Annotated in this window: 51 protein-coding genes (2 of these 51 cut by a window edge); 35 read left to right on the forward strand and 16 right to left on the reverse strand. The window is 65.2% G+C overall.

The genetic code is table 11. The annotated features are described in order from the left end of the window. A protein-coding gene (gene yhbY / locus NMG10_RS10995) for a ribosome assembly RNA-binding protein YhbY (RefSeq protein ID WP_050706991.1) crosses the window boundary here: on the forward strand, positions 1–69 show its 3' portion. 240 nt of this gene lie to the left of the window's left edge; only the last 69 of its 309 coding nucleotides appear in the window; its start codon lies beyond the left edge, outside the window; it ends in the stop codon at positions 67–69. A gap of 159 nt (positions 70–228) precedes the next feature. Here yhbY and NMG10_RS11000 read toward each other — a convergent pair whose 3' ends face one another. The 8 genes from NMG10_RS11000 to grpE all read right to left on the reverse strand — a co-directional run bounded on the left by NMG10_RS11000 (position 229) and on the right by grpE (position 10,673). Further along, positions 229–669: a hypothetical protein gene (locus NMG10_RS11000; protein ID WP_011532132.1), complete on the reverse strand. Its 441-nt coding sequence runs from the start codon at positions 667–669 to the stop codon at positions 229–231. Beyond that, positions 647–1,129: a transcription elongation factor GreA gene (greA, locus tag NMG10_RS11005; RefSeq protein WP_011532131.1), complete on the reverse strand. Its 483-nt coding sequence runs from the start codon at positions 1,127–1,129 to the stop codon at positions 647–649. The genes NMG10_RS11000 and greA overlap by 23 nt, the downstream gene beginning before the upstream one ends. Then, a complete protein-coding gene (gene carB / locus NMG10_RS11010) occupies positions 1,126–4,347 on the reverse strand; it encodes a carbamoyl-phosphate synthase large subunit (RefSeq protein ID WP_232856603.1) in 3,222 nt (1,073 codons plus the stop codon). The genes greA and carB overlap by 4 nt, the downstream gene beginning before the upstream one ends. 105 nt (positions 4,348–4,452) lie before the next feature. Further along, positions 4,453–5,589, reverse strand: coding sequence for a glutamine-hydrolyzing carbamoyl-phosphate synthase small subunit (gene carA, locus NMG10_RS11015; protein ID WP_232856602.1), 1,137 nt, complete (start codon positions 5,587–5,589; stop codon positions 4,453–4,455). Between the two features lie 346 nt (positions 5,590–5,935). Continuing rightward, complete coding sequence (gene dapB, locus NMG10_RS11020; RefSeq protein ID WP_203648096.1) at positions 5,936–6,742, reverse strand: 4-hydroxy-tetrahydrodipicolinate reductase; 807 nt, start codon at positions 6,740–6,742, stop codon at positions 5,936–5,938. Between the two features lie 13 nt (positions 6,743–6,755). Then, complete coding sequence (gene dnaJ, locus NMG10_RS11025) at positions 6,756–7,880, reverse strand: molecular chaperone DnaJ (RefSeq protein WP_203648097.1); 1,125 nt, start codon at positions 7,878–7,880, stop codon at positions 6,756–6,758. Positions 7,881–8,091: 211 nt separating this feature from the next. After that, positions 8,092–10,017, reverse strand: coding sequence for a molecular chaperone DnaK (gene dnaK / locus NMG10_RS11030; protein ID WP_254464336.1), 1,926 nt, complete (start codon positions 10,015–10,017; stop codon positions 8,092–8,094). Between the two features lie 101 nt (positions 10,018–10,118). Then, a complete protein-coding gene (gene grpE, locus NMG10_RS11035) occupies positions 10,119–10,673 on the reverse strand; it encodes a nucleotide exchange factor GrpE (RefSeq protein WP_050706997.1) in 555 nt (184 codons plus the stop codon). 182 nt (positions 10,674–10,855) lie between these two features. On the opposite strand from grpE, the gene recN reads away from it, so the two are divergent. Next, the gene (recN, locus tag NMG10_RS11040; protein ID WP_254464337.1) at positions 10,856–12,529 is read left to right on the forward strand and encodes a DNA repair protein RecN; all 1,674 of its coding nucleotides are present in this window, start codon (positions 10,856–10,858) and stop codon (positions 12,527–12,529) included. Positions 12,530–12,762: 233 nt separating this feature from the next. Here recN and fur read toward each other — a convergent pair whose 3' ends face one another. Further along, the gene (gene fur / locus NMG10_RS11045; RefSeq protein ID WP_028691268.1) at positions 12,763–13,167 is read right to left on the reverse strand and encodes a ferric iron uptake transcriptional regulator; all 405 of its coding nucleotides are present in this window, start codon (positions 13,165–13,167) and stop codon (positions 12,763–12,765) included. Between the two features lie 97 nt (positions 13,168–13,264). On the opposite strand from fur, the gene NMG10_RS11050 reads away from it, so the two are divergent. Further along, positions 13,265–13,783, forward strand: coding sequence for an outer membrane protein assembly factor BamE (locus tag NMG10_RS11050; protein ID WP_203648100.1), 519 nt, complete (start codon positions 13,265–13,267; stop codon positions 13,781–13,783). Positions 13,784–13,868: 85 nt separating this feature from the next. On the opposite strand, the gene NMG10_RS11055 is transcribed toward NMG10_RS11050, so the two are convergent. Then, entirely contained in the window at positions 13,869–14,303 is a 435-nt protein-coding gene (locus tag NMG10_RS11055; RefSeq protein WP_203648101.1) for a type II toxin-antitoxin system RatA family toxin, read from the reverse strand. 161 nt (positions 14,304–14,464) lie between these two features. Here NMG10_RS11055 and smpB point away from each other — a divergent pair, with 161 nt between their 5' ends. Continuing rightward, on the forward strand, positions 14,465–14,947 hold the full coding sequence (gene smpB, locus NMG10_RS11060) for an SsrA-binding protein SmpB (RefSeq protein WP_023629355.1): 483 nt from the start codon (positions 14,465–14,467) through the stop codon (positions 14,945–14,947). Between the two features lie 155 nt (positions 14,948–15,102). Here smpB and NMG10_RS11065 read toward each other — a convergent pair whose 3' ends face one another. Then, positions 15,103–15,870, reverse strand: coding sequence for an FCD domain-containing protein (locus NMG10_RS11065; protein WP_050707001.1), 768 nt, complete (start codon positions 15,868–15,870; stop codon positions 15,103–15,105). Positions 15,871–16,215: 345 nt separating this feature from the next. Between NMG10_RS11065 and NMG10_RS11070 the strand changes: the two genes are divergently transcribed. From NMG10_RS11070 to NMG10_RS11120, 11 genes are all read left to right on the forward strand, one after another. Further along, positions 16,216–17,886, forward strand: coding sequence for a lactate permease LctP family transporter (locus tag NMG10_RS11070; protein WP_203648102.1), 1,671 nt, complete (start codon positions 16,216–16,218; stop codon positions 17,884–17,886). 63 nt (positions 17,887–17,949) lie between these two features. Beyond that, a complete protein-coding gene (gene lldD / locus NMG10_RS11075) occupies positions 17,950–19,095 on the forward strand; it encodes an FMN-dependent L-lactate dehydrogenase LldD (protein ID WP_050707002.1) in 1,146 nt (381 codons plus the stop codon). Positions 19,096–19,166: 71 nt separating this feature from the next. Further along, on the forward strand, positions 19,167–21,977 hold the full coding sequence (locus NMG10_RS11080; protein ID WP_254464338.1) for an FAD-binding and (Fe-S)-binding domain-containing protein: 2,811 nt from the start codon (positions 19,167–19,169) through the stop codon (positions 21,975–21,977). A 159-nt stretch (positions 21,978–22,136) separates the two neighbouring features. Further along, complete coding sequence (gene prmA, locus NMG10_RS11085; protein WP_232856600.1) at positions 22,137–23,015, forward strand: 50S ribosomal protein L11 methyltransferase; 879 nt, start codon at positions 22,137–22,139, stop codon at positions 23,013–23,015. Between the two features lie 43 nt (positions 23,016–23,058). Further along, the gene (locus NMG10_RS11090) at positions 23,059–24,387 is read left to right on the forward strand and encodes a DUF3426 domain-containing protein (protein WP_232856599.1); all 1,329 of its coding nucleotides are present in this window, start codon (positions 23,059–23,061) and stop codon (positions 24,385–24,387) included. Between the two features lie 227 nt (positions 24,388–24,614). Continuing rightward, entirely contained in the window at positions 24,615–25,628 is a 1,014-nt protein-coding gene (gene dusB / locus NMG10_RS11095) for a tRNA dihydrouridine synthase DusB (protein ID WP_050707006.1), read from the forward strand. After that, positions 25,625–25,945 (forward strand): DNA-binding transcriptional regulator Fis, encoded by a 321-nt coding sequence (gene fis / locus NMG10_RS11100; protein WP_011535876.1) that lies wholly within the window; start codon positions 25,625–25,627, stop codon positions 25,943–25,945. The genes dusB and fis overlap by 4 nt, the downstream gene beginning before the upstream one ends. A 79-nt stretch (positions 25,946–26,024) precedes the next feature. Further along, complete coding sequence (gene purH / locus NMG10_RS11105) at positions 26,025–27,632, forward strand: bifunctional phosphoribosylaminoimidazolecarboxamide formyltransferase/IMP cyclohydrolase (protein WP_232856598.1); 1,608 nt, start codon at positions 26,025–26,027, stop codon at positions 27,630–27,632. A 126-nt stretch (positions 27,633–27,758) separates the two neighbouring features. After that, positions 27,759–29,054 (forward strand): phosphoribosylamine--glycine ligase, encoded by a 1,296-nt coding sequence (purD, locus tag NMG10_RS11110; protein ID WP_254464339.1) that lies wholly within the window; start codon positions 27,759–27,761, stop codon positions 29,052–29,054. A gap of 136 nt (positions 29,055–29,190) precedes the next feature. Beyond that, positions 29,191–31,956, forward strand: a complete 2,766-nt coding sequence (locus NMG10_RS11115; RefSeq protein WP_232856597.1) for a hybrid sensor histidine kinase/response regulator — start codon at positions 29,191–29,193, stop codon at positions 31,954–31,956. Positions 31,957–32,143: 187 nt separating this feature from the next. Next, positions 32,144–32,740: a MarC family protein gene (locus tag NMG10_RS11120; RefSeq protein WP_028691281.1), complete on the forward strand. Its 597-nt coding sequence runs from the start codon at positions 32,144–32,146 to the stop codon at positions 32,738–32,740. A gap of 12 nt (positions 32,741–32,752) precedes the next feature. Here the strand turns inward: NMG10_RS11120 and cobJ are convergent, their stop codons facing one another. Genes cobJ through cobG form a run of 4 tightly spaced genes read right to left on the reverse strand, consistent with a single transcriptional unit; the run spans position 32,753 to position 37,116 of the window. Further along, positions 32,753–34,453 (reverse strand): precorrin-3B C(17)-methyltransferase, encoded by a 1,701-nt coding sequence (gene cobJ / locus NMG10_RS11125; protein WP_254464340.1) that lies wholly within the window; start codon positions 34,451–34,453, stop codon positions 32,753–32,755. Then, complete coding sequence (locus tag NMG10_RS11130; protein ID WP_234560874.1) at positions 34,441–35,175, reverse strand: precorrin-2 C(20)-methyltransferase; 735 nt, start codon at positions 35,173–35,175, stop codon at positions 34,441–34,443. Before NMG10_RS11130 ends, cobJ begins: the two co-directional genes overlap by 13 nt. Further along, positions 35,172–35,798 (reverse strand): precorrin-8X methylmutase, encoded by a 627-nt coding sequence (locus tag NMG10_RS11135; RefSeq protein WP_203648111.1) that lies wholly within the window; start codon positions 35,796–35,798, stop codon positions 35,172–35,174. Before NMG10_RS11135 ends, NMG10_RS11130 begins: the two co-directional genes overlap by 4 nt. Continuing rightward, on the reverse strand, positions 35,791–37,116 hold the full coding sequence (gene cobG, locus NMG10_RS11140; protein ID WP_254464341.1) for a precorrin-3B synthase: 1,326 nt from the start codon (positions 37,114–37,116) through the stop codon (positions 35,791–35,793). The genes NMG10_RS11135 and cobG overlap by 8 nt, the downstream gene beginning before the upstream one ends. A 215-nt stretch (positions 37,117–37,331) precedes the next feature. Here cobG and cbiE point away from each other — a divergent pair, with 215 nt between their 5' ends. From cbiE to cycA, 13 genes are all read left to right on the forward strand, one after another. Continuing rightward, positions 37,332–38,543, forward strand: a complete 1,212-nt coding sequence (cbiE, locus tag NMG10_RS11145; protein WP_254464342.1) for a precorrin-6y C5,15-methyltransferase (decarboxylating) subunit CbiE — start codon at positions 37,332–37,334, stop codon at positions 38,541–38,543. Continuing rightward, the gene (locus NMG10_RS11150) at positions 38,536–39,630 is read left to right on the forward strand and encodes a cobalt-precorrin-5B (C(1))-methyltransferase (protein ID WP_254464343.1); all 1,095 of its coding nucleotides are present in this window, start codon (positions 38,536–38,538) and stop codon (positions 39,628–39,630) included. Before cbiE ends, NMG10_RS11150 begins: the two co-directional genes overlap by 8 nt. Next, positions 39,627–40,355, forward strand: coding sequence for a cobalt-precorrin-6A reductase (locus NMG10_RS11155; RefSeq protein ID WP_254464344.1), 729 nt, complete (start codon positions 39,627–39,629; stop codon positions 40,353–40,355). Before NMG10_RS11150 ends, NMG10_RS11155 begins: the two co-directional genes overlap by 4 nt. Positions 40,356–40,437: 82 nt before the next feature. Further along, a complete protein-coding gene (gene vapB, locus NMG10_RS11160) occupies positions 40,438–40,668 on the forward strand; it encodes a type II toxin-antitoxin system VapB family antitoxin (protein ID WP_011535889.1) in 231 nt (76 codons plus the stop codon). Then, positions 40,668–41,078 carry a tRNA(fMet)-specific endonuclease VapC gene (vapC, locus tag NMG10_RS11165; protein ID WP_203648116.1) on the forward strand — a complete coding sequence of 137 codons (411 nt, stop codon included), beginning with the start codon at positions 40,668–40,670 and terminating at the stop codon, positions 41,076–41,078. Before vapB ends, vapC begins: the two co-directional genes overlap by 1 nt. 72 nt (positions 41,079–41,150) lie before the next feature. Next, on the forward strand, positions 41,151–41,588 hold the full coding sequence (locus NMG10_RS11170; RefSeq protein WP_232856591.1) for an NfeD family protein: 438 nt from the start codon (positions 41,151–41,153) through the stop codon (positions 41,586–41,588). 27 nt (positions 41,589–41,615) lie between these two features. Further along, entirely contained in the window at positions 41,616–42,470 is an 855-nt protein-coding gene (locus NMG10_RS11175) for an SPFH domain-containing protein (protein WP_232856590.1), read from the forward strand. Between the two features lie 196 nt (positions 42,471–42,666). Further along, positions 42,667–43,056, forward strand: coding sequence for a DUF2946 domain-containing protein (locus tag NMG10_RS11180; RefSeq protein ID WP_234560879.1), 390 nt, complete (start codon positions 42,667–42,669; stop codon positions 43,054–43,056). A 47-nt stretch (positions 43,057–43,103) separates the two neighbouring features. Then, positions 43,104–43,586, forward strand: coding sequence for a copper chaperone PCu(A)C (locus NMG10_RS11185; RefSeq protein WP_254464345.1), 483 nt, complete (start codon positions 43,104–43,106; stop codon positions 43,584–43,586). Positions 43,587–43,610: 24 nt separating this feature from the next. Then, complete coding sequence (locus NMG10_RS11190) at positions 43,611–44,042, forward strand: DUF2946 domain-containing protein (protein ID WP_254464346.1); 432 nt, start codon at positions 43,611–43,613, stop codon at positions 44,040–44,042. Positions 44,043–44,111: 69 nt separating this feature from the next. Continuing rightward, on the forward strand, positions 44,112–46,178 hold the full coding sequence (locus NMG10_RS11195; RefSeq protein ID WP_254464347.1) for a TonB-dependent copper receptor: 2,067 nt from the start codon (positions 44,112–44,114) through the stop codon (positions 46,176–46,178). 57 nt (positions 46,179–46,235) lie between these two features. Beyond that, on the forward strand, positions 46,236–47,600 hold the full coding sequence (locus NMG10_RS11200) for a PepSY domain-containing protein (RefSeq protein WP_254464348.1): 1,365 nt from the start codon (positions 46,236–46,238) through the stop codon (positions 47,598–47,600). Positions 47,601–47,831: 231 nt separating this feature from the next. Beyond that, positions 47,832–49,247 (forward strand): D-serine/D-alanine/glycine transporter, encoded by a 1,416-nt coding sequence (gene cycA, locus NMG10_RS11205; RefSeq protein ID WP_232856584.1) that lies wholly within the window; start codon positions 47,832–47,834, stop codon positions 49,245–49,247. Positions 49,248–49,368: 121 nt separating this feature from the next. Here the strand turns inward: cycA and NMG10_RS11210 are convergent, their stop codons facing one another. Continuing rightward, positions 49,369–49,668 carry a hypothetical protein gene (locus NMG10_RS11210; protein WP_186713780.1) on the reverse strand — a complete coding sequence of 100 codons (300 nt, stop codon included), beginning with the start codon at positions 49,666–49,668 and terminating at the stop codon, positions 49,369–49,371. Between the two features lie 516 nt (positions 49,669–50,184). On the opposite strand from NMG10_RS11210, the gene urtA reads away from it, so the two are divergent. The 7 genes from urtA to NMG10_RS11245 form a co-directional block, all read left to right on the forward strand. Then, positions 50,185–51,450 carry an urea ABC transporter substrate-binding protein gene (gene urtA / locus NMG10_RS11215; RefSeq protein ID WP_232856583.1) on the forward strand — a complete coding sequence of 422 codons (1,266 nt, stop codon included), beginning with the start codon at positions 50,185–50,187 and terminating at the stop codon, positions 51,448–51,450. 112 nt (positions 51,451–51,562) lie between these two features. Beyond that, positions 51,563–53,050, forward strand: a complete 1,488-nt coding sequence (gene urtB, locus NMG10_RS11220) for an urea ABC transporter permease subunit UrtB (protein WP_254464349.1) — start codon at positions 51,563–51,565, stop codon at positions 53,048–53,050. Further along, the gene (gene urtC / locus NMG10_RS11225; RefSeq protein ID WP_254464350.1) at positions 53,050–54,129 is read left to right on the forward strand and encodes an urea ABC transporter permease subunit UrtC; all 1,080 of its coding nucleotides are present in this window, start codon (positions 53,050–53,052) and stop codon (positions 54,127–54,129) included. The genes urtB and urtC overlap by 1 nt, the downstream gene beginning before the upstream one ends. Then, positions 54,126–54,983 carry an urea ABC transporter ATP-binding protein UrtD gene (gene urtD, locus NMG10_RS11230; RefSeq protein WP_254464351.1) on the forward strand — a complete coding sequence of 286 codons (858 nt, stop codon included), beginning with the start codon at positions 54,126–54,128 and terminating at the stop codon, positions 54,981–54,983. Before urtC ends, urtD begins: the two co-directional genes overlap by 4 nt. A gap of 126 nt (positions 54,984–55,109) precedes the next feature. Further along, positions 55,110–55,808 (forward strand): urea ABC transporter ATP-binding subunit UrtE, encoded by a 699-nt coding sequence (urtE, locus tag NMG10_RS11235; protein WP_213658493.1) that lies wholly within the window; start codon positions 55,110–55,112, stop codon positions 55,806–55,808. A gap of 31 nt (positions 55,809–55,839) precedes the next feature. After that, entirely contained in the window at positions 55,840–56,364 is a 525-nt protein-coding gene (locus tag NMG10_RS11240; RefSeq protein WP_232856579.1) for a GNAT family N-acetyltransferase, read from the forward strand. Between the two features lie 5 nt (positions 56,365–56,369). Then, a protein-coding gene (locus tag NMG10_RS11245) for a GNAT family N-acetyltransferase (protein ID WP_232856578.1) crosses the window boundary here: on the forward strand, positions 56,370–56,708 show its 5' portion. Its footprint extends 195 nt past the window's final position; 339 of the gene's 534 nt are visible here — the first part of the coding sequence; the start codon lies at positions 56,370–56,372; its stop codon lies off the right edge, out of view.

Raw genomic sequence — 56,708 nt, forward strand, 5'->3', positions numbered from 1 at the left:
AAAGCGCTGATCTACCGCAAGAACCCACAGCCGAACAAGCAGCTGTCCAACATTCACCGTTACAAGTAACGCCCAGGACAGCGCAATACCCATGTAGGAGCGGCCTTGTGCCGCGAAAGGGCTGCGAAGCGGCCCCAGGTATCAGCTTCGTTGCAGATAATACTGGGGCCGCTTTGCGGCCCTTTCGCGGCACAAGGCCGCTCCTACAAAGGCCGCGTCACACTTCGGCTACCGCCGTGCCCTGACCGGGACCGGCTGGGCCACCAGCACGATGCCGGAGAAGCCCAGCACCAGGAAGCAGAACATCTGCCAACGCTCGCCCACGGAAATCCCGTAGCGCAGCGTGTAGTAGCTGACGCAGGCGCCGAAGCCGAGCAGCAGCATCTGACCGCGGAATTGCCGCCACCAGGCCGCCAGGCCATCCACCCTCGCCAGCACCGCCAACTGGGTCAACAACCCGAGCATGGCCACACCAATCAACCAGCGGTCGATCTGCGCAGCCACGTCGTGCACCAGCAACGGCGCCAGGCCGCTGACCTTGAGCGCAGGCACCAGCCCCACGTGGAACACCCACAGGCCGCCGACCCAGAACACCTGGGCCAGCTGCCAGAGGATCCCCTCGAGGGATGGCGCCCGCAAGCGCCGGTCAGATGTGCTTGACTTCGACAATCTCGTACTCGACCGTGCCGCTTGGCGTCTTGACGACGACAGTATCACCTTCTTCCTTGCCGATGATGGCACGGGCGATCGGCGCACCGCTGGAGAGCTTGCCCTGCTTCACGTCGGCTTCGTCCTCGCCGACGATCTGGTAGGTCACCTCTTCATCGGTCTCGGTGTTCGCCAGCACCACGGTGGTACCGAAGATCACCTTGCCGGTGTGGGCGATGGTGGTGACGTCGATCACCACCGAGTTCTGCAGACGGCCTTCGATATCGCGGATACGCGCCTCGACCATGCCCTGCTCCTCGCGGGCGGCGTGATACTCGGCGTTTTCCTTGAGGTCGCCCAGCTCGCGGGCCTCGCCGATCGCCTGGCTCAGGCGCGGACGCTCGGTCTTGCTCAGGAACAGATGCTCTTCCTCCAGGGCGCGAGCGCCCTGGACGGTCATCGGGTACTTGGTAATGCTCATGCTTTAAGTCCTGCATGCAGATCCTGCAGGCGACGAACGGTCTTTTCCGGACCGAATTTCAGCGCCTCGCAGATGGCTTCACCGGCCGCAATGGTGGTGGTGCAGTAGATCTTGTGCTGCAACGCATTGCGACGAATCGAGTAGGAGTCGGCGATCGACTGACGGCCTTCGGTGGTGTTGATGATCAGCGACACTTCGTCGTTCTTGATCATGTCGACCACGTGCGGACGACCCTCGGTCACCTTGTTCACGCGACGCACTTTCAGGCCAGCCGCCTCGATCACCTTGGCGGTGCCGACAGTGGCGACCACTTCGAAGCCCAGGGCGATCAGGTCGCGGGCGACGCCTGCCACCTGCGGCTTGTCGTCGTCACGCACGCTGATGAACGCGGTACCGCCGGTCGGCAGCACTTCGCTGGCACCCATCTGGGCCTTGGCGAAGGCTTCGCCGAAGCTGTCGCCGACACCCATGACTTCACCAGTCGATTTCATCTCAGGGCCGAGGATCGGGTCAACCCCCGGGAACTTGGCGAACGGGAAGACGGCTTCCTTGACGCTGTAGAAGTTCGGGATGATTTCCTCGGTGAAGCCCAGCTCCTTCAGGGTTTTACCGGCCATGACACGGGCCGCGATCATCGCCAGGGAAGTGCCGATGCACTTGGAGACGAACGGCACGGTACGCGAGGCGCGCGGGTTGACCTCGATCACGTAGATCTTGTCGCCCTGCAGGGCCAGCTGCACGTTCATCAGGCCGACCACGCCCAGCTCCAGGGCCATTTTCTTGACCTGGACGCGGACTTCGTCCTGCACTTCCTTGCTCAGCGAGTAAGGTGGCAGCGAGCACGCCGAGTCACCGGAGTGAACACCGGCCTGCTCGATGTGCTGCATGATCGCGCCAATCACCACGTCGGTGCCGTCGCAGACCGCATCCACGTCCATTTCGATGGCGCAGTTGAGGAAGTGGTCGAGCAGCACCGGGCTGTCGTTGGACACCTGGACCGCTTCGCGCAGGTAGCGCTTGAGCTCGTCCAGCTCGTAGACGATCTCCATGGCGCGGCCGCCCAGCACGTAGGACGGACGAACCACCAGCGGGTAGCCGATCTTGCCAGCGGCAGCGATGGCTTCGTCTTCGCTGCGAACGGTAGCGTTTGGCGGCTGCAGCAGGTTCAGGCGCTGGACCATCTGCTGGAAGCGCTCACGGTCTTCGGCGCGGTCGATGGCGTCCGGGCTGGTACCGATGATCGGTACGCCGGCTTCTTCCAGGGCACGGGCCAGTTTCAGCGGGGTCTGGCCGCCGTAGTGGACGATGACGCCCTTCGGCTTCTCGACGCGGCAGACTTCCAGCACGTCTTCCAGGGTCAGCGGCTCGAAGTACAGACGGTCGGAGGTGTCGTAGTCGGTGGAGACGGTTTCCGGGTTGCAGTTGACCATGATGGTCTCGTAACCGTCTTCACGCAGCGCCAGTGCGGCGTGCACGCAGCAATAGTCGAACTCGATGCCTTGGCCGATACGGTTCGGGCCGCCACCCAGGATCATGATCTTGTCGCGGGTCGACGGGTTGGCCTCGCACTCTTCCTCATAGGTCGAGTACAGGTAGGCGGTGTCGGTGGCGAACTCGGCGGCGCAGGTGTCGACGCGCTTGTACACCGGGAACACTTCCAGCTTGTGGCGGTGACGGCGCAGGTTCTTGTCGGTGATGCCGAGCAGCTTGGCCAGGCGCTGGTCCGAGAAGCCCTTGCGCTTGAGGCGCAGCATGTAGTCCTTGTCGATCGACGACAGGGCCAGGGTCTTGACCTTCTCTTCTTCCTTGATCAGGTCTTCCATCTGCACCAGGAACCACAGGTCGATGCCGGTCAGGGCAAAGATTTCCTCGATGGTCATGCCCGAACGCATGGCGTCGGCAACGTACCAGATGCGCTCGGCGCCTGGCACGGTCAGCTCGCGCTTGAGGATGCCGGCAGCCTCAGGGCTGGCCAGGTCGACTTTCGGGTCGAGGCCGCAGGCGCCGACTTCCAGGCCGCGCAGGGCTTTCTGCAGGGACTCCTGGAAGGTGCGGCCGATGGCCATGACTTCACCCACGGATTTCATCTGGGTGGTCAGGCGGGCGTCGGCTTTCGGGAATTTCTCGAAGGCGAAGCGCGGCAGCTTGGTGACGACGTAGTCGATCGACGGCTCGAAGGACGCTGGGGTACGGCCGCCGGTGATGTCGTTCTGCAGCTCGTCGAGGGTGTAACCGATGGCCAGCTTGGCAGCGATCTTGGCGATCGGGAAACCGGTAGCTTTCGATGCCAGGGCCGAGGAACGCGAAACGCGCGGGTTCATCTCGATCACGACCATGCGGCCGGTATTCGGGCAGATACCGAACTGCACGTTGGAACCGCCGGTCTCGACACCGATTTCACGCAGCACCGCCAGCGAGGCGTTGCGCATGATCTGGTATTCCTTGTCGGTCAGGGTCTGTGCCGGGGCAACGGTGATCGAGTCACCGGTGTGCACGCCCATCGGGTCGAAGTTCTCGATCGAGCAGACGATGATGCAGTTGTCCTTCTTGTCGCGGACCACCTCCATCTCGTATTCCTTCCAGCCGATCAGCGATTCGTCGATCAGCAGTTCCTTGGTTGGCGACAGGTCCAGACCACGGGTGCAGATTTCTTCGAACTCTTCACGGTTGTAGGCGATACCACCGCCAGTGCCGCCCATGGTGAACGACGGACGGATGATGCATGGGAAGCCGAGCTTCTCGAGAACCGCATTGGCCTCTTCCATGCTGTGGGCGATACCGGAGCGCGGGCACTCCAGGCCGATGTCCTTCATCGCCTTGTCGAAGCGCGAACGGTCTTCGGCCTTGTCGATGGTGTCGGCGTTGGCACCGATCATCTCGACGCCGAACTTTTCCAGGACGCCGTGACGCTCCAGGTCCAGGGCGCAGTTCAGTGCGGTCTGGCCACCCATGGTCGGCAGCACTGCGTCCGGGCGCTCTTTCTCGATGATCTTGGCCACCGACTGCCATTTGATCGGCTCGATGTAGGTGGCGTCGGCCATGGCCGGATCGGTCATGATGGTGGCCGGGTTGGAGTTCACCAGGATGACGCGAAAACCTTCCTCGCGCAGGGCTTTGCAGGCCTGGGCGCCGGAGTAGTCGAATTCGCAGGCCTGGCCGATCACGATCGGGCCAGCGCCGAGAATCAGGATGCTTTTGATGTCTGTACGTTTTGGCATGGTTGTCACTCAAATCCGGGGTCAGTCGGCAAGCCGCTTTGAACAATCTGGGTCAGGCGCTTCCGGGCGCGGCGCGAGCCGGCCCGGGGCCTTGAAGCAGGATGCTCAGCGGCGCTTGGCCATGGCATCGGTGAAACGATCGAACAGTGGCGCGACGTCGGTCGGGCCTGGGCTCGCTTCAGGGTGACCCTGGAAGCTGAACGCGCTCTTGTCGGTACGCTCGATACCCTGCAGGGTACCGTCGAACAGCGACTTGTGGATGGCGCGCACGTTGCCCGGCAGGGTGGCTTCGTCGACGGCGAAACCGTGGTTCTGGCTGGTGATCATGACCACGCCGGTGTCCAGGTCCTGGACCGGGTGGTTGGCACCGTGGTGGCCGTGGCCCATCTTCACGGTCTTGGCGCCGGAGGCCAGGGCCAGCAGCTGGTGGCCCAGGCAGATACCGAACACCGGGATCTCGGTCTCGAGGATTTCCTTGATCGCCTGGATCGCGTAGTCGCACGGCTCGGGATCGCCAGGGCCGTTGGACAGGAACACGCCATCAGGATTGAGCGCCAGGACTTCGCTGGCCGGGGTCTGGGCGGGCACCACGGTGACGCGGCAGCCACGGGCGACCAGCATGCGCAGGATGTTCAGCTTGACGCCGTAGTCGAAGGCGACGACGTGGTACGGCAGGTCGGCGGCGTCAATGGTCGGGTGGCTGTCGGTCTTCAGCTCCCAGACGCTGGAGCGCCACTCGTAGCGCTCCTTGGTCGAGACCACCTTGGCCAGGTCCATGCCCTTCAGGCCCGGGAAGGCGCGGGCAGCGGCGATGGCGGCTTCTTCGCTGATGTTGTCGCCAGCCAGGATGCAGCCGTTCTGGGCGCCTTTCTCACGCAGGATGCGGGTCAGGCGACGGGTGTCGATACCGGCAATGGCGACGACGTTGTTGGCTTTCAGGTATTCAGGCAGGGACTGGGTGTTGCGCCAGTTGCTGGCCAGCAGCGGCAGATCGCGAATCACCAGGCCCGCGGACCAGACGCGATTCGATTCGGCGTCTTCGGCGGTGGTGCCGGTGTTGCCGATGTGCGGGTAAGTCAGGGTAACGATTTGCTGGGCGTAGGAAGGGTCTGTGAGGATTTCCTGGTAGCCGGTCATTGCAGTATTGAACACGACCTCACCAACGGTCTGACCGTCGGCTCCAATGGCTTCACCGCGAAAAATGCTGCCATCGGCAAGGGCGAGTATGGCTGGCTTAGTCAAGAAGACCTCCCGTAAATCAAGCCTGAAAGGGCGATCGCAGGTTGCAAAAAAGCGGAATGACGTATGGACACGTCACCCCGCTTTTATGCTGAATTAGTCTGCGCGCTTTTAGTGGACACACTAAAGCTGTAGCTTACAGAAAAATGCGTTTTGGGTCTACCGGGAATGTGTCTCTAAAACGCAGGATTGCGACAGAGGGGACATTGCAGCAGCCCCGAGCGTGTAGGAGCGGCCTTGTGCCGCGAAAGGGCTGCGCAGCGGCCCCGGCAATTCTGAGTGGTTCAGAGATCCTGGGGCCGCTGCGCGCCCCTTTCGCGGCACAAGGCCGCTCCTACAGGGGACGGTGTCAATGCAGCTCGAGCACATCCTGCATGTCATACAGCGCAGGCTCACGCCCATCCAGCCACAGCGCCGCGCGCACCGCACCCTTGGCGAAGGTCATGCGGCTCGAGGCCTTGTGGGTGATTTCCAGGCGCTCGCCTTCAGCGGCGAACAGCACGGTGTGATCACCGACCACATCACCGGCACGCACAGTGGCGAAGCCGATGGTCTTGCGGTCACGGGCGCCTGTCTGGCCTTCACGGCCATATACCGCCACTTCCCGCAGGTCACGCCCCAGCGCATTGGCAACCACTTCACCCATGCGCAGCGCGGTCCCCGACGGCGCATCGACCTTGTGCCGATGGTGGGCCTCGATGATCTCGATATCCACGTCATCACCCAGCACCCGTGCCGCCATGTCCAGCAACTTGAGACTGAGATTGACGCCCACGCTGAAGTTGGCGGCGAAGACGATCGGGATCTCCTTGCCTGCCTCGACCAGCAACGCCTTCTCCTCGGCGCTGAAGCCGGTGGTACCGATGACCATGGCCTTGCCCGCCTTGCGGCAGAACGCCAGGTTCTTCAGGGTCACCGACGGATGGGTGAAGTCGATCAGCACATCGAACTCATCGACGACCTTGGCCAGGTCGTCAGAGATGGTCACGCCGATGCGCCCCAGGCCCGCCAGCTCGCCCGCGTCGGCACCGACCAGGGAGCTGTCCGGACGATGGATGGCCGCGGTCAGGCCGGCCTTCGGCGCCTGCTGCTGCACGGCCTCGACCAGCACCTTGCCCATGCGCCCGGCGGCGCCCATCACTGCAATACGTCGCATAGCCTGTTCCTTCTCAGAGATCGCCGAAGAAGCGCTTCATGCCCTCGAACCAGCCACTGGCCTTGGGCGAATGGGAGCTGTCACCTTCAAGGGAATCACGCAACTCCTCGAGCAGCTCGCGCTGACGACGACTGAGGTTGACCGGTGTCTCCACCGCCACGCGGCACAGCAGGTCGCCCGCCGCGCCACCGCGCACCGGCGCCACACCCTTGCCGCGCAGACGGAACTGCTTGCCGGTCTGGGTGCCTTCGGGAATCTTCAGCTTCACGCGACCGTCGAGGGTCGGCACTTCCAGCTCGCCACCCAGGGCGGCGTCGGTGTAGCTGATCGGCACTTCGCAGTAGAGGTGCTTGCCGTCGCGCTGGAAGATCGGGTGCTCGCGCACATTGACGACCACATAGAGGTCACCGGCAGGGCCGCCATGGGCGCCCGCCTCGCCTTCGCCAGACAGGCGAATGCGATCACCGGTGTCGACACCGGCCGGCACCTTGACCGACAGCGTCTTGTATTCCTCGACACGGCCTTCGCCATGGCACGAGCCGCAAGGGTCGGTGATGATCTTGCCCTGGCCGTGGCAACGCGGACAGGTCTGCTGCACGGCGAAGAAGCCCTGCTGCATGCGCACCTGGCCGATGCCGCCACAGGTCGGACAGGTCGACGGCGTCGAGCCCTTCTTGGCGCCAGAGCCGTCGCACGGCTTGCAGTTGACCAGCGTAGGCACACGGATGTTGACCGTGGTACCGCGCACCGCCTCTTCGAGGTTGAGCTCGAGGGTGTAGCGCAGGTCGCTGCCGCGCTGGACACCGCCACGACCGCCACCGCGGCCGCCGCCGAAGAAATCGCTGAAGACATCACCGAAGATGTCGGAGAAGTTGGCGCCACCGAAACCGGCACCGCCGCCACCCATGCTCGGGTCGACGCCGGCGTGGCCATACTGGTCGTATGCCGCGCGCTTGCTGGCATCGGACAGCACTTCGTAGGCCTCGTTGGCCTCCTTGAACAGGTCTTCCGATTCCTTGTCGCCCGGGTTGCGGTCCGGGTGGTACTTCATCGCCAGACGGCGGTAGGCCTTCTTGAGATCACCTTCACTGGCGCCACGCTCGACACCCAGGACCTCATAAAAATCACGCTTTGCCATAGGTCATATGCACTCTTGGGGGCGTTCGGCATACCTCGGCGCATCGTGCGCCATGCCACCAGCACCTGTCGTCATAGGCGTATACGCCGCGACAGATGCCGTAAATAATTCTCGTGTTCCAGACACGCCAACGCGGGAGCAAGCTCCCGCGCGGCGACATCCTACCAGTTCACCGACAAACGACGGTGAACCGGCCGACAACATGCAGGAATTACTGCTTGTTGTTGTCTTTCACTTCTTCGAACTCGGCGTCAACCACGTCATCGTGCTTGGCTTCCGGCTCGGCCTGCTGGGCGCCGCCCTGCGGTTGCTCGGCCTGCTGCTCGGCGTACATCTTCTGAGCGACTGGCGCCGAGACCTTGGACAGCTCCTCGACCTTGGCGTCGATGACGGCCTTGTCGTCGCCTTTGACGGCGGCTTCCAGGGCGACCACGGCGGCCTCGATGGCGGTCTTCTCTTCAGCGGTGACCTTGTCACCGGCTTCAGTGACCATCTTGCGGGTCGAGTGGACCAGCGCGTCACCCTGGTTACGGGCGGCGGCCAGCTCTTCGAACTTGCGGTCTTCCTCGGCGTTGGCCTCGGCATCACGCACCATTTTCTCGATTTCTTCGTCGGACAGGCCGGAGTTGGCCTTGATCACGATCGACTGCGCCTTGCCAGTAGCCTTGTCCTTGGCACCTACGTGCAGGATGCCGTTGGCGTCGATGTCGAAGGTCACTTCGATCTGCGGTACGCCGCGCGGTGCTGGCGGAATATCAGCCAGGTCGAACTTGCCCAGCGACTTGTTCTGCGAAGCTTGCTTGCGCTCACCCTGCAGCACGTGGATGGTCACGGCGCCCTGATTGTCGTCGGCGGTCGAGAACACCTGCGACTTCTTGGTCGGGATGGTGGTGTTCTTCTCGATCAGCGCGGTCATCACGCCACCCATGGTTTCGATACCCAGGGTCAGCGGGCTGACGTCCAGCAGCAGTACGTCCTTGACGTCACCGGCCAGAACGGCGCCCTGGATGGCAGCACCCATGGCGACGGCTTCGTCCGGGTTGACGTCTTTACGAGCTTCTTTACCGAAGAAGTCGGCAACGGCTTTCTGCACCATCGGCATACGGGTCTGGCCGCCGACCAGGATCACGTCGTCGATCTTGCTGGCGTCGATGCCGGCGTCTTTCAGGGCGATGCGGCATGGCTCGATGGTACGGTTGACCAGGTCTTCGACCAGCGACTCCAGCTTGGCGCGGGAGATCTTCACGTTCAGGTGCTTGGGACCGGTGGCATCTGCAGTGATGTACGGCAGGTTGACATCGGTCGACTGAGCGGAGGACAGCTCGATCTTGGCTTTTTCAGCAGCTTCTTTCAGACGCTGCAGGGCCAGGGGATCGTTCTTCAGGTCCATGCCGGACTCTTTCTTGAACTCGTCGACGAGGTAGTCGATCAGGCGCATGTCGAAGTCTTCGCCACCCAGGAAGGTGTCGCCGTTGGTGGCCAGTACTTCGAACTGGTGCTCACCGTCGACTTCGGCGATTTCGATGACCGATACGTCGAAGGTACCACCACCCAGGTCATAGACGATGACAGTGTGGTCGCCCTTGCCCTTGTCCATGCCGTAGGCCAGCGCGGCGGCGGTCGGTTCGTTGATGATACGTTTTACGTCCAGGCCAGCGATGCGGCCGGCGTCCTTGGTCGCCTGGCGCTGGCTGTCGTTGAAGTAGGCCGGCACGGTGATGACCGCTTCGGTGACCGGCTCGCCGAGGTAGTCTTCGGCGGTCTTCTTCATCTTTTTCAGGACTTCGGCGCTGATCTGCGGCGGAGCCATCTGCTTGTCGGCGGCCTCGACCCAGGCGTCACCGTTGTTGGCCTTGACGATCTTGTAAGGCACCAGCTTGATGTCTTTCTGCACGACATCTTCTTCGAAGCGGCGGCCGATCAGGCGCTTCACCGCGAACAGGGTGTTGTGCGGGTTGGTGACCGCCTGGCGCTTGGCCGACTGGCCGACCAGGATCTCGCCGTCGTTGGCGTAGGCGATGATCGAAGGCGTGGTACGCGCGCCTTCGGCGTTCTCGATGACCTTGGCGGTGCCGTTTTCCAGCACGGAGACGCAGGAGTTGGTGGTCCCCAGGTCGATACCGATGATTTTACCCATGTTGATTCTCCCGAAACTTGAATTTGGTAGCAGCGACTGCTTTGGCCAACTGCACTAATACTTGAAGGCTTGACACCTAGATGGGGGTGTCCGGAAAGATTTCAAGCCTTTTCGTTGATCGAAGGCTGCGGGGCGCTCGGCGCCTTGCTGACCACCACCATGGCAGGGCGCAGCAGACGACCGTTGAGCAGGTAGCCCTTCTGGAACACGTTCAGCACGCTGTTCGGCTCGACATCGGCGCTTTCCTGCATGGCCATCGCCTGGTGGTGCTCGGCGTTGAATGGCTGGCCGTGCGGCTCGATGGTCTCGAGGTTGTAGCGCTTGAGGGTGTCCTGGAACATCTTCAGGGTCAGCTCGATGCCTTCGCGCATAGGCTTGATGGTTTCGTCGTCGGCGCTGGACAGCTCCAGACCACGCTCCAGGCTGTCGATGATCGGCAGCAGGTCGCCGGCGAACTTCTCCAGGGCGAACTTGTGGGCCTTCTCGACATCCTGCTCGGCACGGCGGCGGATGTTCTGCAGGTCGGCGGCAGCGCGCAGGGACTGGTCCTTGGCGGCGGCCAGCTGCTCCTCGAGCTCCAGTACGCGGGCATCGGCATTCGCGGCGCCTGCTTCTTCGGAATTCAGGTTCTTCTCATCCAGCTGTTCGTCAGCCATTGGGTTTCTCCTCCACGATTTCTGTCGTGCGAGCCAGGCTCGCCATGTCTTGCCGGCTATATGGGGTCGGAAAAACCAGGTTCAAGGGGGAAGGTGCTTTTCCACATTCGTCGACCGGCTATTGGCAGACTCGCGAAAAGCACTGTATAAATATCCAGACACGACCCTTCGGGAGCCGCCCCATGCTGGTGCACCTGTCCATTCACAACTACGCCATCGTCGAACACCTCGACCTCGAGGTCGCCCGTGGCATGTCCGTCATCACCGGCGAGACCGGGGCCGGCAAGTCGATCATGCTCGACGCCCTCGGCCTGGCCCTGGGCGATCGCGCCGATAGCGGCGTGGTGCGCCCGGGCACCGACAAGGCCGACATCCTTGCTACCTTCGACCTGGTCGACATCCCCGAGGCGCACGCCTGGCTCGCCGAGCGCGACCTGGATAGCGACGGCCCGTGCATCCTGCGCCGGGTGATCACCGCCGAGGGCCGCAGCCGTGGCTACATCAACGGCACCCCCTGCCCACTGGGCGACCTCAAGGCCCTGGGCGAGCTGCTGATCGACATCCACAGCCAGCACGAACACCAGTCGCTGTTGAAGACCGACACCCACCGCCGCCTGGTGGACGAGTACGCCGGCGCCAGCGACCTGGCCCGCCAGGTCCAGCTGGCCGCCAAGCGCTGGAACCAGACGCGCCAGGAACTGGAGCGCCTGAGCAATTCCGGCGATGAGCAACGGGCGCGCCAACAGCTGCTCAGCTATCAGCTGGAAGAGCTGGACAACCTCGGACTTGGCGAGAACGAACTGGAACAGCTGGAGCAGGAGCACAAGAACCTGACCAACGCCGAGGCGCTGTTCGGCATCTGCCGCCAGGTCATCGACCAGTGCAGCGAAAGCGACTCGGGCAACGTGCTGAGCGCCCTGACCGTCAGCCTCAACCGGCTCACCGCGGTCGTCAACGGCCCCAAGGCACTGGGCGAGGCGGTCAACCTGATCGCCAGCGCGCAGATCCAGGTGGAGGAAGCCGTCGGCGAGCTCAACCGGTTCCTCGACAACTTCGACGCCGACCCGATGCGCCTGCAGGCCCTGGAAGAGCGCCTGGACACCATCTATACCCTCGCCCGCAAGCACCGCGTACACCCCACCGAGCTGCCGAACCTGCAGCAGCGCCTGATGGTGGAGCTGGAAGGGCTAAACGCCAGCGACGAGTCGATCGAGCGCCTGGGCGAGGAGCTGGCCGCCTACGCCCAGCACTATAAAGAGAAGGCCGGCGAGCTGAGCGCGCTGCGCCAGCAGGCCGCCAAGCAGCTGGCCACCGCCGTCGAGCAGGAAATCCAGCGCCTGGGCATGCCCGGCGGACGTTTCTGCATCGAGCTCACGCCCTTCGACAACGGCGACCTCTCGCCCCATGGCCTGGAGCAGATCGAACTACTGGTCAGCGCCAACCCCGGCCAGCCACTCAAGGGCCTGGCCAAGGTCGCCTCGGGCGGCGAGCTGTCGCGTATCAGCCTGGCGATCCAGGTGATCACCGCGCAGACCTCGCGCATTCCCACCCTGGTATTCGACGAAGTGGACGTGGGGATCGGCGGCCCGACCGCGGAAATCGTCGGCCAACTGCTGCGTCGTCTCGGCGAGCGCGGCCAGGTACTGACCGTGACCCACCTGCCCCAGGTGGCCGCGCAGGGCCATCACCACCTGTTCGTGCACAAGGTGCGCAACAGCGACACCACGCACACCGCCGTGGCCAGCCTGGGCAAGCGCGAGCGGGTCGAGGAAGTGGCGCGAATGCTGGGCGGGATCGACCTGACCAAGGAATCGCTGGCCCATGCGCGCAAGATGGTGGTGAGCAGCAAGGCCTGAGCCTGCGCGGTCCCTGTAGGAGCGGCCTTGTGCCGCGAAAGGGGCGCGTAGCGGCCCCAGTTCAGTATTGACGCACAGGTAGCCGGGGCCGCTTTGCGGCCCTTTCGCGACGCAAGGCCGCTCCCACAGGCATCGCGCAAGGTTTGAGCCGGTGCCCCCCATAGCATTGCTTCCCCCACAAAGCACAAAGGCGACCCGAAGGTCGCCTTTGTCATCAATAACGATCTGAATCGTTACTTCTTTTTACGCACATACAGAACCAGATTGTGGTCCACCAGCTCGAAGCCATGTTCGGCAACGATCTCCTTCTGGCGTTTCTCGATTTCGGCATCGAAGAATTCAATGACTTCACCGCTGTCCACGTTGACCATGTGATCGTGGTGCTTGCCATCCGCCAGCTCGAACACCGCGTGGCCGCCATCAAAGTTGTGGCGCTCCACCAGGCCCGCCGCTTCGAATTGGGTCAGTACGCGGTACACGGTCGCCAGGCCGACATCCTCGCCAGCTTCCATCAGCGCCTTGTAGACATCCTCGGCACTCATGTGACGTTGCTCGGCCGAGTCGAGCATCTGAAGAATCTTGACTCGAGGCAGAGTTACCTTGAGGCCCGCTTTGCGCAATTCGCTATTTTCAACCATGGTCAGCTTTCTCGCCGATGCTGCTTCGCAGCTTCTCTTAATACGGGTATGATCGGGGTTTACGTTGTCCAGCCAAGATAGTGGAAGTCGCCCACCGATGCAAAACACCAAGCTCTTGCTAACCAGCCTCACCCTAGTGGGACTGCTCGCACTCGCCGGTTGCTCGTTTCCCGGGGTTTACAAAATCGACATCCAGCAGGGCAATGTCGTCACGCAGGATATGATAGACCAATTGCGCCCGGGAATGACCCGCCGACAAGTAAGGTTTATCATGGGCAACCCGCTGCTGCAGGACACTTTCCACACCAACCGCTGGGACTACCTGTACAGCCTGCAGCCCGGCGGCGGCCAGCGCCAGCAAGAGCGCATGAGCATCTTCTTCAACGAGAACGACCAACTGGTCAACCTCTCCGGCGACTTCATGCCGGGCGTCAGCCGCGACCAGGAAATCCTCGGCGGCAGCGGCGACACCACGGTCAGCCCGGACAAACAGCCGAGCCAGCCCGAGAAGCCGGCCAAGCCAGGCTCGCTGGAAGACACGCTGCAGAAAGAAATCGACAACATCGAGACCACCCCGGTCCCGACGCCAGCACCGCTGGAAACCTCGCCGCAGTAATTGCGCCGACACTAAAAAGCCCGGATCCAGTCCGGGCTTTTTATTGCACTGTCGAAAAGCCCTTGGATCAGGCCATCAGCACTACTCAGCCATTAAGCTGCTTGGCACGCTGGCAAAACGCATCAACCATGGTATTGGCCGCCTGATTGAACAGCGGCCCCAGGGTCGCCCGCACCAGGGCGCCGGCGTAGTCGAACGACAGGTCGAGGCTGATCTTGCAGGCCTTCTCGCCCAGCGGCTTGAACACCCACAGGCCATGCAGCTGGGTAAACGGCCCATCTTCCAGGTTCATTTCGATCGACTGCCCCGGCACCAGCACATTGCGCGTGGTGAACTGCTGGCTCATGCCGCCCTTGGCCACTTCCAGCTTGGCGCGCATGTGCGTGTCGCTGGCCTCGAGCACGGTGGAAGCCGAGCACCAGGGCAAGAACTCCGGGTAGCTGGCCACATCGTTGACCAGGTCGTAGAGCGCCTGGGCAGGGAACGGCAGCAGGGCGGAGCGTTGAATATGGGTAGTCATCCAGGCGTCACTTCCAATCTGGGCGGCGGCGCGTCGCAGCGCCTCGAATACGGTTCTGCACAGCAGAACGAGGCCTGTATTGTCCGGGATTCACACAACTGGCTCAAGCGCACCTAAACCCCGTAGCCGAGGACGCGGACTCTCCCTATAATGCGGCCCCTATGGCTAAGCAAAAGAAACATCCGACCGGGACCATCGCGCAGAACAAGAAGGCGCGACACGATTACTTCATCGAACACAAGTTCGAGGCCGGGCTGGTCCTGTCCGGCTGGGAAGTAAAGAGCCTGCGGGCCGGCAAGGCGCACCTGACCGACAGCTACGTGCTGCTCAAGGATGGCGAAGCCTGGCTGTTCGGCAGCCACATCACACCGCTGAACACCGCCAGCACCCACGTCATCGCCGACCCGATCCGTACCCGCAAGCTGCTATTGAACAAGCGCGAGCTGGAGCGCCTGGAAGCGGCCGTGGCGCAGAAGGGTTACACCTGCGTGGCGATGTCGCTGTACTGGAGCAAGCACTTGATCAAGTGCGAGATCGCGCTCGGCAAGGGCAAGAAGGAGTTCGACAAGCGCGACACCGTGCGCGAGCGCGACTCCAACCGCGAGCTGCAGCGCACGATGCGCAACAAGGGCAAGGAAGAGTAACTCCTACCCTGCTTGGTCACTGTAGGAGCGGCCTCGTGCCGCGAAAGGGCTGCGAAGCAGCCCCCTACAACCTGTATGACGCATAGATTCTGAGGCCGCTGCGCGCCCTTTTCGCGGCACAAGGCCGCTCCTACAACGACCGTGCATGCCGCCTCTCAGCGCCCGCTGCGCCGCTCCGCCCGCGCCACCCGCTGGGCCTCCTGCTGCGCCTCTTGCAGCACCTCCTGCACATACAGGATGTGCCGGCTAGACACCTCCCGCGCATCGTCCGCCCGCCCCTCGACAATCGCCAGGTACAACTCGCGATGCTGACTGATCAGCATGTCGCGGGTCTCCGTGCGCTGCTGGTACATGCCGCCGATGTTGGTCACCACGTTGCGCTTGAGCAGGTCGAACAAGCCGCGGATGGTATGCAGCAGCACGGCGTTGTGACTGGCTTCGGCAATGGCCAGGTGAAAACGCGCATCGGCCGCGCCTTCCTGCGCCCGATCCACCTCACCGACACGGTTGTAGCAGTCCTGCAGTGCGTCGAACGCCGTCTTCAACCGCTCGCGATCAGGCTCGGTGGCGCGCTGGGCCGCGTAGTAGGCGCATGACGCCTCCAACGTATGACGGAACTCCAGCAGGTCGCGCTGGGCCTCCGGATTGCGCTCCAGCAGTTGCAACAGCGGATCGCTGAAGGTGGAGCCCAAGGCTTCGGCCACGTAGTTGCCGCCGCCCTGGCGACTGACCAGCAACCCCTTGGCCACCAGCTTCTGGATCGCCTCGCGCAGCGACGGACGGGACACGCCGAACTGCTCGGCCAGAACGCGTTCTGCCGGCAGGCGCTGACCCGAAGTGAGGGTACCTTCGAGAATCATCCCTTCCAACCGATCGACGATGTCGTCGGACAGGCGCCGCTGGCGGACCTGATCAAAAACCATTGCTTGCTCTCCACGTGCCCCGGCACCGATTTCGGGGGCGCTTATTCTGCGCTTATCCGCAGCGTGGCGACAGATGTTCCACCACGCGAGGGCCACCTTGCGGCCCGTTCGCGGCACGAGGCCGCTCCTACACAGGCCAAAACAGCCGCAGAAAACCCGAATGCATAGTCGCTCCGACAACACTCATCCAAACAGCCGCTCATCGGAGCTCGACCAAAGTTTTGTGTAGGACAAATTGACACACCCCTAATCAGGCTCTTAACCTAGCGCCCAGCCATTGTAAATTGGTCTTACCAATTATCCAATGCCAGTGCCTTGACCAACAACAATTAGGGGCCACCCCATATGCAAACCTGGCAACAACTCTATACCCCGCTTGGTAGCCTCGGCCTGTCCGCGCTGGCGGCGGTCATCCCCATCGTGTTCTTCTTCCTCGCCCTCGCCGTGTTCCGCCTCAAGGGCCACGTCGCCGGCAGCATCACCCTCGCGCTGTCGATACTGGTGGCAATCTTCGCCTTCCAGATGCCTGTCGACATGGCCCTGGCTGCCGCGGGCTATGGCTTCCTCTACGGCCTGTGGCCGATTGCCTGGATCATCGTCGCCGCGGTGTTCCTCTACAAACTCACGGTCAAGAGCGGCCAGTTCGAGGTGATTCGCAGCTCGGTGCTGTCGATAACCGACGACCAGCGCCTGCAAGTGCTGCTGATCGGCTTCTGCTTCGGTGCCTTCCTCGAAGGTGCGGCCGGTTTCGGCGCACCGGTGGCCATCACCGCCGCACTGCTGGTGGGCCTGGGCTTCAACCCGCTGTACGCCGCCGGCCTGTGCCTGATCGCCAACACCGCGCCGGTGGCCTTCGGCGCCCTGGGCATCCCGATCATCGTCGCCGGGCAAGTGACCGGCATCGACGCCTTCCACATCGGCGCCATGACCGGCCGCCAGCTGCCGCTGCTGTCGCTGTTCGTGCCGTTCTGGCTGGTGTTCATGATGGACGGCGTGCGCGGCGTGAAGGAGACCTGGCCCGCCGCCCTGGTTGCCGGCCTGAGCTTCGCCGTCACCCAGTACTTCACCTCCAACTTCATCGGCCCGGAGCTGCCGGACATCACCTCGGCCCTGGCCAGCCTGATCGCCCTGACCCTGTTCCTCAAGGTCTGGCAGCCCAAGCGCTCGTTCGCCGAAGCCAAGGGCAGCGTCGGCGCCGCCGTCGTGCAATCGGGCGGCAGCCAGCCTTCGCCGTACAGCTTCGGCGAGATCTTCAAGGCCTGGTCGCCGTTCCTGATCCTGACCGTGCTGGTCACCATCTGGACCCTGAAACCGTTCAAGGCGGCCTTCGCCCCAGGCGGGGCGATGTACAACTTCGTGTTCAACTTCGCCATCCCGCACCTCGACCAGCTGGTGATCAAGACCGCGCCGATCGTCACCGCGCCGACCGCCATGCCGGCGGTGTTCAAGCTCGACCCGATTTCCGCCACCGGCACGGCGATCTTCCTCTCGGCGCTGATCTCGATGTGGGTGTTGAAGATCAACTTCAAAACTGGTCTGACCACTTTTAAAGAGACCTTCTGGGAACTGCGCTGGCCTATCCTGTCGATCGGCATGGTGCTGGCCTTCGCCTTCGTCACCAACTACTCGGGCATGTCCTCGACCATGGCCCTGGTGCTGGCCGGCACGGGCGCCGCGTTCCCGTTCTTCTCGCCGTTCCTGGGCTGGCTGGGCGTATTCCTGACCGGTTCCGACACCTCGTCCAACGCCCTGTTCAGCTCGCTGCAGGCAACCACCGCGCACCAGATCGGGGTCAGCGACACCCTGCTGGTGGCGGCAAACACCAGCGGCGGCGTGACCGGCAAGATGATCTCGCCACAGTCGATCGCCGTGGCCTGCGCCGCCACCGGGCTGGTGGGCAAGGAATCCGACCTGTTCCGCTTCACCGTCAAGCACAGCCTGTTCTTCGCCACCATCGTCGGCCTGATCACCCTGGTCCAGGCCTACTGGCTCACTGGCATGCTGGTTCATCACTAAAGTGAAAGGGGCCGGGCGCCAGTCAGCGCCCGGCATCTCCTTCAACCCACGCTGCGAGAATCCATGATCATTTCCGCCTCCACCGACTATCGCGCCGCGGCCCAACGCAAGCTGCCCCCCTTCCTCTTCCACTACGCCGACGGCGGTGCCTACGCCGAGCACACCCTGCGCCACAACGTATCGGACCTGGCCAGCATCGCCCTGCGTCAACGCGTGCTGAAGAACATGTCGGACCTGAGCCTGGAGACCCGGCTGTTCGACGAGACCCTGAGCATGCCCGTGGCCCTGGCCCCGGTCGGCCTCACCGGCATGTACGCCCGTCGCGGCGAAGTGCAGGCGGCCCGTGCGGCGGCGGCCCATGGCATCCCGTTCACCATGTCCACCGTATCGGTGTGCCCGATCGAGGAAGTGGCCCCGGCCATCGACCGACCAATGTGGTTCCAGCTGTATGTCCTCAAAGACCGCGGCTTCATGCGCAACGCCCTGGAGCGCGCAAAAGCGGCCGGCGTGAAGACCCTGGTATTCACCGTCGACATGCCGGTACCCGGCGCCCGCTACCGCGATGCCCACTCCGGCATGAGCGGCCCGAACGCGCCGCTGCGCCGCGTGTGGCAGGCCATGACCCACCCGCAGTGGGCGCTGGATGTCGGCCTGCTCGGGCGCCCGCACGATCTTGGCAACATCTCCAAGTACCGTGGCAACCCCACGGGCCTGGCCGACTACATCGGCTGGCTGGGCAACAACTTCGACCCGTCCATCTCCTGGAAAGACCTGGAGTGGATCCGCGAATTCTGGGACGGCCCGATGATCATCAAGGGCATCCTCGACGCAGACGATGCCCGCGACGCGGTCAAGTTCGGCGCCGATGGCATCGTCGTCTCCAACCACGGCGGCCGCCAGCTCGACGGCGTGCTGTCCAGTGCCCGCGCCCTGCCGGCGATCGCCGACGCGGTGAAGGGCGACATCAAGATCCTCGCCGACTCCGGTATCCGCAGCGGCCTCGACGTAGTGCGCATGGTCGCCCTGGGCGCCGACACCGTGCTGATCGGCCGCGCCTTCCTTTATGCCCTGGCCACCCATGGCGAAGCGGGCGTGAAGAACCTGCTGGAGTTGTTCGAGAAAGAAATGCGCGTGGCCATGGTGCTGACCGGCGCCAAGTCCATCAGCGAGATCACCCGCGACTCGCTGGTCCGCGAACTGGGCGCCTGAGCGCGCCCGCCAACGCCTGATTGCCCGGGGCACGCCGCGCACAAGACGCCGCGGCCCCGCGAGGAGACTGCATGAGCCTGCCCGCCGCGTTCCTGCGTGATGCCGAGCGCCTGATCCCCGCCGAACGCCGCTTCGACGACCCGACCTCGACCCTGGCCTTCGGTACCGATGCCAGTTTCTACCGGCTGATTCCCAAGCTGGTGGTGCGGGTGGAGTCCGAGGACGAAGTGGTCGCGCTGCTGAAACTGGCCCAGCGCGAACGCGTGCCGGTGACCTTCCGCGCCGCCGGCACCAGCCTGTCGGGCCAGGCCATCAGCGACTCGGTACTGATCGTGCTCGGCGACAACTGGAATGGCCGGGAGATTCGCCGCCAGGGCGAGCAGATCCGCCTGCAACCCGGCGTGATCGGCGCCCAGGCCAATGCCTGGCTGGCCCCTTACGGGCGCAAGATCGGCCCCGACCCGGCCTCGATCAACGCCTGCAAGATCGGCGGCATCGTCGCCAACAACGCCAGCGGCATGTGCTGCGGCACCGCGCAGAACACCTACCACACCCTCGCCGGCCTGCGCCTGGTGCTGGCCGACGGCACCCGCCTGGATAGCGAAGACCCGGCCAGCATCGCCGCGTTCAGGCAAAGCCACGCCAGCCTGCTGGAGGAGCTGGCCCGCCTTGGCCGCGAGACCCGCGCCAACCTTGAGCTGGCCGACCGCATCCGGCACAAGTACCGACTGAAGAACACGACCGGGCTGTCGCTCAACGCACTGGTGGATTACGACCAGCCGCTCGACATCCTGCAGCATCTATTGGTCGGCTCCGAAGGCACCCTCGGTTTTATCAGCGCCGTCACCTACGACACCGTGCCCGACCATCCGCACAAGGCCAGCGCGCTGCTGGTGTTCCCGAGCGTCGAAAGCTGCTGCCGGGCGGTGACCCTGCTCAAGCCGCAACCGGTGTCCGCCGTGGAGCTGCTCGACCGCCGCAGCCTGCGCTCGGTGCAAGATATGCCCGGCATGCCGGCCTGGGTGAAGGGCCTGTCGGCCAATGCCTGCGCCCTGTTGATCGAGTCCCGTGCCGCCAGCCGGAGCCTGCTGCACGAACAGCTCGACCAGGTGATGGCTGCCATCGCCGAGTTCCCGCTGGAGCAGCAGGTCGCCTTCAGCGAAGACCCGGCGGTGTACAACCAGCTGTGGAAGATCCGCAAGGACACCTTCCCCGCCGTCGGCGCCGTGCGCCAGACCGGCACCACGGTGATCATCGAAGACGTCACCTTCCCCATCGAGCAACTGGCCGAGGGCGTCAACCGCCTGATCCAGCTGTTCGACAAGCACCACTACGACGAAGCGATCATTTTCGGCCACGCCCTGGAAGGCAACCTGCACTTCGTCTTCACCCAAGGCTTCAACAGTGCCGAGGAAGTGGCGCGCTACCAGGCGTTCATGGATGACGTGGCACAACTGGTGGCGGTGGAGTTCGGCGGCTCGCTCAAGGCCGAGCACGGCACCGGGCGCAACATGGCGCCGTTCGTCGAGCTGGAATGGGGCAAGGACGCCTACCAGTTGATGTGGCAGCTCAAGCGCCTGCTCGACCCCAACGGCATCCTCAATCCTGATGTGGTGCTGAGTGAGGATCCGGACATCCACCTGAAGAACCTCAAGCCGCTGCCGGCCGCCGACGAGATCGTCGACAAGTGCATCGAGTGCGGCTTTTGCGAGCCGGTGTGCCCGTCGAAAGGGCTGACCTTGAGCCCCCGCCAGCGCATCGTCATGTGGCGCGACATCCAGGCGAAGAAACGCGCAGGCGTCGACACCCGCGAACTGCTGCGCACCTACCAGTACCAGGGCATCGACACCTGCGCCGCTACGGGCCTGTGCGCCCAGCGCTGCCCGGTGGGCATCAACACCGGCGAACTGGTGAAAAAGTTGCGCGGCCAGGCGGCCGAGCACGGCAAGGCCGCCGACTGGCTGGCCGAGCATTTCCACGCCACCCTGCGCGGCGCCCGCTTCACCCTGGCCGCCGCCAATGGCGCGCGCAGGCTGCTCGGCGCCCCACGCATGAGCCGCCTCAGCGCCAGCCTCAGCAGGGCCAGTAAAGGCCGCCTGCCGCAATGGACTCCCGCCATGCCGCAGCCGCTGCGCGCCATCGACTTCCCCACGCCAAGCCACGATGCCCGACCACGGGTCGTCTACCTGGCCGCCTGCGTGTCGCGGGTGATGGGCCCGGCCTACGCCGACCGCGAACAGAGCTCGTTGCTGGACAAGACCCGCGCCCTGCTGGAGAAGGCCGGCTACCAGGTGGTGTTCCCGGACAACGCCGACAGCCTGTGCTGCGGCCAGCCGTTCGCTTCCAAGGGCTACCCCGAGCAGGCCGAGCACAAGCGCCAGGAGCTTATCAACGCTCTGCTGCACGCCAGCCGTGGCGGCCTCGACCCGATCTACTGCGACACCAGCCCCTGCACCCTGCGCCTGGTGCAGGACCTGGGCGAGTCGCGGCTGGACCTGTACGACCCGGTGCGCTTCATCCGCACCCACCTGGTCGACAGGTTGGAGTTCACCCCCCAGGACGAGCCAGTGGCGGTGCACGTGACCTGCAGCACCCAGCACCTGGGCGAAAGCCAGGCGCTGATCGACCTGGCGCGCCGCTGCAGCCGGCAGGTGGTGATCCCCGAGGGCATCCATTGCTGCGGCTTCGCCGGCGACAAGGGCTTCACCACGCCGGAGCTCAATGCCCACTCCCTGCGCACCCTGAAGGACGCCGTGCAGTATTGCAGCGAAGGAATCTCCACCAGCCGCACCTGCGAAATCGGCCTGTCGAGCCACAGCGGTATCGACTATCACGGCCTGGTGTACCTGGTCGACCGGGTCACCCGCGCGCGCAGCCTCTGAACCGCCGAGCAGCCCCGCTCTCTCCCGTGGGAGCGGGCTAGCCCCGCGCAAAGCCAGCGGCACAACTACGTCCTGCACAAACCCTGCGCACTCAAGTAAACTGGCGGCCTTTTCGCGCAGCCTCGGGCTGCCCCTGTCGATTTACCAAAGGTGCCCGCCATGCCCTGGCTGCAAGTACGCCTGGCCATCAGCCCGGAACAAGCCGAAACCTACGAAGACGCCCTGCTCGAAGTGGGTGCCGTCTCGGTGACCTTCATGGATGCCGAAGACCAGCCGATCTTCGAACCGGACCTCAACACCACCCCGCTGTGGTCGCACACGCACCTGCTGGCGCTGTTCGAGGCCGATGCCGAGCCCGACCAGGTATTCGCCCACCTGCGCCTACTGACCGGCGCCGAGTTGCCCGAGCACCACGCCGAAGTGATCGAGGACCAGGACTGGGAACGCAGCTGGATGGACAACTTCCAACCCATGCGCTTCGGCCAGCGCCTGTGGATTGTGCCGAGCTGGCACGAAGCCCCGGAAAAGGACGCGGTGAACCTGCTGCTCGACCCGGGCCTGGCGTTCGGCACCGGCACCCACCCGACCACCGCGCTGTGCCTGGAGTGGCTCGACGGCCAACAGCTGCAAGGCACCCAGGTGCTGGACTTCGGCTGCGGCTCGGGCATCCTCGCCATCGCCGCGCTGCTGCTGGGCGCCCGCCACGCGGTAGGCACCGACATCGACGTGCAGGCTATCGAGGCCTCCCGTGACAACGCCCAGCGCAACGGCATCGCCGACGACAAGTTCGACCTGTACCTGCCCGAGCAGATGCCGGCCATGCAGGCCGACGTGCTGGTCGCCAATATCCTGGCCGGCCCGCTGGTCTCGCTGGCACCGCAACTGTCCGGCCTGGTGCGCCCCGGTGGCCTGCTGGCGCTGTCGGGCATCCTCGCCGAACAAGGCGAGGAAGTGGCCGCTGCCTATACGGCCGACTTCGACCTGGACCCGATCGTCGTGCGCGACGGCTGGGTACGTATCAGTGGTCGCCGCCGCTAAGCGCGCCTAGACTCATTTCCTGCACAGTTCCCCGGACAGCCGCATGACCGACAGTTTCGTCACCCAGTGCCCGCATTGCCAGACCAGCTTTCGCGTCACCCATCACCAGTTGAGCGTGGCCCGTGGCGTGGTGCGCTGCGGTCATTGCCTGCAGGTGTTCAACGCGGCGAAACAGTTGCTGGAGCAGAACCGCGCTACCACTGGTGAAGGCAGCGCCGAGGCACCGCCCGCCGTGGCGCAGCCGGTCGCACCCGTGGCCCCGGCAGCCGAGCCGGTGGCCGAAACCCCGGCACCGGACGAAGACAACTGGAGCGTCACGGCCGAAGAACTGGACGCCCTCGACCTCGACCAGGAACTGGCGCGCCTCGAGCGGCGCAGCCCGGGTGACCGGCGCGGCGCGACGAAGGGCCTGCTGCAGGCCCGTCGCGACGAGCAGGTCGGCGATGGACACGGCGACGAACTGTTTGGCACGGCCACCGATGATGACCTGGCGCCCACACAGGTGCGCGAGGAAGCGCCGGTACTGGTCGAGCAGGAGCCGCTCGACCTGGAGCCCGCAGCCGACGAACGCACCGAACCAACCCTCGGCAGCGCCGACCTCGAGCTGGACGACGAACCGCCGGTGCGCCACCAGACAGCGACCGACGACCTCGACGAGCCGTTGGAACGGTTGTCCGCCCACGACGAGCCAGTTCCGGAAAAGGGCCTGTCGGCGCTGGATGACGAGGTCCGCAGCGAGCCGCTTTCGGCCCGCGACGAGGAACCCAACGAACAGCCCGGGCAACGCCTGGAACCCAGCCTGGCGATCAAGCCCGAGCGCACGCGCAAGGAGCCGCTGGTCGACGTGGTCGACGATCCGTTGCAGCTGGATTGGGAAAAGCCCGCGCCGAACTGGGGCAAGCGCCTGCTGTGGGGCTTCCTGACCCTGCTGGCCGCCACCCTGCTGGCATTTCAGTACGTCTGGTTCCACTTCGATGAAATGGCCCGCCAGGACCAGTACCGCCCCTGGTTCCAGCAACTGTGCCCGGTGTTCGGCTGCCAGGTGCCGACCCGCGTGGACATCTCGCGGATCAAGAGCAGCAACCTGGTGGTGCGCAGCCACCCGGACTTCAAGGGCGCGCTGATCGTCGACGCGATCATCTACAACCGCGCCCCCTTCGCCCAACCTTTCCCCTTGCTGGAGCTGCGCTTCGCCGACCTCAACGGCCAGCTGATCGCCAGCCGCCGCTTCAAGCCCAGCGAGTACCTGTCGGGCGAGCTGGCCGGCCGCGGCGAGATGCCCAGCCAGACACCGATCCACATCGCCCTGGACATCCTCGACCCGGGGCCGAAGGCGGTGAACTACAGCCTGAGCTTCCGCTCGCCGGAATAAACGACCAGCGGCAAGCCCGCCCTACGGGCTTGCCGGTGTCGCGAACGGGCCGCAAAGCGGCCCCAGGTTCAACTGAACGGTTGAATTTCCGAGACTCGCGGCATCGGTCATAACGCCGCAACTGTTCAGATTTTATCCAGATTCATCTTTATCCGGTCATCGAGAGCGGGTATCATGCCATCCCTTTTTCGAACTCCAATGATTCGGCCCCACAACAGGGAACACCTATGTCGGCGGTACGCATCGGCCCTTACACACTGCAGAACAACCTGATCCTGGCCCCCATGGCCGGCGTCACGGACCAACCTTTCCGCACCCTGTGCAAACGCCTGGGGGCGGGCATGGTGGTCTCGGAAATGGTCTCCAGCGACATGCGCCTGTGGAACAGCCGCAAGTCGAGCCTGCGCCGCATCCACGAAGGCGATCCCGAGCCACGCTCGGTGCAGATCGCCGGCGGCGACGCGCAGATGATGGCCGAGGCGGCCCGGGCCAACGTCGAAGCCGGCGCCCAGATCATCGACATCAACATGGGCTGTCCGGCGAAAAAAGTCTGCAACAAGGCCGCAGGCTCTGCTTTATTGAGAGATGAAGCCTTGGTCACCGAGATCCTCCACGCCGTCGTCGGCGCCGTGGACGTCCCGGTGACGCTGAAGATTCGCACCGGCTGGGACCGGGCGAACAAGAACGGCCTGAATGTGGCGAAGATCGCCGAACAGGCCGGCATCCAGGCGCTGGCGGTGCATGGCCGCACACGCGCCGACCTGTACACCGGTGACGCCGAGTACGACACCATCGCCGCGATCAAGCAGGCGGTGTCGATCCCGGTATTTGCCAACGGCGACATCACCTCGCCGGAAAAGGCCCGGGCGGTGCTGCACGCCACCGGTGCCGACGGCCTGCTGATCGGCCGTGCCGCCCAGGGGCGGCCGTGGATTTTCCGCGAGATCGAGCATTTCCTGCGCACGGGCGAGCATTTGCCCGCACCGGCGCTGGATGAAGTGGAACGCATTCTGCTGGAGCACCTGGCTGCGCTGCACGCCTTCTACGGCGATGTGATGGGCGTGCGTATCGCCCGCAAGCACGTGGGCTGGTACCTGGCGACCCGACCCGGCGGCAAGGAGTTCCGCAGCCGGTTCAACGCTTTGGAAGACACACAAGCGCAGTGCGCCAACGTTCAGGCCTTTTTCGCCGAACGTCGACAGAGCCTTGGGACAGAGGACGAACAAGGGGTGGCCGCATGACGATGATGACCGAGACATTAGTGAGTGGAACAACGCCCGTGAGCGACAACGCCAACCTCAAGCAGCACCTGAACACGCCGAGCGAGGAGGGCCAGACCCTGCGCGACAGCGTCGAGAAGGCGCTGCACAACTACTTCGCCCACCTGGAAGGCGCTACCGTCACGGACGTGTACAACCTGGTGCTCTCGGAAGTCGAGGCGCCCTTGCTCGAATGCGTGATGAACTACGTCAAGGGCAACCAGACCAAGGCCAGCGAGATGCTCGGGCTCAACCGAGGCACGCTGCGCAAGAAGCTCAAGCAGTACGATCTGTTGTAAGGCCAGAACCCCAACCAGAAAAGGCGCTCATGCAAAAAGGCGCCTTTTTTGCTGACTCCACCGCGTTATGGAATCTGAAATGACCGACCAGACTACCCGCCTGCCGATCCGCCGCGCCCTGATCAGCGTCTCCGACAAGACCGGTATCCTCGAATTCGCCCGTGAGCTGCAGCAGCTCGGTGTCGAGATCCTGTCCACCGGCGGCACCTACAAGCTGCTCAAGGACAATGGCGTGAACGCGGTGGAAGTGGCCGACTACACCGGCTTCGCCGAAATGATGGACGGCCGGGTCAAGACCCTGCATCCGAAGATCCACGGCGGCATCCTCGGCCGTCGCGGCACCGACGACGCCATCATGAACGAGCACGGCATCAAGCCGATCGACCTGGTCGCGGTCAACCTGTACCCGTTCGAAGCCACCATCAGCAAGCCGGGCTGCGACCTGCCGACCGCCATCGAGAACATCGACATCGGCGGCCCGACCATGGTCCGCTCTGCGGCGAAGAACCACAAGGACGTCGCCATCGTGGTCAACGCCAGCGACTACGCCGGCATCGTCGAGGGCCTCAAGGGCGGCGGCCTGACCTACGCCCAGCGTTTCGACCTGATGCTCAAGGCCTTCGAGCACACCGCCGCCTACGACGGCATGATCGCCAACTACATGGGCACCATCGACCAGGCCAAACAGACCCTGTCGACCGAAGACCGCAGCGAGTTCCCGCGCACTTTCAACAGCCAGTTCGTCAAGGCCCAGGAAATGCGCTACGGCGAGAACCCGCACCAGAGCGCGGCGTTCTACGTCGAGGCCAAGAAAGGCGAGGCCAGCATCTCCACCGCCATCCAGCTGCAAGGCAAGGAGCTGTCGTTCAACAACGTGGCCGACACCGACGCCGCGCTGGAGTGCGTGAAGAGCTTCGTCAAGCCGGCCTGCGTCATCGTCAAGCACGCCAACCCGTGCGGCGTGGCCGTGGTGCCTGAGGACGAAGGCGGTATTCGCAAGGCCTACGACCTGGCCTACGCCACCGACACCGAATCGGCCTTCGGCGGCATCATCGCCTTCAACCGCGAGCTGGACGGCGAAACCGCCAAAGCCATCGTCGAGCGTCAGTTCGTCGAAGTGATCATCGCCCCGAAAATCTCCCAGGCCGCCCGCGAAGTCGTGGCCGCCAAGCAGAACGTGCGTCTGCTGGAGTGCGGCGAGTGGCCTGCCGAGCGCGCTGCCGGTTGGGACTTCAAGCGCGTCAACGGTGGCCTGCTGGTGCAGAGCCGCGATATCGGCATGATCACTGCCGATGACCTGAAGATCGTCACCCAGCGTGCACCGACCGAGCAGGAAGTGCACGACCTGGTGTTTGCCTGGAAAGTGGCCAAGTTCGTCAAGTCCAACGCCATCGTCTACGCCAAGAACCGCCAGACCATCGGCGTCGGCGCCGGCCAAATGAGCCGCGTCAACTCCGCGCGCATCGCCGCCATCAAGGCCGAGCATGCCGGCCTGCAGGTGCAGGGCGCGGTGATGGCATCGGATGCGTTCTTCCCGTTCCGCGACGGCATCGACAATGCGGCTAAAGTGGGTATCAGCGCCGTGATCCAGCCGGGTGGCTCGATGCGTGACGCCGAGGTGATTGCTGCCGCTGATGAAGCCGGTATCGCCATGGTGTTTACCGGTATGCGCCACTTCCGCCACTGATCCACGGTCCCGTGGGAGCGGGCTTGCCCCGCGATGGCGTCAGCAGGAGCAACATCGCAGCCTGGCCTGACGCAATCGCGGGGCAAGCCCGCTCCCACGGGCCAACACAGATTTCGAGGTTTTGACATGAAAGTTTTGATCATCGGCAGCGGCGGTCGTGAACACGCCCTGGCCTGGAAAGTCGCCCAGGACCCACGCGTCGAGAAAGTCTTCGTTGCCCCGGGCAACGCCGGCACCGCCACCGAAGCCAAGTGCGAAAACGTCGCCATTGACGTCACCGCCCTGGAGCAACTGGCCGATTTCGCCGAGAAGAACGTCGACCTGACCATCGTCGGCCCGGAAGCGCCGCTGGTCATCGGCGTGGTCGACCTGTTCCGCAGCCGCGGCCTGGAATGCTTCGGTCCGACCAAGGGCGCGGCCCAGCTGGAAGGCTCCAAGGCCTTCACCAAGGACTTCCTGGCCCGTCACAAGATCCCGACCGCCGACTACCAGAACTTCACCGAGATCGAGCCGGCCCTGGCCTACCTGCGTGAGAAAGGCGCGCCGATCGTGATCAAGGCCGACGGCCTGGCCGCCGGCAAGGGCGTGATCGTCGCCATGACCCTGCAGGAAGCCGAAGACGCCGTGCGCGACATGCTCGCCGGCAACGCCTTCGGTGAAGCCGGTTCGCGGGTGGTGATCGAAGAGTTCCTCGACGGCGAGGAAGCCAGCTTCATCGTCATGGTCGACGGCCACAACGTGCTGCCCATGGCCACCAGCCAGGACCACAAGCGCGTCGGCGACCAGGACACCGGCCCGAACACCGGCGGCATGGGCGCCTACTCGCCTGCCCCGGTGGTCACCGCCGACGTGCACCAGCGCGTGATGGACCAGGTGATCTGGCCGACCGTGCGCGGCATGGCCGAGGAAGGCAACGTCTACACCGGCTTCCTCTACGCCGGCCTGATGATCGACAAGGCGGGCAACCCCAAGGTCATCGAGTTCAACTGCCGCTTCGGCGACCCGGAGACCCAGCCGGTCATGCTGCGCCTGGAGTCGAGCCTGGTGCTGCTGATCGAGGCTGCCTTCGCCAAGGCCCTGGACAAGGTCGAGGCCCAGTGGGACCCGCGCCCGAGCCTGGGCGTGGTGCTGGCCGCCGGTGGCTACCCGGGCGACTACGCCAAGGGTGCCGTGATCAGCGGCCTGGATGCCGCCGCCAAGCTTGAAGGCAAGGTGTTCCACGCCGGTACCGCGCTGAAGGACGGCCAGGTGGTCAGCGCCGGTGGCCGCGTGCTCTGCGCCACCGCCATGGGCGACACCGTCGAGGCCGCCCAGCAGCAGGCCTACCGCCTGGCCGAGCAGGTCAAGTGGGACGCCAGCTTCTACCGCACCGACATCGGCTACCGGGCCATCGCCCGCGAGCGCGGTGAGCACCAGCAGTAAAAATGCACCGAACGGTCGTGGCGCTCCGCGCGCGCGGCCTTCGGCTCGTCGTCAAGGCCCCGCCGGGGCCTTGCCTTCGCCTTGGCGCGCCGCGCATAGTTGTTGTCCGGCACATTAGCTAAGAAGGGATTTCGTCGTGCGTCGGCTTCGGATTGCCATAGCCCTGATCGTCAGCCTGCTGACCCTGCTCTGCCTGCTCCCGGCACATGCCGAACAGGCCGCAGGCTGGTCGGCGCTGCTCGACGAACAGGCCAACCTGCAATTGTCCGATGTACGCTCCGAACGTTACCGCAACCAGTTCAGCCCCCTGGCCCTCGACGAACTGGATGCCGCCCTCCCCGACCAGGCGCTCTGGCTGCACTACCGCCTGGAACCGCACGACCAGGAGCAACTGGTCCGTATCTTCGCCCCCGACCTGTCGCGCCTGGACCTCTACGCCCTCGAAGGCGGCAAACTGCTGCGCCAGCTGCACCATGGCCGCCAGGGCGATGGCCTGAGCCCGACCCAGCGCGGCCGGGACCATGTGCTGCCGCTGCCACACAGCAGCCAGCCACTGGACATCTACCTGCGGCTGGTCTCCGAACACCAGTTGCGCCCGGCCATCAGCGTCGAGTCCACCGCCCACGCCGCCGCCGACCAGCGCCAGTCGCTGCTGTTCGGCCTGCTGTTCGGCGGGCTGGTGATGCTGATCCTGCACAACCTGATCCGCTTCGCCTATTCTCGCTCCAGCACCACGCTGGTCCTGGCGCTGTACCACGGCCTGATGCTGCTCAGCGCGCTGATCCTGCTCAATCTCACTGGCCCGTGGGGGCAGCTGTGGCACAGCGCACAGACCCCGGCGGCCTACCTGACCTTGGTGCTGGCGGGCCTGGCCGGGCTGTACTTCACCCTGCATTTCTTCTCTCCCTGCAGTTCGGCGCGGCTCAACCGCCTGATGCAGATGGAAATGGTAGTGGCCGCGGTCAGCGGCCTGGTGCTGCTGTTCGTCGACACGCTGCCGCTGAACCTGATGACCTACGCCCTGCTCGCCCTGGGCAGCGTGAGCATGCTGCTGGTCAGCAGCTATCACTGGTACAAGGGCTACGGCCCGGCGCGGCTGTTCAGCGTGGCGATGCTGGTGTTCAACCTCGGCGGCCTGGTACTGCTGCCGGCCCTGCTGGGCCTGACCCGCACCCCAATGCCCTGGCTGCTGTGCATCCTCATGGCGTTGACCGTGGTCAGCGGCCTGTTGCTCAACCTCGCGGTCAGCGAGCGCCTGCGCCGGATCAGCGAAGAGCGCTTCCGCGCCAGCCGCGCCCTGGCCGCCAGCGACGCCGAGATCAACGCCAAGGCCGAGTTCCTGGCCAAGATCAGCCACGAGATCCGCACCCCCATGAACGGCGTGCTGGGCATGACCGAGCTGCTGCTGGGCACGCCGCTGTCGGTCAAGCAGCGCGACTACGTGCAGACCATCCACAGCGCCGGCAACGAACTGCTCACCCTGATCAACGAGATCCTCGACATCTCCAAGCTCGAATCGCGACAGATTGAACTGGACGACGTGCAGTTCGACCTCAACGCCCTGATCGAGGACTGCCTGAACATCTTCCGGGCCAAGGCCGAGCAGCAGAACATCGAGCTGATCAGCTTCACCCAGCCCCAGGTGCCCAGGGTCGTCAGCGGCGACCCGACGCGCCTGCGCCAGGCCCTGTCGAGCCTGCTGGACAATGCCCTGAAGAACACTACCCAGGGCGAGATCCTGCTGGTGGTGGCCCTCGACCAGCGCGGCGACAGCCCGCGCCTGCGCATCGCCGTGCAGGACAGCGGCGAGCCGATGCCGCCCGCCGAGCGCGACGCCCTGCTGCAGGCCGAACTGCACAGCCGCCACTTCCTCTCCAGCAACAAGCTCGGCGGCCACCTGGGCCTGGTGATCGCCAAGCAGCTGATCGGCCTGATGCAAGGCGAGTTCGGCATCAAGACCAGCACCAGCATGGGCAACACCCTGTGGCTGACCCTGCCGCTGGATCCGCAGCGCCTGGAGCAGCCGGCCACCGACCTCGACGGCCCGTTGCGCGATGCGCGGGTGCTGGTGGTCGACGACAACGACACCTGCCGCAAGGTGCTGGTGCAGCAATGCAGCGCCTGGGGCATGAACGTCAGCGCGGTGCCGTCGGGCAAGGAAGCGCTGGCGCTGCTGCGTACCAAGGCGCACCTGCGCGACTACTTTGACGCGGTGCTGCTGGACCAGAACATGCCCGGCATGACCGGCATGCAACTGGCGGCCAAGATCAAGGAAGATCCGAGCCTGAACCACGACATCCTGGTGGTGATGCTCACCGGCATCAGCAACGCGCCGAGCAAGATCATCGCCCGCAACGCCGGGGTCAAGCGCATCCTCGCCAAGCCGGTGGCCGGCTACACGCTCAAGACTACCCTCGCCGAGGAGCTCGCCCTGCGCGGCCGCGACCAGGCCGCGCCGCCGCTGCCGGTCGGCACTCCGGTGCCGCTGGACCTGCCCGGCGACTTCCGCATCCTGGTGGCCGAGGACAACAGTATTTCGACCAAGGTCATCCGCGGCATGCTCGGCAAGCTCAATCTCGAGCCGGATACTGCCAGCAACGGCGAAGAAGCCCTGCAAGCGATGAAGACCAAGCACTACGACCTGGTGCTGATGGACTGCGAGATGCCGGTGCTCGACGGCTTCTCCGCCACCCAGCAGCTGCGCGCCTGGGAGTCCGCCAACCAGCGTCCGCGCACCCCGGTGGTGGCGCTGACCGCGCACATTCTCAACGAGCACAAGGAACGCGCGCGCCTGGCTGGCATGGACGGTCACATGGCCAAGCCCGTGGAGCTGTCGCAATTGCGCGAGCTGATCCAGTTCTGGGCGGGGCAGCGGCAGGTGGTCACCGCCCCCCTCGACTGAAATGCTATTGGTGTAGGAGCGGCCTTGCCGAGGCGTCGGACCGGCCGGAATGGGCTGCACCGCAGCCCCCGGCCATTTCTGCTTTAGCTGAGATCCCGGGGCCGCGCTGCAGCCCTTTCGCGGCGCAAGGCCGCTCCTACAGGATCCGTGCTATACAGTGACATTTCACCGCCGCGGACCCGCCCCCATGCTCCATGAGTTGTTCAGCGTCTACCTGAAAATGCTCGTGCTCTACAGCCCGTTCTTCGTGCTGTCGTGTTTCATCGGCCTGACCCGCGGCCACTCCAGCAAGGAACGCAAGCAACTGGCCTGGCGCGTGGCGATCGCCACGCTGGTGGCCAGCGTGCTGCTCTATCTGTTCGGACGGGTGATCTTCGGCGTGTTCGGCATCACCGCCGACGCCTTCCGCATCGGCGCGGGCTCGGTGCTGTTCATCTCGGCGCTGGGCATGGCCCAGGGCAAGTCGGCGGTGCAGACCGACAACGTGCAGCAGGACGTGACCATCGTGCCGCTGACCATTCCGCTGACAGTCGGCCCGGGCACCATCGGTGCGCTGCTGGTGATGGGGGTGGGCCAGCCGCACTGGGACGACAAGCTGCTGGCCATCGTCAGCATCGCCCTGGCCAGCTTCACCGTCGGCCTGGTGCTGTACCTCTCGCACCGTATCGAGCGGCTGCTCGGCGACCAGGGCCTGCAGATCGTCAGCCGCCTGATGGGGCTGTTCGTCTGTGCCCTGGCGGCGCAGATCATCTTCACCGGGATCAAGGGCTACCTGCTGCCCTGACCCCGGCTGCACTCAGGGCTTGGCGGGATACCAGCGCGGCGTGTACACCCACTGGCCGCCATCGGCACGGGGGAAGGTGCAGGTGGTCGAGGAGCCGACCAGCACCATGGTACGCATGTCGACCATCTCCGGCAGCAGCTCGCCCAGGGTCACTACCCGCAGGGTCTGGCCCGGCCGGCCGATATCACGGCCCAGCACCACCGGCGTGCCTGCGTCACGATGACGGCGTACCACCTCCAGCGCCGCACCCAGCTGATGAGGCCGGGCCTTGGAGATCGGGTTGTAGAACGCCAGCACCAGATCCGCCTGGGCCGCCAGGTCGAGGCGTTTCTCGATGATCGACCAGGGCTTGAGGTTGTCCGACAGCGACATCACGCAGAAATCATGCCCCAGCGGCGCCCCCGCTTGCGCGGCGGTGGCCAGCGAGGCCGAGACGCCGGGCAGGATCTGCAACTCGACGCGCTGCCAGGCCGGGTCGCTGGACTCGTGCAACGCCTCGAGCACTGCGGCGGCCATGGCGAACACGCCCGGATCACCCGACGACACCACCACCACCGAACGCCCCTGGGCCGCCAGCTCGAAAGCATGACGAGCGCGCTGCATCTCTTCGCGGTTGTCGGTGCAGTGCAGTACCTGATCGTCGCGGAACGGGCCGGCCATGCGCACGTAGGTTTCGTAGCCGAGCACATCCTGCGCCCGCGCCAGCTCCGCCTTGACCGCCGGTACCATCAGTTCGGCGGCACCAGGGCCCAGGCCGATCACCGCCAGGCGACCACGGCGACGGCCAACGCGGGCGATGTCGACCGGTGCCGCGGCAACGGCGTGGGCGAGCCCCACGGACGAACCTACGCGCGCGTGCGGCAATGCATCAGCCAGCATCCGCTCCAGGCTCTCGGCGGCCGGGGCGAAGCGCAGGGCGACATTCAAGGCCTGTGCAGCTTCGTGCAGGGCCGACTCCGCCATCTCGGTTTCGCTCGCCAGCAGGCAGGCCAGCGCAGGCTCGGCAATGTTCGCTCGCAGCAGCTCCTCGCGCACCTGTTGCACCAGGTCAGCGCTACCGGCTGTGACCGCCACCACCACGCAACGCGCGTGGATCAGCAGTTCGTCACGACTGGCCGGACGCAGTGCGCTGCCCACGTGGATAGTGCGTTGGGCATCTTCGCTGGCGAGCAACTGCGCGTGCTCAAGCCACGGCGCGTCGCCTTCGACACGCACCGCCTCGCCCGCCAGCAGGTCGCAGACGAAGCGCTTGCCCTGTTCCAGGTCCGCCAGTGCGTAACCCTCGGGCGGATTCAGCAGGCAGGTGCCGAAGCGCAGCTCGCCACTGGTGGTGATCGCCGCGCTGACACCCAACGCTTCACCGATCTCTCGGGCCATGACGTTGACTCCGCCCAGGCCACCGAGCAGCGGCACCACGGCGCTGCCGTCCTCGGCCACCGCCAGTACCGGTGGTTCGACGCCTTTTTCGCTCAACAGCGGCGCCAGGGTGCGAATGACGATACCCGCCGCGCACAAGGCGATGATCGGCGTGTCTTGCTGATACAGCTCACGCAGGGTGTCGCCGAAGACTGCGTAGTAACGGTCGACACCCTCCACGCGCCCTTGCAGGCCATGGATCACGGCCTGTGGATAGCATTGCTGGATACGCTGCGCGGTAGCCAGGCTGCCGGGGCCGAGAATGACGATTGCCGGTGCCTTGATCATCCCTGCCATTTCTCACCCGGCACGATGATCAGCGAGAAGTACGGCGAGGACTGCGGGTCGACCTCGTCCAGCGCGACGATCTTCTGGTTGGCCATGGTGGCCCGCTCCACGTACAGCGCACGGCTATCCAGGCCCAGCTCGCCGAGCACCTGGCGCACCTTGGGGAAGTTGCGCCCCAGCTTCATGATCACTGCCGCGTCGGCAGCAGCCAGTCGCTGTTTGAGCTCTTCATGGGGCAGCACACCGGAGAGCACGGTAAGGGTCTGGTTGCGGTACACCAACGGTGCACCGAGCACCGAGGCGCCACCGAGCATCGAGCAGACGCCCGGAATCACCTGCGCCTCGTAGCGCGAGGCCAGGCGATCGTGCAGGTACATGTAGGAGCCGTAGAAGAACGGGTCCCCTTCGCAGATCACCGCCACGTCGCGGCCGGCGTCCAGGTGCGCGGCAACCTGCAGGCTGGCTTCGTCGTAGAAGTCGCTGATCACCTGCTCGTAGGAGAGCGGCGCGGGCAGCGCCTCGGTGGTCACCGGGTACACCAGCGGCAGCAGGCTCTGTTCGGCTTGCAGGTGCGCTTCGATGATACCGAAGGCATTGCCGCGCTTGCCCTTGGCCACGAAGTACGCCACCACCGGTGCCTCGCGCAGCAGGCGCAGGGCCTTGACCGTGATCAGCTCGGGATCGCCCGGGCCCACGCCCAGGCCCAGCAGTCGTCCGCGTGCGTGCATCATTCCACCTCCGTGGCCAGGGCGTTGACCGCGGCGGCGGCCATCGCGCTGCCGCCCAGGCGGCCCTGCATGATCACGAACGGCACGCCACGGCTGTCGGCGGCGAGCATCGCCTTGGACTCGGCGGCGCCGACGAAGCCGACCGGGAAGCCGAGGATCAGCGCCGGTTTCGGTGCGCCGGCATCGAGCATTTCCAGCAGATAGAACAACGCGGTCGGCGCGTTGCCGATCACCACCACGCTGCCCTCCAGGTGCGGGCGCCACAGCTCCAGGGCCACCGCCGAACGGGTATTGCCCTCGGCCTTGGCCAGGTCCGGCACGCTCGGGTCGCGCAGGGTGCAGATCACCGGGTTGTTGGCCGGCAGGCGGGCGCGGGTGATGCCTTCGGCAACCATGTGCGCGTCGCAGAGGATCGGCGCGCCCTTGGCCAGGGCTTCGCGACCGGCGCTACCGGCGCCATCGGAGAACTGCAGGCCATCGATGGCCTCGACCATGCCGCAGGCATGGATCACGCGCACGGCGAGTTTTTCGAGATCGGCGGGGATCCGTTCGAGCCGGGCCTCCTCGCGGATGATCCGGAAGGAATTGCGATAGATCTCCTGACCATCGCGGATGTAGTCAATCATCAAGGTGCTCCGTCGGCAGGTCGAGCATGGCGCCTGCTTCTTCTGGGGTAAGGTTGGCGGCGCGCAACCTGCCGAAGCCCGGCAGGCGCGCATCGCGCAAGTAAAGGTCATAGCGGCCCGGGGCGCGGGCCAGCAGGGTCGCCGGGGCGACGTGGGCCATGGCGCAGGAACGTGGGCAGGCGGACAGGTGCACGCAGCCCGGGGCGCCATGGTGCAGCAGGGCGGCCAGGGCGATGGCGTCGGCCTTGGTGTCGGCCTGGGCCTTGGCGCAACCGCTGGAGCCGGTGCAGGCGACGACCCGCGCCAGTGGATGTTCGTTGTGGCAGAGCATGCCGGATGCCGCCAGTTGCACACGGGCGTTTTCCAGCGCGGTCGGTTCGAGGGAGGTCAGCACCAGGCTCTGCCAAGGCGTCAGGCGCAAGCTGCCATCGCCCCATTGCCGGGCGATGCGCGCGGCACTACGGAGCATTACGGGCGTCAGGCGCCCGAGGGGTGGCGCGACGCCCAGGGCCACACCCTGGCGCTGGGGCAGCACGCCCAGCCACGGGCTTGTCGTCACCGGGCGCTGCCAGGCCATCGACGGGGTGTCGATCTGGATCGCCAGCCCTTCGAGGAAGTGCTCAACCGGGCACACCTGCAGCAATTGACGCATGCGCGACTGCTCGGGCGTCGCCAGGTCGAGGAAGCGCTCCAGCACCGCGCGCACCAGCGCCGGCCCCTGCTCCATCGGTACCGCACCCAGCGCCTGGCCATTCGACAGGCTGCTCGCGAGGCCGAACCGCAACCAGATGCGTCCTTCGTGCGGCATGGCGGACAACCACAGGTCGTGGGCGTGATCGAACATCGTCAACGCTTCGCCGCCATCGAGCTGCACGGCGAACTTGGCCGAGAGTTTGTGGAACCTGGGTGTGCTTTCCAGCAGGTCGAGGATCTGCCCGGCCAATGGTCGGGTGTCGAACAGCATGGTCGGATCGAGTCCGGCCAGTGGACTGAGCATGAGGTTGCGCACATCATCGCCCGCCGCGTCACGCGGGCCGAGCCCTGCGGCCAGCAGATGCTCGACCAGGCCCCGGTGGTCATCACCGATGCCGCGAATCTGCAGATTGGCCCGGTTGGTGGCCTCGATCACCCCGCCGGCGAAGCGCTCGGCGGCGTCGGCCACGGCATCGGCCTGGTCGGCCAGCAGCAGGCCGCCCGGCAGCTTGATCCGGCAGATGCCACCGTCGCGCGCGGCAACGATGCGCCACAACCCCGGGCAGGCCGAGGGACGGGTCGAAACTTCGGAGGGTGGGGGCTGCGTCAAGGGGGCATCCGGCAATCGTGAAAGTGCGCTTCAGTGTAGAAGGCGCGGTATTATGCCTGCTTTGTCCGGCGGCATGAAAAGCCGGTGGTCGAACGTTCAATTTCGGGGCTGCTGTGCAGCCCTTTCGCGGCACAAGGCCGCTCCTACAGGGTTTGCGCTGCACCTGTAGGAGCGGCCTTGCGCCGCGAAAGGGGCACGTAGTGCCCCCATGCGGTATCGAAGAGGACCCAATGGCCCCCTGGCTGACAGTAATAGGCATCGGCGAAGACGGTTTCAGCGGCCTGGGCAAGCAGGCCCGGCGTGCCCTGCTATCGGCCACGCGAATCATCGGGGCCCCACGCCAGCTGGCACTACTGCCCCGCTGCGTGACCGCCGAGCAATTGCACTGGCCCTGCCCCTTCTCCCTGGCCCCGGTCATGGCCTTGCGCGGCGAGCCCGTATGCGTACTGGCCAGCGGCGACCCGATGTTCTACGGCGTCGGCGCCAGCCTGGCGCGCCAGCTGCCCGCCGAGGAATTGCAGGTGCTGTCGATGCCCTCCTCCTGCGCCCTGGCCGCCGCCCGCCTGGGCTGGCCGTTGCAGGATGTACAGGTGGTCTCGGTGGTTGCCCGCCCACTGGCCGCGCTCAATGCCCATCTGCACAGCGGCGTGCGCCTGCTGGTGCTGAGCAACGACGAGTGCAGCCCGGCGGCCATTGCCTCGCAGCTGTGCGAACGAGGCTTCGGCCCCAGCCGTCTCCAGGTGTTCGAACACCTCGGCGGCCCCCAGGAGCGAATGCTGAGCGGCACCGCCGACGACTGGCCGCACACCGACATCGCCACGCTCAACCTGGTCGCCATCGAATGCCAGGCCTTGCCCGATACCCCACGCCTGCCGCGTGTGGCCGGCCTGCCCGACAGCGCCTTCCGTCACGACGGCCAGCTGACCAAGCGCGACGTGCGAGCGATCACCCTGGCTCGCCTGGCACCACAACCCGGTGAGCTGCTGTGGGACGTAGGTGCTGGCTGCGGCTCGATCGGCATCGAATGGATGCGCGTCCACCCCAGCTGCCGTACCCTTGCGATCGAGGCCGACGAGGGCCGACAGGGCTTTATCGAATACAACCGCGACACCCTCGGCGTGCCCGGCCTGCAACTGATTCGCGGCAAGGCCCCCGAAGCGTTGGCCGGGCTGGAGCGTCCGGACGCGATCTTCATCGGCGGCGGCGTCACCCGCAAAGGCATGCTCGACCTGTGCTGGGAGCGCCTGCTGCCGGGCGGGCGCCTGGTTGCCAACGCCGTCACCCTGCAAAGCGAGGTCGCCCTGGCGCAGTTCCGCGACCAGCATGGCGGCGAGCTGACTCGCATCCACATCGCCCACACCCAGCCTCTGGGCAGTTTCGACACCTGGCGCCAGGCCCTGCCGATCACCCTGCTCGACGTGGTGAAGCCCCTCGATGCGTGAAGAAACCCGCGAACAGCCCGCGCCGCTGCGCAGCGGCCTGACCACCGGCAGCTGCGCCACCGCCACCAGCCTGGCGGCGGCGCGCCTGCTGCTGACCGGGCAACGGCACGACGCGGTGGAGATCACCCTGCCCAAGGGCAAGGTGGTGCAGATGCGCCTGGAGTTCTGCCACCTCAAGGGTGACATGGCCGAGGCCGGTACCTTGAAGGATGCCGGCGACGATCCCGATGTCACCCACGGCGCCCTGCTCTACAGCCAGGTGCGCCTGCTTGCCGAGCCCGGCGTTCGCTTCGTCGCAGGCGCGGGCGTTGGCACCGTGACCCGCCCGGGGCTGGTGCTGGCAGTCGGTGAACCAGCCATCAACCCGGTGCCGCGCAAGATGATCAGCGACCATCTGCTGCAACTGGCCGGCGATTGCTGCTACCACGGCGGTTTCGAAGTGACGGTCAATGTCCAGGGCGGCGAGCAGTTGGCCCTGAAGACCATGAACCCGCGCCTGGGCATCCTCGGCGGGCTGTCGATCCTGGGCACCAGCGGCATCGTCCGGCCGTTCTCCTGCTCGGCCTACATCGCCTCGATCCACCAGGGCATCGACGTCGCCCACACCAACGGCTACACCCACATCGCCGCCTGCACCGGCAACGCCAGCGAAGACACCATGCGCCGTGTCTACAACCTGCCGGAGATCGCCCTGATCGAGATGGGCGACTTCGTCGGCGCCGTGCTCAAGCACCTGCGCAAGGTACCCGTGCCGCGCCTCACGCTATGCGGCGGCTTCGGCAAGATCAGCAAGCTGGCCGCCGGGCACATGGACCTGCACAGCCGCCACTCCAGCATCGACCTGCCACAGCTCGCGGGCTGGGCGGCGGCGATTGGCGCGGACACCGCGCTGCAACAGGCGATCATCACCGCCAATACCAGCCAGCAGGCCCTCGCACTTGCTCATGCTGCCGGCATCGCCCTCGGTGACGAGGTGTGCCGCCACGCCCTGGTCTTCGCCCGTAGCGTGGTGCCGGCCCAGGTGCAGGTGGAAGTGTTCGCCATCGACCGCCAGGGCGGCATCGTCGGCAAGGCAGGTGTGGCATGAAGGGGCGCATCCTGCTGCTCGGCGGCGTCACCGAAGCCCTGGCCATTGCTCGCCAGCTGGGTCCTCAGCACGTCTATAGCCTCGCCGGTATCGGCCGTGTACCACAGGACCTGACGTGCCAGGTGCGGGTCGGTGGTTATGGCGGTGCCGAAGGCCTGGCCGACTACCTGCGCGAAGCAGGCATCGACCTGCTGATCGACGCCACCCACCCCTACGCCGCGCAGATCAGCCGCAATGCTGCTCTCGCCGCAAACAGCGCAGGCATTCCCTGCTGGGCCCTGCGCCGCCCGGCATGGCAGGCGCAGGCTGGGGACGACTGGCGCGAAGTCGAGGACTGGGCCGGGCTGATCGAGGCGCTGACCCCGTTCGAGCGCCCCTTGTTCACGCTGGGTCGTGAACCCTTGCAACATCTGGACGAAATTCCACCACACCAGTTCTGGACCCTGCGCGCGCTCGAGGCGTGTACCGGCAATGAACGCTGCGAGGTGATCGGTGCTCGCGGGCCGTTCCTCATCGACGACGAACGTGCCCTGTTCGAACGTCGGCGGATCGATGTGCTGGTCAGCAAGAACAGCGGCAGCACGGCCACCGAGCCGAAGCTGGAAGTGGCGCGGGAGCGCGGGATTCCAGTGCTGGTGCTCAAGCGGCCGGTGCTGCCGGAGGCGGATCGGGCGTTTCAAGATGCAGGGTTACTGCTGGAGGCGCTCGGCCTGTCCAAGGCCTGACCTCGCTACGTATATCCCATTGACATATCCATTCCCGGAATTAAACTCCGGACATACATTTGCGCTTTCAAGGAGGCCCATCATGGAGCAAGGTGCAGTCTTCAAAAGCAACCGCAGCCAGGCTATCCGTATGCCCAAAGCCCTCGCCCTTCCAGAAGACGTCACCCGCGTGGACATCGTCGCGGTGGGCCGTTCCCGTATCATTTCGCCTGCCGGCGAAAGCTGGGACAGCTGGTTCGAGGGTGACGATGTGAGTGCGGACTTCATGGCAAGCAGGGAACAGCCAGCCGACCAGGAGCGCGAAGGATTCTGATGCTCAGGTACATGCTCGATACCAACATCTGCATTTTCACCATCAAGAACAAGCCACAGGTAGTGCGCGAGGCATTCAATCGCTACCACGGCCAACTGGCCATCAGCACGGTAACCCTGATGGAGTTGATCTACGGTGCGGAAAAATCCGCCGCGCCGGAACGTAACCTGGCCATTGTCGAGGGGTTCGCCGCACGGCTCGATGTGCTTGACTACGACATTCAGGGCGCAGCTCACACCGCGCAGCTACGTGCGGAACTGGCCAAGGCCGGCACGCCCATCGGCCCCTATGACAGAATGATTGCCGGCCACGCCCGCGCTCGTGGCCTCACGCTGGTGACCAACAACCTGCGCGAGTTCCAGCGTGTTCCGGGGTTGCGTGTGGAAGACTGGGTGTCACACCCACGCTGACGGTCACGAGATGGCCCTGTGCCTTGATCCTGCCGTAGAATCACCTCTCCCCTTCTGGAAGGCTCCACCCATATGGAAATGCAATGGTGGATCTGGCTCGTCTTCGGCGTGGCCCTGATCCTGCTGGAACTGGTGCTCCCCACCTTCTTCATCCTCTGGTTCGGCGTCGGTGCCGTGCTGGTGTCGCTCGTCTCGCTGCTCGCCCCCAGCCTGCAACTCGATATGCAGGGCCTGCTGTGGGTGGTGTTCTCATCGATCACCACCGTGCTCTGGTTCAAGGTGTTCCGCCGCAAGAAGCCGGACGTGCGCTGGACCGCCGACAGCGTGATCGGCGAGGTCGGCCTGCTGACCGCCAACGTGTCGCAGTTCCAGAAAGGCCGGGTACGCTTTCAGAAACCGATCCTCGGCAACGAGGAATGGACTTGCGTCTCGGACAATGAAATTCCCGCCGGCGAGCGCGTGCGCCTGGCCGCCATCGAAGGCAACACCGCCCGGGTCACCCGGGCCTGAATCCGCACTAAAAGGAAGTTCGCAAGCATGACCAGCCTCATCGTCGTCGGCACCCTCGCCGCATTCGTTCTTATCACCGTGTTCAAGGGGGTGCGCATCGTGCCCCAGGGCGAGGAATGGATCGTCGAGCGCCTGGGCCGCTACCACAGCACCCTCAAGCCGGGCCTGAACATCGTCATTCCGTACATGGACGTGGTCGCCTACCGCCTGCCGACCAAGGACATCATCCTCGACGTGCAACAGCAGGAGATCATCACCAAGGACAACGCGGTGATCGTCGCCAACGCCCTGTGCTTCGCCAAGGTGGTCGACCCGCAGAAGGCCTCGTACGGCGTGCAGAACTTCTCGTTCGCCGTCACCAGCCTGACCATGACCTCGCTGCGCGCCATCGTCGGCGCCATGGACCTGGACGAGGCGCTGTCCAGCCGCGAGCAGATCAAGGCGCGCCTGCGCGAAGCGATGTCCGAGCAGACCGAAGACTGGGGCGTGACCGTGCGCTCGGTGGAGATCCAGGACATCAAGCCCTCGCCGAGCATGCAGACCGCCATGGAACGCCAGGCAGCCGCCGAGCGTGAGCGTAAAGCTGATGTGACCCGCGCCGAAGGCAACAAGCAGGCCGCCATTCTGGAAGCCGAGGCGCGCCTGCAGGCGGCCAAGCTGGATGCCGAGGCCCAGGTCAACCTGGCCGAGGCATCGGCGCGGGCGATCACCCTGGTCAAGGAAGCGGTGGGCAGCGAGACCGTGCCGGCCATGTACCTGCTGGGTGAGCGGTATATCGGGGCGATGGAGAATCTGGCGAGCAGCGACAATTCGAAAGTCGTGGTGCTGCCAGCGGACCTGCAGGAGACCGTGCGCGGTTTGATGGGCCGCGGTAAAGCCTGATATCGCCGGGGGCGCTTTGCGCCCCTTTCGCGGCACAAGGCCGCTCCTACAAGGGGGGCGCGAATTCCTGTAGGAGCGGCCTTGTGCCGCGAAAGGGCTGCGCAGCAGCCCCAGGTGCGGCACTTCACCGCACCCCGGCTTTTTTACCTATACTCCGCCGTACAATAGCCATCACGATTCCTGACCGGATCTCTCCATGCCCCCACGTCGGCACATCGCCTGGATAGCCTGCTTCGCAGTGCTGTTCAACCTGCTGGCCATGCCGCTGTCCTCTGCCGCGCCCAAGGGCCCGGCCGAACAGCTGCTGTGGGGGGCTTTCTGTTCCAGCATGGCCAACAAGGCCAAGGTCGATGTCCAGGCCCTGGCCAAGATCGACCTGGGGACGCAAAGCGACGACAGCGCCAGCATGATGAACTGCTGGTGCTGCCTGGGCGCGGCGCCTTTGCTGGCCCTACCCGGCTACCCGCCGCAGTTGCACAACCCGCCCGTGCAGCCGGCAAGCCACCCACAACACCTCGCCGACTACCAACCCACGCCGCGCCAACTCTGGCCCGCGCTCAATCCCCGTGCCTCTCCGCTGGTCTGAGTTCACTACGCTGTCCTTCAGAACCTGAACAGACCGGAGACTCACCCATGCTCAAGCAAGCCCTCGTCCTGGCCGCCCTGCTGCTGCCCGGCGCCTACGCCACCGCCCACGAGTACAGCGTCGGCGACCTGCATATCGCCCACCCCTGGTCGCTGGAGCTGCCGCCGAACGCGCCCAACGTGGCGGCCTACTTTGTCGTGCACAACAACGGCAAGGCCGATGACCGCCTGCTTTCGGTGAAAAGCACCATCACCGACGACGCCCAGTTGCATGAGCATGTGATGAGCGCCGCCGGCGCCATGAAGATGCAACATGTGCCAAGCGTGTTGGTCCCGGCCGGCAAGGATGTGGTGTTCGCCCCCAGCGCCTACCACGTGATGATCATGCAACCCAAGGATCGCAGCCTGCTCAGCGACGGCAAGCGCTTCCCGCTGACCCTGCACTTCGAGAAAGCCGGTGACATCACCGTCGAGGTCGCCGTGCAGAAGCAGCCGCCCGCCGACCAGGCGCAGCACGAGCACACGCACTGATCCGATAGCTGACTGGCGCTCGCCATGAGCCTGCCGCGCTACAACTCCGCCCGCACTACCCGCCCTGATCGCAGGCGCGTCGGTGGCGGCTGGCTGAGCCTGTTCGCCATGTGGATGATCTTCATCGGCCCGCTGGTTTCCCAGTCGATGCCGATGGAGCACCACGCCGGCATGTCCATGCCCATGGACATGTCGATGAGCATGCCCATGGCGCACGGTCACGACGAGCACCACGGCCACGGCAACGATGGCCAGCTGCATGTCATGTGGGAGAAGTGCGGCTACTGCAGCCTGCTGTTCAACTGCCCCGCCCTGCCCCAGACCCTCAGCCCGCTCAGCGCAGGCTGCGCCCCCCCACCCACCCACCTCACCATCGCCACGCGCCAGGGCCATGCCCGGCAGGCTGTATTCCCCGGCGCCCGCAGCCGCGCGCCGCCCCATTCGATCGTCGTTTGAACACAACACGCTAAACGCCCGAAGCCAGGAGGCTTCGCGCTGACTCACGACTGATCGACTGGAATCATTATGTCCGGCTGCACCCCTGTTTTTGCACTTTCCCTGCGTGGCACCATCACCGTGCTCTGCGGCTCGCTGCTCGCGCCACTGGCCTTTGCCGCCGAAACCGGCCACGAAGGCCATGTGCACGACCCGGCCGAGCTGAGCCCGACGGTGATCACCGCCATCGCTCCGAGCTCACCGCTGACCGTGGTCACCAACCCTAAAGATCCGCGCCAACCCGTGCCGGCCAGCGACGGCGGTGACTACCTCAAGACCATCCCTGGCTTCTCGGTGATCCGCGCCGGCGGCACCAACGGTGACCCCGTGCTGCGCGGCATGTTCGGCTCACGCCTGAACATCCTCACCAACGGCGGCATGATGCTCGGCGCCTGCCCCGGTCGCATGGACGCTCCGACCTCGTACATCTCGCCGGAAACCTACGACCGCCTCACCGTGATCAAAGGCCCACAAAGTGTGATCTGGGGCCCCGGCGGCTCCGCCGGCACCATTCTCTTCGAACGTGACCCAGAGAAATTCGGCGAGCTCGGCAGCCGGGTCAACGGCAGCGTGCTGGCCGGCTCCAACGGCCGCTTCGACAAGGTGCTCGACGCCGCGGCCGGCAACCAGCTCGGCTACGTGCGCTTCATCGGCAACCAGTCGCACTCGGACGACTTCGAGGACGGCAACGGCGACACCGTGCCTTCGCGCTGGGACAAGTGGAACGGCGACGTCAGCCTCGGCTGGACCCCGGACGCTGACACCCTGCTCGAGCTGACCGCCGGCAAGGGCGACGGCGAGGCCCGCTCCGCCGGGCGGGGCATGGACGGCTCGCAGTTCAAGCGCGAAAGCCTGGGGCTGCGCTTCGAGAAGTCCAACCTCGGCGAGGTGCTCGACAAGGTCGAGGCGCAGGTCTACTACAACTACGCCGACCACGTGATGGACAACTACACCCTACGCACCCCGTCGGGCGCCGGCATGATGGGGATGCCCATGGTCAGCAACGTCGACCGCCGCACGATGGGCGCGCGGATCAAGGCCACCTGGCGCTGGGCCGACGTGCAGTTGATCAGCGGCATCGACGCGCAGACCAACGAACACCGCCAACGCGGCGGCATGGGCGTCAACGCGCACAAGGGCAAGCCCTGGACCAAGGATGCCGACTTCCACAACTACGGCGCCTTCGGCGAGCTCACCTGGTATGCGACCGGTGAAGATCGCCTGGTCACCGGCGCCCGCCTGGACCGCGCTTCGGCCCGAGACTTCCGCAAGGGCAGCGCCACTGAAGGCGATACCCGCGCCGACACCCTGCCCAGCGGCTTCGTGCGCTACGAGCACGACCTGGCGGCGATTCCGGCCACCACCTACATCGGCCTCGGTCATACCCAGCGCTTCCCCGATTACTGGGAGCTGTTCTCGCCCAAGCGCGCCCCGGCCGGCTCGGTCAACGCCTTCGACGGTATCAAGCCGGAGAAGACCACCCAGCTCGACTTTGGCATCCAGTACCGCGACGAGCGCCTGGAAGCCTGGGCTTCGGGTTATGTCGGGCAGGTCCGCGACTACATCCTGTTCGACTACCAGCGCAACATGATGGGTTCGCTCACCTCCCAGGCACAGAACATCGACGCCCGCATCATGGGCGGCGAACTGGGCGCAGCCTACAAACTGACCGAAAACTGGAAGGCCGACGCCACCCTGGCCTACGCCTGGGGCAAGAACAGCAGCGACGGCAAGGCCCTGCCACAGATGCCACCGCTGGAAAGCCGCCTGGGGCTGACCTACAGCCGCGACACCTGGAGCGTCGGCGCCCTGTGGCGCCTGGTGGCCGAGCAGAACCGCATCGCCCAGAACCAGGGCAATGTGGTCGGCAAGGACTACGACACCAGCTCAGGCTTCGGCGTGTTCTCGCTCAACGGCGCCTACAAGATCAACAACAACCTCAAGCTCAGCGCGGGCGTCGACAACCTGTTCGACAAGGCCTACGCCGAGCACCTGAACCTGGCCGGGAACGCCGGGTTCGGCTACCCGGCCAACGCCACGGACCCGGTGAACGAGCCAGGCAGGACCTTCTGGACCAAGGTCGACTTCAGCTTCTGACAACAACAAACGGGCGCGGGACCTGACCGCGCCCCTAGAGGTCTACGGGAGGCTCCCATGAGCAAACCAAACGTTTCCTTCTACAACCTTGCGTGGCGCTGGCATTTCTATGCCGGACTGTTCGTGGCGCCGTTCATGATCCTGCTGGCGATCACCGGGATCATCTACCTGTTCAAGCCGCAGCTCGACCCGCTGATGTACCGCGAGCTGATGGTGGTCGAGGCCGGCCATCACCGACAGGGCGCCGATACGTTGCTGGCCAACGTACGCCAGGCTTATCCACAGGGTCAGGTGGGGCAGTACCTGCCCTCGGTGAGCGCCGAGCGCAGCGCACAGTTCGTCGTACATGACGGCGGGCGCGAGCTGAACGTGTTCGTCGATCCGTACAGCGGCAAGGTGCTGGGCGAACAGGACGGCAAGCAAAACCTGCAGGCCATTGCCCGTGCCCTGCATGGCGAGCTGATGGTCGGCACGGTCGGTGACCGGCTGGTGGAGCTGGCGGCCGGCTGGGGCATCGTCCTGGTCGTGTCCGGCCTCTATTTGTGGTGGCCACGCGGGCGCAACAGCGCGGGCGTGCTGTGGCCACGCCTGAGCGCACGCGGCCGGGTGCTGTGGCGCGACCTGCATGCTGTTACAGGATTCTGGGGCTCAGCCCTGCTGCTGTTGATGCTGATCAGCGGCATGACCTGGACCGGGCTATGGGGCAAGCAGTATGCCGACCTATGGAACCGGTTCCCGGCGGCCATGTGGAATGATGTGCCCAAGTCAGATAAAGAGGCACGCGAACTGAATGAAGCCCACCGCCAGACCGTGCCGTGGGCCATGGAGAACACCCCGATGCCGGTGTCCGGCGCCCATGCCGAGCATGCCGGGCACCACATGATGGATCACGCCCCCGCCGCGCCCCAGGTGAGCCTGCAGCAGGTCGAGAACATCGCCAATCTGCGCGAGGTCGAGCCGGGCTACAGCATCACCCTGCCGACCAGTGCCGAAGGAGTGTTCACCATTGCGGTGTTCGCCGACGATCCGCGTAACGATGCCACCCTGCATGTGGACCAGTACACCGGACAGGTGCTAGCCGATGTGCGCTGGCAGGACTACAGCCCGGTGGCGCGTGCCACGGAGCTGGGGGTGATGCTGCACGAAGGGAAGATGTTCGGGCCGTTGAACCAGATCGTCATCCTGCTGGTGTGCCTGATGATCCTGCTGGGGTCGGTGAGTGGGCTGGTGATGTGGTGGAAGCGCAAGCCGGCTGGTGGGCTGGGGGTGCCGCCGCTGCGCCATGACCTGCCGCGCTGGAAGATGGCCGTGGGGGTGATGGTGGTGCTAGGCGTTGCCTTCCCGCTGGTGGGGATTTCGATGGTGGTGATGTGGGTGGTGGATAGTCTGGTTGTGAGACGCCGGGTCATGGTTCGAGCCTGATATCGCAATCGCGGGGCAAGCCCGCTCCCACGCCAATCTCACAGGGCTGGCGTGGGAGCGGGCTTGCCCCGCGATGAGGCCGGCACCAACAACCATTGATTCCCGTCATGTCGAGCACCGCGCTGCACCGCCAAGATCGTGCCGATCTGCCGCACCCGCGATCGGAACGCGACGTGATAGCCTACTCGGCTTTCGCTCACAAAAAGACTGACCCTCAATGGAATGCAGCCTATGACCCGGACCTCCCAGACACCCTCCGAAGAGCAGCACCTGCAACGCAACCTGACCAACCGCCACATCCAGCTCATCGCCATCGGCGGCGCCATCGGCACCGGCCTGTTCATGGGCTCGGGCAAGACCATCAGCCTGGCCGGCCCGTCGATCATCTTCGTCTACATGATCATCGGCTTCATGCTGTTCTTCGTCATGCGCGCCATGGGCGAGCTGCTGCTGTCGAACCTCAACTACAAGTCGTTCATCGATTTCTCCGCCGACCTGCTCGGCCCCTGGGCCGGCTACTTCACCGGCTGGACCTACTGGTTCTGCTGGGTGGTCACCGGCATCGCCGACGTGGTGGCGATCGCCGCCTACACGCAATTCTGGTTCCCGGACCTTCCGCAGTGGATACCGGCGCTGAGCTGCGTGGCCCTGCTGCTGTCGCTGAACCTGGTGACGGTGAAGATGTTCGGTGAAATGGAGTTCTGGTTCGCCCTGATCAAGATCATCGCCATCATGGGCCTGGTCGCCACCGGCCTGTACATGGTCATCACCGGCTTCCAATCGCCAGCAGGCCATACCGCCACCCTGGCCAACCTGTGGAATGACGGCGGTATGTTCCCCAACGGCCTGCTCGGTTTCTTCGCCGGCTTCCAGATCGCCGTGTTCGCCTTCGTCGGCATCGAGCTGGTAGGCACCACCGCCGCCGAGGCGAAGAACCCCGAGCGCACCCTGCCGCGGGCGATCAACTCGATCCCGATCCGCATCATCGTGTTCTACGTGCTGGCGCTGATCGCCATCATGGCCGTGACCCCATGGCGCGACGTGGTGCCGGGCAAGAGCCCGTTCGTCGAGCTGTTCGTGCTGGCCGGCCTGCCGGCGGCGGCGAGCATCATCAACTTCGTGGTGCTCACCTCGGCGGCCTCGTCGGCCAACAGCGGCGTGTTCTCCACCAGCCGCATGCTGTTCGGCCTGGCCCAGGAGGGTGATGCGCCCAAGGCGTTCGAGAAACTCTCGCGCCGCGCGGTGCCGGCCAACGGCCTGTACTTCTCCTGCACCTGCCTGCTGCTGGGCGCGGTGCTGATCTACCTGGTACCCAATGTGATCGAAGCCTTCACCCTGGTGACGACGGTGTCGGCGGTGCTGTTCATGTTCGTGTGGACGCTGATCCTGCTGTCGTACCTGAGCTACCGCAAACAGCGCGCGGCGCTGCATGAGCAGTCCACCTACAAGATGCCGGGCGGGCGTTTCATGTGCTATGTGTGCCTGGTGTTCTTCGCCGGCATTCTGGTGCTGTTGAGCCTGGAAGCGGATACGCGCTCGGCGCTGGTGGTGACGCCGATCTGGTTTGTGATTCTGGCGGTGACCTATCAGTTCGTGCGCAGCAGGCGTCAGCCGCGTGCGGCGGTGCGTGAAGCCTCTAATAACTGATCCGGCCAATGGGGCCGCTGCGCGGCCCTTTCGCGGCACAAGGCCGCTCCTACAGATGATCGCGCTCCCCCTGTGTAGGAGCGGCCTTGTGCCGCGAAAGGGCTGCAAAGCAGCCCCAGGGCTAACCCTGCTCCAACCCCTCGAGCACCGCCTCGGCCAGCGCCAGGCCTTTCTCCAGCGAGTTCTCGGTCGCCGTCAGCAAACTGCGCAACGGCTCCCCGGCCTTCTCCAATGCGGCAGCATTGGTCTCATACGCCGCCTTCAACGCCGCCACGGCGCACACCAGCGCATCCTCGCTATCAACGCCAGCACGTACCGAGAGAATCGGATCATGGGCGTGATTGCAGGTGCCGAAGTGGGAACAAGCGGTGACGGGACGTGATTTGCGGGGACTGTGGTTGACCAGCGATTCCTGGTTCATGGCTGCACCTCTCGATGAAAGGTGGCGATTTCGACAAATGCGAACGGTGGATCTGGAACGATCTTCTTGAGCATGGTGCGACTCCTTGCAGCCTTCTGAAGTGTCTCTCCGTGCCCATACGCCAATATGGGTGGACGGAGCCGTGCGGGTTGGCGTTGCCGGTCAGAAGGTCCGGTGAGCCCGAAGGCTCCCACACACGGCTCCGCCCATAACGGGTGCAACCATGCAGGACACGCTATCGCAGGTGCGATGTGCCCGGTTCTGACAGCGGGACGCCAATCCCGAACCGCAGAAACTACTGCGGTGCGGCACGGTACTCAAGTACCGCTTATGTGTCAAAAGTGTTCATCGCCCCCGGCCCCAATCCTGTGCAGGCCCAACCTGCAAGCACCATCCTGGCCCCTCCCTACGCCCCGATTCGTCGCACAACTGCTCTATCACGCACCTTCCATCGCTCGGCACAGCCTTTGCAATCTCCGACCTGGCCAACACCCACCATCACATCGGAGTGAGCACATGAAGCGACGCAGTCTGATCAAGGCCTTCACCCTCAGCGCATCGATTGCCGCGATGGGCCTGAGCTGGAGCATCCAGGCCGCCGAGACCATCAAGGTCGGCATCCTGCATTCGCTGTCGGGGACCATGGCGATTTCCGAGACCTCGCTCAAGGACATGGCGCTGATGACCATCGACGAGATCAACGCCAAGGGCGGGGTCAACGGCAAGCAGCTCGAGGCGGTGGTGGTGGACCCGGCGTCCAACTGGCCGCTGTTCGCCGAAAAGAGCCGCCAGTTGCTGACCCAGGACAAGGTGGCGGTGGTGTTCGGCTGCTGGACTTCGGTGTCGCGCAAGTCGGTGCTGCCGGTGTTCGAGGAGCTCAACGGCCTGCTGTTCTACCCGGTGCAGTACGAAGGTGAGGAGATGTCGCCGAACGTGTTCTACACCGGCGCCGCGCCCAACCAGCAGGCGATCCCGGCGGTGGAATACCTGATGAGCGAGGACGGCGGCAGCGCCAAGCGCTTCTTCCTGCTGGGCACCGACTACGTCTACCCGCGCACCACCAACAAGATCCTGCGCGCCTTCCTGCACAGCAAGGGCGTGGCCGACAAGGACATCGAAGAGGTCTACACGCCGTTCGGTCACGCCGATTACCAGACCATCGTCGCCAACATCAAGAAGTTCTCGGCTGGCGGCAAGACGGCGGTCATTTCCACGGTCAACGGCGACTCCAACGTGCCGTTCTACAAGGAGCTGGCCAACCAGGGGCTGAAGGCCACCGACGTGCCGGTGGTGGCGTTCTCGGTGGGTGAAGAGGAGCTGCGCGGCATCGACACCAAGCCGCTGGTGGGCCACCTGGCGGCGTGGAACTACTTCGAGTCTGTGGATAACCCGGTGAACCAGAAGTTCGTCGCCAACTGGAAGGCCTACGCCAAGGCCAAGGGCCTGCCGGGGGCCGACAAGGCGGTGACCAACGACCCGATGGAAGCCACCTACGTGGGCATCCACATGTGGGCGCAGGCGGCGCAGAAGGCCGGCAGCACCGATGTGGACAAGGTGCGCGAGGCGCTGGCCGGGCAGAGCTTCAAGGCGCCGTCGGGCTTCACCCTGACCATGGACAAGAGCAACCACCACCTGCACAAGCCGGTGATGATCGGCGAGATCCAGGATGACGGGCAGTTCAGTGTGGTGTGGCAGACCGAGGAGCCGCTGCGGGCGCAGCCTTGGAGCCCGTTCATTCCGGGGAATGACAAGCGGCCTGACTATGCAGTGAAGGGCAACTGACGCCATCGCGGGGCAAGCCCGCTTCCACGCCTGCCCCCTCCCCCATGTGGGTACGGCGTGGGAGCGGGCTTGCCCCGCGATGAATCCACCGCCGATTTCCAGGACTGCCCGCATGCTCAGACTCCTGCTCACGCTACTGCTGCTATTACCCCTGGCCACCCAAGCCAGCGAAGGCGAGTTCTTCCTGACCGCCAAACCCGCCGAACAGGCCAACCTGCTCGAAACCTGGGCCGCGCAACCGGACCCGGCCCGCCTGCCGCTGCTGGAAAACCTGCGCCAAGGCCGTATCGCCGAAAACGACACCCGCAAGCTGCGCCTGAACAACCGTCTGCGCGGCCTGATCGACAACGCCCTGGCCAGCCATCAGCTGTTCAGCGACCAAGCCAACGTGCGCCTGGCCGCCGCCCAGCAACTGCAAAAAACCGCGCAACCCGCGCAAATGGCCTTCCTCGACCGCCGTTACGCCAGCGAACCGGACGCCGCCGTACACGCCGCACTCGGACTGGCCCTGGCCAACCTGCAACTGGGCGCCAGCGAGCCCGCGGTACGCCTGGCAGCCGTGCGTCTGCTCGGTGAAACCGGCGACCCGCTGGCCCGCACCCGCCTCGAAGCCCTTCTGCAACCCGACGCGGAATCCGACGCCGCCGTACGCACCGCCGCCGAAACCAGCCTGGCACAAGTGCAGCGCAAGCTGCTGGTCGGTGAATTGCTCGGCCAGGCCTTCAGCGGCTTGTCACTGGGCTCGATCCTGCTGCTGGCGGCGCTGGGCCTGGCGATCACCTTCGGCCTGTTGGGGGTGATCAACATGGCCCACGGCGAAATGCTGATGCTCGGCGCCTACAGCACCTACATGGTCCAGGTACTGCTGCAACGCTATGCCCCGGGCGCCATCGAGTTCTATCCGCTGATCGCCCTGCCGGTGGCCTTCTCCGTCAGCGCGGGCGTCGGCATGGCCCTGGAGCGCACCGTGATCCGCCACCTATATGGCCGGCCGCTGGAAACCCTGCTGGCGACATGGGGCATCAGCCTGATCCTGATCCAGGCCGTGCGGCTGATCTTCGGCGCGCAGAACGTCGAGGTGAGCAACCCGGCCTGGTTGTCCGGCGGCATCCAGGTGCTGCCCAACCTGGTGCTGCCGTACAACCGCCTGGTGATCATCGGCTTCGCCCTGGCGGTGGTGCTGCTCACCTGGTTGCTGCTCAACCGCACGCGGCTGGGCCTGAACGTGCGCGCCGTCACCCAGAACCGCAACATGGCGGCCTGCTGCGGGGTGTCCACCGGGCGCGTCGACATGCTCGCCTTCGGCCTCGGCTCCGGCATCGCAGGGCTCGGCGGCGTAGCCCTGAGCCAGGTCGGCAACGTGGGGCCGGACCTGGGCCAGAGCTACATCATCGACTCGTTCCTGGTGGTGGTGCTCGGCGGCGTCGGCCAACTGGCCGGCAGCCTGTGGGCGGCCTTCGGGCTGGGTATCGCCAACAAACTGCTGGAGCCGCAGATCGGTGCGGTGCTGGGCAAGATCCTCATCCTTGCGCTGATCATTCTGTTCATCCAGAAGCGCCCGCAAGGCCTGTTCGCCCTCAAGGGACGGGTAATCGACTGATGAACCAGCCATTGATTGTCACTGCCACGCGCAAGGCCGGCACCCGGGTGTCGCTGGCCATCGGCGCCGTTGTCGTCCTGGTGCTGCTGGCCCTGCCGCTGCTGTCGCTGCTGCCCGACGGGCACTCCTTGCAGGTCTCGGCCTATACCCTGACCTTGGTCGGCAAGATCCTCTGCTACGCCATCGTCGCCCTGGCCCTGGACCTTGTGTGGGGCTATGCCGGGCTGCTGTCGCTGGGCCACGGCCTGTTCTTCGCCCTGGGCGGCTATGCCATGGGCATGTACCTGATGCGCCAGGCGGCCGGCGATGGGCTGCCGGGGTTCATGACCTTCCTGTCGTGGAGCGAGCTGCCCTGGTACTGGGCCGGCACCCAGTATTTCGCCTGGGCGCTGTGCCTGGTGGTGCTGGCGCCGGGGTTGCTGGCGCTGGTGTTCGGCTTCTTCGCCTTCCGCTCGCGGATCAAGGGCGTGTACTTCTCGATCATGACCCAAGCCCTGACCTTCGCCGGCATGCTGCTGTTCTTCCGCAACGAGACCGGTTTTGGCGGCAACAACGGCTTCACCAATTTCCGCACCATCCTTGGTTTCGACATCACCGCCCAGGGCACCCGGGCCGCGCTGTTCCTGCTCACGGTCGGCCTGCTGCTGGGCAGCCTGTTCCTGTGCTGGCGCCTGACCCAGAGCAAGTTCGGTCGCCTGCTCACCGCCGTACGCGATGCGGAAAACCGCCTGATGTTCTGCGGTTACGACCCACGCGGCTTCAAGCTGCTGGTGTGGGTGCTCAGCGCCGTGCTGTGCGGCCTGGCCGGGGCGCTGTATGTGCCGCAAGTGGGCATCATCAACCCCAGCGAAATGTCGCCGACCAACTCCATCGAGGCCGCCGTGTGGGTAGCCCTGGGAGGGCGCGGCACGCTGATCGGACCGCTGCTTGGCGCCGGCCTGGTCAATGGCATGAAGAGCTGGTTCACCGTGGCGTTCCCCGAGTACTGGCTGTTCTTCCTCGGTGCGCTGTTCATCCTCGTCACCCTGTACCTGCCCAAGGGCGTGGTCGGCCTTGTGAAGAAAAGGAGCCAGCCATGAGAAGCGTGCCCCCGGTGCATCCGGAATTCATGCTGGAACCGATATTCGACCAGATCGGCAGCGGTCGCGAGGCCATTGGCCTCGGTCGGCGCCGCGAGGCCGGGCTCGACACCCGCCACGGCACGGTGCTGAGCCTGGAGGGCATCAGCGTCAGCTTCGATGGCTTCAAGGCGCTCAACGACCTGAACCTGTACATCGGCGTCGGCGAGCTGCGCTGCATCATCGGCCCCAACGGCGCCGGCAAGACCACCATGATGGACGTGATCACCGGCAAGACTCGGCCCGACAGCGGCACCGCGTTTTTCGGCGACACCCTCGACCTGACCCGCATGAGCGAATGCCAGATCGCCCAGGCCGGTATTGGCCGCAAGTTCCAGAAGCCCACGGTGTTCGAGGCGCTGACGGTGTTCGAGAACCTGGAGCTGGCGCTCAAGGCCGACAAGTCGGTGTGGGCTAGCCTGGTGGCACGGTTGTCCGGCGAACAGCGCCAGCGCATCGAGGAAGTGCTGGCTACCCTGCGCCTGCTGCCCCTGGCCCAGCGCCAGGCGGGGTTGTTGTCCCATGGGCAGAAACAGTTCCTGGAGATCGGCATGCTGCTGGTGCAGGAGCCGAGGCTGCTGCTGCTCGATGAGCCGGTGGCGGGGATGACCGATGCCGAGACCGAATTCACCGCCGAGCTGTTCCGTTCGTTGGCGGGTCGGCATTCGCTGATGGTGGTGGAGCATGACATGGGCTTCGTCGGCAGCATTGCCGACCATGTGACGGTGCTGCACCAGGGCAGCGTGCTGGCGGAAGGATCGCTGGCGCAGGTGCAGGAGGATGAGCGGGTGGTCGAGGTGTATCTCGGTAGATAGGCCTGCGAGGGTTGCGTGGGAGCGGGCTTGCCCCGCGATGGCGCCAGCCCGGCCAACATCACTTCCAGGCCTGACGCCATCGCGGGGCAAGCCCGCTCCCACGCTCAAATCAAACAAGGGCACAACATGCTGAAAATCGACACCCTGCACCAATACTACGGCGGCAGCCACATCCTGCGCGGCCTGTCCTTCGAGGCCAAGGTCGGCGAGGTCACCTGCCTGCTGGGCCGCAACGGCGTGGGCAAGACCACCCTGCTGCGCTGCCTGATGGGCCTGCTGCCGGCCCGCGAGGGCCGCGTGGAATGGGAAGGCAAGCCGATCACCACGCTCAAGCCCCAGCAACGGGTCCAGGCCGGCATTGCCTACGTGCCCCAGGGCCGCGAGATCTTCCCGCGCCTGAGCGTCGAGGAAAACCTGCTGATGGGCCTGTCGCGCTTCCCTGCCCGCGAGGCACGTGAAGTGCCGGCCTTCATCTACGAACTGTTCCCGGTGCTGGAGCAGATGAAACAACGCCGTGGCGGCGACCTCTCCGGTGGCCAGCAGCAACAGCTGGCCATCGGCCGTGCCCTGGCCAGCCGCCCTCGCCTGCTGATCCTCGACGAGCCCACCGAAGGCATCCAGCCGTCGGTGATCAAGGAGATCGGCGCGGTGATCCGCAAGCTCGCCGACCGGGGCGACATGGCCATCCTGCTGGTGGAACAATTCTACGACTTCGCCGAGGAGCTGGCCGACCAGTATTTGGTCATGGCCCGCGGCGAAATCGTCCAGCGCGGCCGGGGTGAAAACATGCAGGCCGAAGGTGTGCGCGGCCTGGTTACCATTTAATCTGCAACCACTTCCCTTGCGAGACGCTGTCATGAGTTACCAGATCCGCGACGCCCTGATCAACGACGTGCCGGGCATCCTCGACATCTACAACGACGCCGTGGCCAACACCACGGCGATCTGGAACGAAACCCCGGTTGACCTGGGCAACCGCCTGACCTGGTTCGAGGCCCGCGCGCAGCAGGGCTACCCGATCCTGGTGGCGGTGGACGACAGCGGCGTGCTGGGCTATGCCTCATTTGGCGACTGGCGGCCGTTCGAGGGTTTCCGGCATACCGTCGAGCACTCGGTGTACGTGCGTGGCGACCAACGCGGCAAGGGCCTGGGCCCCGTCCTGATGGAAGCGCTGATCGAACGGGCGCGCCTTTGCGACAAACATGTGATGGTCGCTGCCATCGAGAGCGGCAATGCCGCATCGATCCGCCTGCACGAACGCCTGGGCTTCAGCATCACCGGGCAGATGCCGCAGGTGGGGGTGAAGTTTGGGCGCTGGCTGGACCTGACCTTCATGCAGCTTTACCTGGATGGCAACACCCTTCCCCCTTCAAGGAACTGAAGCCCATGAATACAGCCCAGCTGCACCGCGTCACCCACGAAGGCCTGGCGTACTACCGCGACGGGCTGGTGGCCCTTTTACTCGATGCGGTGCGACAGGGCGCGTCGGTGGGGTTTCTGGCCGATATCAACGAGCAGCAGGCCAAGGCCTACTTCGATGAGGTGAAGGCAAAGCTGGTCGGTGGCGAGCAACTGCTCTGGGTCATTGCCCAGGGGCAGGAAGTGCTGGGTAGTGTGCAGCTGGGGTTGTGCCTGAAGCCCAATGGGCTGAACCGGGGCGAAGTGCAGAAGTTGCTGGTGCACAGCGATGCAAGGCGGCGTGGGTTGGGGCAGCAGTTGATGGGG

The organism is Pseudomonas sp. DVZ6, assembly GCF_024259445.1.
GTDB classification, from domain to species: Bacteria; Pseudomonadota; Gammaproteobacteria; order Pseudomonadales; family Pseudomonadaceae; genus Aquipseudomonas; species Aquipseudomonas peradeniyensis.

Excerpts from the sequence above, each read along its gene's own strand:
- greA (WP_011532131.1), bottom strand. The coding sequence starts at position 1,129 with ATGAGCATTACCAAGTACCCGATGACCGTCCAGGGCGCTCGCGCCCTG.
- carB (WP_232856603.1), bottom strand. The coding sequence starts at position 4,347 with ATGCCAAAACGTACAGACATCAAAAGCATCCTGATTCTCGGCGCTGGC.
- dapB (WP_203648096.1), bottom strand. The coding sequence starts at position 6,742 with ATGCGACGTATTGCAGTGATGGGCGCCGCCGGGCGCATGGGCAAGGTG.
- dnaJ (WP_203648097.1), bottom strand. The coding sequence starts at position 7,880 with ATGGCAAAGCGTGATTTTTATGAGGTCCTGGGTGTCGAGCGTGGCGCC.
- dnaK (WP_254464336.1), bottom strand. The coding sequence starts at position 10,017 with ATGGGTAAAATCATCGGTATCGACCTGGGGACCACCAACTCCTGCGTC.
- grpE (WP_050706997.1), bottom strand. The coding sequence starts at position 10,673 with ATGGCTGACGAACAGCTGGATGAGAAGAACCTGAATTCCGAAGAAGCA.
- recN (WP_254464337.1), top strand. The coding sequence starts at position 10,856 with ATGCTGGTGCACCTGTCCATTCACAACTACGCCATCGTCGAACACCTC.
- fur (WP_028691268.1), bottom strand. The coding sequence starts at position 13,167 with ATGGTTGAAAATAGCGAATTGCGCAAAGCGGGCCTCAAGGTAACTCTG.
- NMG10_RS11050 (WP_203648100.1), top strand. The coding sequence starts at position 13,265 with ATGCAAAACACCAAGCTCTTGCTAACCAGCCTCACCCTAGTGGGACTG.
- NMG10_RS11055 (WP_203648101.1), bottom strand. The coding sequence starts at position 14,303 with ATGACTACCCATATTCAACGCTCCGCCCTGCTGCCGTTCCCTGCCCAG.
- smpB (WP_023629355.1), top strand. The coding sequence starts at position 14,465 with ATGGCTAAGCAAAAGAAACATCCGACCGGGACCATCGCGCAGAACAAG.
- NMG10_RS11065 (WP_050707001.1), bottom strand. The coding sequence starts at position 15,870 with ATGGTTTTTGATCAGGTCCGCCAGCGGCGCCTGTCCGACGACATCGTC.
- NMG10_RS11070 (WP_203648102.1), top strand. The coding sequence starts at position 16,216 with ATGCAAACCTGGCAACAACTCTATACCCCGCTTGGTAGCCTCGGCCTG.
- lldD (WP_050707002.1), top strand. The coding sequence starts at position 17,950 with ATGATCATTTCCGCCTCCACCGACTATCGCGCCGCGGCCCAACGCAAG.
- NMG10_RS11080 (WP_254464338.1), top strand. The coding sequence starts at position 19,167 with ATGAGCCTGCCCGCCGCGTTCCTGCGTGATGCCGAGCGCCTGATCCCC.
- prmA (WP_232856600.1), top strand. The coding sequence starts at position 22,137 with ATGCCCTGGCTGCAAGTACGCCTGGCCATCAGCCCGGAACAAGCCGAA.
- NMG10_RS11090 (WP_232856599.1), top strand. The coding sequence starts at position 23,059 with ATGACCGACAGTTTCGTCACCCAGTGCCCGCATTGCCAGACCAGCTTT.
- dusB (WP_050707006.1), top strand. The coding sequence starts at position 24,615 with ATGTCGGCGGTACGCATCGGCCCTTACACACTGCAGAACAACCTGATC.
- fis (WP_011535876.1), top strand. The coding sequence starts at position 25,625 with ATGACGATGATGACCGAGACATTAGTGAGTGGAACAACGCCCGTGAGC.
- purH (WP_232856598.1), top strand. The coding sequence starts at position 26,025 with ATGACCGACCAGACTACCCGCCTGCCGATCCGCCGCGCCCTGATCAGC.
- purD (WP_254464339.1), top strand. The coding sequence starts at position 27,759 with ATGAAAGTTTTGATCATCGGCAGCGGCGGTCGTGAACACGCCCTGGCC.
- NMG10_RS11120 (WP_028691281.1), top strand. The coding sequence starts at position 32,144 with ATGCTCCATGAGTTGTTCAGCGTCTACCTGAAAATGCTCGTGCTCTAC.
- cobJ (WP_254464340.1), bottom strand. The coding sequence starts at position 34,453 with ATGGCAGGGATGATCAAGGCACCGGCAATCGTCATTCTCGGCCCCGGC.
- NMG10_RS11130 (WP_234560874.1), bottom strand. The coding sequence starts at position 35,175 with ATGATGCACGCACGCGGACGACTGCTGGGCCTGGGCGTGGGCCCGGGC.
- NMG10_RS11135 (WP_203648111.1), bottom strand. The coding sequence starts at position 35,798 with ATGATTGACTACATCCGCGATGGTCAGGAGATCTATCGCAATTCCTTC.
- cbiE (WP_254464342.1), top strand. The coding sequence starts at position 37,332 with ATGGCCCCCTGGCTGACAGTAATAGGCATCGGCGAAGACGGTTTCAGC.
- NMG10_RS11150 (WP_254464343.1), top strand. The coding sequence starts at position 38,536 with ATGCGTGAAGAAACCCGCGAACAGCCCGCGCCGCTGCGCAGCGGCCTG.
- NMG10_RS11155 (WP_254464344.1), top strand. The coding sequence starts at position 39,627 with ATGAAGGGGCGCATCCTGCTGCTCGGCGGCGTCACCGAAGCCCTGGCC.
- vapB (WP_011535889.1), top strand. The coding sequence starts at position 40,438 with ATGGAGCAAGGTGCAGTCTTCAAAAGCAACCGCAGCCAGGCTATCCGT.
- vapC (WP_203648116.1), top strand. The coding sequence starts at position 40,668 with ATGCTCAGGTACATGCTCGATACCAACATCTGCATTTTCACCATCAAG.
- NMG10_RS11170 (WP_232856591.1), top strand. The coding sequence starts at position 41,151 with ATGGAAATGCAATGGTGGATCTGGCTCGTCTTCGGCGTGGCCCTGATC.
- NMG10_RS11175 (WP_232856590.1), top strand. The coding sequence starts at position 41,616 with ATGACCAGCCTCATCGTCGTCGGCACCCTCGCCGCATTCGTTCTTATC.
- NMG10_RS11180 (WP_234560879.1), top strand. The coding sequence starts at position 42,667 with ATGCCCCCACGTCGGCACATCGCCTGGATAGCCTGCTTCGCAGTGCTG.
- NMG10_RS11185 (WP_254464345.1), top strand. The coding sequence starts at position 43,104 with ATGCTCAAGCAAGCCCTCGTCCTGGCCGCCCTGCTGCTGCCCGGCGCC.
- NMG10_RS11190 (WP_254464346.1), top strand. The coding sequence starts at position 43,611 with ATGAGCCTGCCGCGCTACAACTCCGCCCGCACTACCCGCCCTGATCGC.
- NMG10_RS11195 (WP_254464347.1), top strand. The coding sequence starts at position 44,112 with ATGTCCGGCTGCACCCCTGTTTTTGCACTTTCCCTGCGTGGCACCATC.
- NMG10_RS11200 (WP_254464348.1), top strand. The coding sequence starts at position 46,236 with ATGAGCAAACCAAACGTTTCCTTCTACAACCTTGCGTGGCGCTGGCAT.
- cycA (WP_232856584.1), top strand. The coding sequence starts at position 47,832 with ATGACCCGGACCTCCCAGACACCCTCCGAAGAGCAGCACCTGCAACGC.
- NMG10_RS11210 (WP_186713780.1), bottom strand. The coding sequence starts at position 49,668 with ATGAACCAGGAATCGCTGGTCAACCACAGTCCCCGCAAATCACGTCCC.
- urtA (WP_232856583.1), top strand. The coding sequence starts at position 50,185 with ATGAAGCGACGCAGTCTGATCAAGGCCTTCACCCTCAGCGCATCGATT.
- urtB (WP_254464349.1), top strand. The coding sequence starts at position 51,563 with ATGCTCAGACTCCTGCTCACGCTACTGCTGCTATTACCCCTGGCCACC.
- urtC (WP_254464350.1), top strand. The coding sequence starts at position 53,050 with ATGAACCAGCCATTGATTGTCACTGCCACGCGCAAGGCCGGCACCCGG.
- urtD (WP_254464351.1), top strand. The coding sequence starts at position 54,126 with ATGAGAAGCGTGCCCCCGGTGCATCCGGAATTCATGCTGGAACCGATA.
- urtE (WP_213658493.1), top strand. The coding sequence starts at position 55,110 with ATGCTGAAAATCGACACCCTGCACCAATACTACGGCGGCAGCCACATC.
- NMG10_RS11240 (WP_232856579.1), top strand. The coding sequence starts at position 55,840 with ATGAGTTACCAGATCCGCGACGCCCTGATCAACGACGTGCCGGGCATC.